Here is a 56,627-nt window from a genome sequence, read left to right on the forward strand (position 1 = left end):
GCCGCGTTGTGCACGCCCTGTTCAGGCGCGCTCCCGAAAGGTCCGCGCTCGCCCCGTCGCGTCCCCCGAATCCGGCCCGTATGAACGCCATCCTGATCAAGCTGTTCGCGACCGCCCTGACGCTCAGCCAGGTCACGACACGGCCGGACGCGGTCCGGACGCAGTTCGATCCCGCGACGGACGGCCCGGAGGTGGTGCGCCTGCTGCGCGACGGCTGCGCCCACATGCGCAAGGCCTTCGACATCGAGGACATCAATCTCGACGAGTTGATCACCACCGCGATGGAGGATCCGTCCACGGTCGCCGGTCCGGCCGCGCCTAAGATCCTGCACGGTCTCGACCTGACCGAGCTGAACACGAGCTACAAGCAGTTCTGCAAGGGCGAGAACCCGGCGAACTCGCCCTTCGACGCGAAGGCGGTGATCGAGTTCTACGACAACGCCACCAAGGATCTGCCCAGCGCCGAGGCCCTGCGCGACAAGGCCCTGCCGGGGATGACCCGGATCCTCGACGGCGCCGGCAAGCCCTTCGCCGAGGCGTCGGAGCCGAACGGCCGCCGCATCGTGGTGCCGATCACGGCGGTCCCGAACCTCGTCCAGAAGGCCTTCATCGCCGCCGAGGACAAGCGCTTCGAGACCCATCACGGGATCGACGAGCGCGGGGTGATCCGCGCCTTCATCGCCAACCTCGCCTCGCCGGGGCGGCCGGCGGGCGGCTCGACCATCACCCAGCAGGTGGTCAAGAACCTCTCGGTCGGCGACGACGTCACCTACGAGCGCAAGATCCGCGAGATGATCGTCGCGTCGCGGCTGGAGCGCATCCTGACGAAGCCGCAGATCCTGGGGCTCTACCTCAACGGCATCTATCTCGGCCGCGGCGCCTACGGCATCGAGATGGCCGCGCAGAGCTATTTCGGGAAGCCGGTGGGGCAGCTGACCCTGCCGGAAGCGGCGCTCCTCGCCGGCATGCCCAAGGGGCCGAACTTCTACAGCCCGGACAAGTACCCCGACCGCGCGCGGGAGCGGCGCGCCTACGTGCTCGCCCGCCTCAAGGAAGAGGGGACGATCACCGAGGCCGAGATGAGCGCGGCGATCAAGTCCGATCTCGGTCTGAAGCCGATCGAGACCGCGCGGCGCGATTCCGGCTTCTACGTCGTGGATTTCCTCAATCGCGAGGCCCGGACCTTCGCGGGCGTGGATTCGCTGACCTCCGGCTCGCTGACCGTCCGTTCGACGATCAACGCGGGGCTGCAGCGCGCCGTCGAGGACGCCCTTCAGGACGGCCTCGCCAATTACGAGCGCGCCACCGGCCGTCAGGCCTTCACGGGGCCGGAACTCAACCTCGCCGACAGCGTCCGGCGGATCCAGGCGGCGACGCCGGCACCGGAGGGCTCCGCCTCGGCCGCGCCCGCCGTCACCGGCGCGCGGCCGGAGGCCGCGAAATCCGATGCCAGGCCGGAGACCGGGCCGGCGGCGAAGCCGCGCCGCGGCGAGAGGGTCGCGGCCGTGCCGCAGAAGAAGCCGGCGTGGCTTCTGGCGCTCGAGAGCGCACGCCCGGTCCTCTACGACGTTCATTGGCCGCTGGCCGTGGTGCTGGAAACCGGCCGCGGCGGCGTGAAGGTCGGCCTCGCCGACGGCCGCACTGCCTCCCTCGACCCCGGCATCGCCCGCGGCAAGCTGCAGCTCTACGACGTGATCCGCATGAAGGTCAGCGCCGGCAAGGGCGGCCCGCGCGCGCAGCTCCGCGTCCGGCCGACCGTCCAGGGCGCGGCCCTGGTATTGGAGAACCAGACCGGCCGGATCCTCGCGATGGCCGGCGGCTTCTCCTACCCGCTGAGCCAGCTCAACCGGGTCACCCAGACGGTGCGCCAGCCCGGCTCGACCCTGAAGCCGCTGACCTACCTCGCCGCGCTCAATGCCGGCCTGCAGCCGAACACCCTGGTGATGGATTCCGCCGTGACCCTGCCGCCCATCGGCGGGGCCGGCGATTCCTGGTCGCCGAAGAACTACGAGGGCGGCGGCTCGGGACCGACGACCCTGCGGCGCGGCCTGGAATTCTCCAAGAACCTCGTCACCGCCCGGCTCCTCCAGGGCGGGATCGCCCCGAAGGCGCCGGCGAGCCTGAAGCGGGTCTGCGACATCGCCCTCGAGGCGCAGATCTACGCCGAGTGCGAGCCCTACTACCCCTTCGTCCTCGGCGCGCAGCCGGTGCGGATGCTCGACCTCGCGGGCTTCTACGCGGCGGTGGCCAACGAGGGCGCCCGCCCGGCGCCCTACGCTCTCGAATCGGTCGAGCGGGACGGCAAGCCGCTCTACACGCACGCCGCCAAGGAGCCGGTGCGGATCGCCTCGGCGGACCGCGTGGCCTTCTACCAGCTGAAGACCATGCTGCAGGGCGTGACGCAGCACGGCACGGCCGCGGCGCTCGCGAAGGTCTCGGCCTACGTCGCGGGCAAGACCGGCACCTCGGAGAACGAGAACGACGCGTGGTTCGCCGGACTGACCAACGAGATCAGCGTGGTGGTCTGGGTCGGCTACGACAACGCCGACGGCACCCGCAAGACGCTCGGCCGCGGCCAGACCGGCGGCCACGTCTCGGTGCCGATCGCCTCGGCGATCCTGCAGGCGGCCTGGGCGAACGGTGTCGCCAAGACGCCGCTGCGGGGCCCCTCCCCCGAGGCGCGCCCGTTCATCGCCGACCTGCCGATCGACCCGCGCAGCGGCGTGCGGATCGCCGGCGGCGGTTTCCTCGAGCATTTCCGCACCAGCGGCGACGGGCGCATGGCGGACACCCAGTACCGCCTCGTGCCGCGCGAGACGCTCTACGCCATGCGGCCCGACGCGCAGGACGGCGACCTCGCCGGCGACGACGGTGCGAGCGTCGCGGGCGACTACTACGGCAACATGACCGGCGAGCGGCCGCGATCCGACTTCCTCGACCCGTTCGGCGAGCGTCCCGCGCCGCGCAGCCGCCGCGCGCAGGGCGACGTGGATCTCTACGGTCAGGATCCCTACAAGCCCTGGCCGGGCCAGACGAATCGCTCGCCCTTCGGCGGGGACGACGACGCGCGCCGCCCGCGCCGCCGCGATCCCGACTACCTGTTCGGCGAAGACCCCGGTTACTGACAGCCCTCCCCGACAGACGAGAATCCCGTTGCGCCAGCAGCTTCCCGCGGCCCTGGCGGCCGCCCTCACGGCCGCGCTCCCGGCCCTCCCGGCACGCGCCCAGACGCCCGCCGCCAACACCGCCCCGGCGCCGGGGCCCGAGCGGATCAAGGAGGTGCCCTCGGTCACGGCCGTCGATCCGGCCGCGATCAAGCCGGGCCAGATCCTGTTCACCGACCATCGCGACAACCCGTCGGCGCCGGAGAACGGCCTGATCCCGTACCTCGACTGGCTGAAGGCGCGGCCGGCCGAGGCGGCGGCGCTCGCCCCGTATCCCGGCTACAAGGAGCCGGACTACACGGTCACGGTGAACGGCGTGACCAAGCCGCGGCACGAGACCCTGAAGGTCTACGTCGCCGAGGGGCGCTTCGTCGTCCCGCGGCCGCCCGAGGCGATCGACCTCCAGGCCTTCGCCAACCTCGCCTTCGTCCAGAAGATGGATCCGGCGATCAAGCACCGCACCCTGGCGGTCGCCGACGTGACGCCCAACAAGGACCCGGCCGCCGCCTTCGCCAAGCGTCCCGACCGTCCGTGGTGCGAGGGCGCGGGCGCCTGCATCGAGTCGCGCTACGACCTCGAGGGCAAGCTGCCGCTCGGCGTGAAGCTCGCCAACAAGCTCGAGGAAGGCTCGACCAAGAAGATCGCCGAGTTCGTCTCGTTCCAGAGCGAGTTGCGGGTGCTCGGGCCGGACCAGGGTGACCGTCTCAAGGCGCTGACCAAGATCGACACCGCGGTGACCGGCGGCCTCGAGCAGACGATCTTCTGGGTCAACCAGATCCTGCGCTTCGGCAAGTTCCTGGCCGTGTTCCAGCCGATGCCGAACGACCCGACCAAGACGGTGGTCACCACCTACATGGCGCTGGCGATCAAGGGCGACGTCCTCGACCGCAAGGCCGAGTACGCCCGCGTGCCGGTACTCAAGAATCTGCTGCCCGCACAGGTGCTGATGGGCAATTCCAGCTTCAACACCGGCAACTCGATCAGCGCCGGCCTGCCGGTCTACGCCCGCAACCGGATCGCCACCTTCGCGGACGCGCTCACCAAGCGGTGACGCGCCGCGCGCCCGGTTCTCACATCCCGCGGTTGCCGATCGTCGGCAGCGTCGGCTGGGTGTAGGCGCGGTTCACGTCGCGGCGGGTCTGGGTGCCGTTGGTGTTGCCCGAAGCCCGGTAGTTGTCGAGGTTGAAGGTCTCGGCGAGGCCGCTGCGGGAATCCGGGCCGTCGCTGGTGCTGCAGGCGCAGAGGCCGCCGAGCGTCAGCGCGGAGAGGGCGAGAAGGGTCAAGCGCATCGCGTATCCTGAAAGCGGGCCGTGGCCGGCCCGCGACCGGCCACGGCCGGGGCGGCCCTCACGGGACGTCTCGCGGCATGGTCAGCGCGGAGGCGCCTCCGTCAAGGTCGCGCGCAAGATGTAAATCCGTTCTGCCGCCTCCGATGCGCGCCGGCCACGGAAAATCCACCACAGACCGGGATTGCGGCGGATAGGGCCGGCCAATCGTGTTGAGTTCGGCCCCCTCCCCCTGGCGAATCCCGGTCGTTTCGGGCGACAACCCTCCGCGATGAGCAACGTCTTGCCCTTCCGTCCGCGCCCGACCGTCACCCGCCTCGCTCGCTGCGAAGTTGTGACTGTGGCCGGTGATCTCCTCGCCCTGCTGGAGCAGCTCGAGGATGTGAGCGCCCGCGCCGCCGCGATGGGGCGTCCGGCGATCGAGGTCGAGCGCACCGTCCAGCACCTCCTGGATGCCGTGAGCGCCGTGGAGCGCGCCCTCGACTGCATCGGCGAGGGCGAGCAGTCGGCGCCGGGCTAGGTCGCGTCCCTGCGCGCTCGGGCGCGCCGGGCTCCTCACCGCGGGGACGTCGAATCCCGCGCCGGCGGATCGCCGCGGGGCGTTCCTAAGCAGACTCTAAATCATCCGGAACCCTCCAGTACGCCTTGCGGTTGAGGGTCGGATGCTCGCGTCGGGCGTCGCTTCCGGAGGGTGCTATGAGGCTTCGCACGAGCAGCTTGCTGGCCATCATGGCGGCCGGCGGTCTCCTCGCCGGGTCGGCGCTGCGCGCCCAGGCCGCCGAGGTCGGATTCCTCGAGATGCTGTTCGGCGCCCGGCCGGCCCCGCAGCAGGCCCAGCCGGCCCCTGCCCCGGCCCCCGCCTTCGACGGCCGCGCCTTCGGCCGCCACGCGACCCCGCGGCTCGGGGCGGCGCGCCGCCGCTTCCAGACCCGCTACGCGGCGCTCCCGCTCAAGATCCGCGTCAAGGAGCGGGAGATCAGCGAGCGCCAGACCCCCATCGACATGAAGGGCGGCGCGACGGCGGCGCTGCTCAAGGACGAGACGCTGCGGCCCGGCGACATCGTGGTGCTGAATTCTGGCGCCCGGGTGTTCACCGGGAATCCCGACAAGCGCCACGCGATCCGGGATTTCGAGCCGGTCCAGAACTCGCGCTTCGTGAGCCGGGGCACGCGGAAGGTCCTGGCCGGGCTGTTCACGCCGGTCGGCGCCGTGCCCGCGCAGGAGGCGCGGCGGATGATGGCCCGCGCCCGGCAGCCGATGCCCGAGGTGGCGACGCCGATCCCAGCGCAGAAGACCGCCATGCGGGTGATCAACCCGTGGCAGAGCGGGCAGTGACCGGCGCCGCGCCGCTCAGAAGAAGCGTTCCTTGATGACGATCGTGTCTCCCGGCCGGACCGCGTAGGTCATCGGCACGATCCCGGAGATCAGCGAGCCACCGGCGTCGCGGGTCAGGACGGCGTAATCGCGCGCTGCCCTCGGGCCGAAACCGGCCGCTATCGCCACCGCGGTCTCAACGGTCATGCCGTTGACGAACGGGTACTGACCGGAGGTGGTGACTTCGCCGAGGATGTAGAACGGTCGGTAGGCGTCCACCTCCACGGTGACGTGCGGCTCGCGCACGTATCCGGAGGCCAGCTTGGCCTCGATCGCCTTGGCCGCCTGCGCGGTCGTCTGGCCGCCCACCTGCACGGTCCCGATCAGCGGCATGGCGATGCGCCCCGCGCCGTCGACCGCGTATATGTTGGACAGGTTGTCCTGGCCGAACACGATCACCCGCAGCTTGTCGCCCGCCGCCAGCGTGTACCGCGCGGCGATCGAGCCGGTGCCGGTGGCATCGAGCTGGTCGGTGCGGAAGCTCGGCCGCAGGCAGCCGCCGAGCGCCAGAGTCGAGCCGAGTGCGAGGAGCAGAGCGCGCCGGTTCATCACCATCGCCGTCATGGATGCAGTTGCGGGGTGATGTAGGCCGTTAAGGTTAATGAAACTTGATCACCACGCGACGGAGGCGGCGCCGTCACCGGTCCGCGCGCCCCTTAACTCTTGAGCAACCTTAACATCCACTAATGGCCGCGGGACGGCAGTAATGCCTGCCCGGCCTGTCTCCGCGTTCAGAGCGTCCGCATGTCCACGATCCGTCAACGCTCGACCTACGCCGTGCCCGGATCCCAGCCGCGCGCCGAGGAAGGCCTCGGCCTCGCGCAGCTGCCGCGGATCCTGCGGCGCTCGATCGGCTGGATCGTCGGGCCGACCCTTGTGATCGCCCTGGGCGCGAGCGTCTTCGTCAACGTGGTCAGCCCCCGCTACACCGGCGAGGCGAAGGTGCTGCTCGAGAGCCGCGACCCGGCCTTCGCCCGCACCGCGCAGGAGCGCGGCGACCAGCTCGCGCCGATCGACGAGCAGGCGGTGGCGAGCCAGGTGCAGGTCGTGATGTCCCGCGATCTCGCCCGCGAGGCGATCCGCCGGCTCAAGCTCGTCGGCAACGCCGAGTTCGATCCCGGCGCGGGCAGCATCGGCGCCGTGCAGCGCGTGCTGATGATGCTCGGCATCGGTCCCAATCCCCTGGACCGCCCCGCCGAGGACCGGGTGCTCGACGCCTACTTCGACCACCTCCTGGTCTTCCCTGCTGGCAAGTCGCGCATCCTGACGATCGAGTTCCGCGCGAAGGACCCGAAGCTCGCGGCCGAGGCCGCCAACACCATCGCCAAGCTCTACATCGGATCGCTGGAGGCCGATAAGGTCGACACCGCCCGCTACGCCTCCACCTGGCTCGGCGGCAACATCGACGGGCTGCGCAAGCGCGTCGCCGAGGCGGAGGCCAAGGTCGAGGCGTTCCGCGCCAAGAACGGCCTCGTGGGCAGCACCGGCCTGGCCGGACGGCCGCTCAACGCCCAGCAGCTCGGCGAGCTGTCGAGCCAGCTCTCCGCGGCGCGGAGCCTGAAGGCCGACCTCGACGGCAAAGTGAAAGCCATCAAGGACCTGATCAAGGACGGGCGCGCCTTCGAGATTCCCGACGTCGCGAACAACGAGGTCATCCGCCGGATCGTCGAGAACCGGATCTCCGTGCGCGCCCAGCTCGCCCTCGAGTCGCGGACCCTCCTGCCGGCTCACCCGCGCATCAAGGAGCTGCACGCCCAGCTCGAGGACCTCGACGCCCAGATCAAGGCCTCGGCCGAGCGCGTCGTGCGCACGATGGAGAACGACGCCAAGATCGCGGGCGCCCGGGTCGAGAGCCTCCAGGCCGCCGTCGACGGCCAGCAGGACGTCGTCGTCCGCGGCAACGCCAGCGAGATCCAGCTCCGCGCGCTGGAGCGCGAGGCCAAGGCGCAGCGCGAGCAGCTCGAATCCTATCTCGGCCGCTACCGCGAGGCGGCGGCGCGCGACGGCGAGGCCGCGACCCCCGCCGACGCCCGCATCGTGTCCCGCGCGGTAACGCCCGAGGTTCCGTCCTTCCCGAAGAAGCTGCCGATCGTCGCTTTCGCGACGCTGCTGACGCTGATGCTCTCGGTCGGTGGGGTCATCGCCAGCGCGCTGCTCGCCGAGTCCGGCCGCGCCGCCGGCGACCGCGACGGCGATCCGGCAGACGATCGGCGGCGCCGCGAGCCGGTGCTGGATCGGCCGTCCTTCACCTTCCCGGAGGCGACACCGGCCGCCCGCTGGTCCGAGGCGTCGGGCGCGGCTGCCGCCGCGTCGGCGGCGCCCGCCGCGGCCGCGGCGCTCCGCTCCCCCGACACGTTCGATCTCGCGCCGCTCGTCGCGCGCATCGCGGCGGCGCCCCGCGCACCGGAGGCGCAGGCGGGTCGCCGCGTCCTGATCGTCGAGACCGAAGCCCGTCGCGGCGTCCCGGCGCTGTCCGAGGCCCTGACCCGCGCGCTCGGTCGCGAGGGAAGCCTCGTCGCCGTCGACCTGAACCTGCCGAACGACGGCACGGCGCGGCTCGGCTTCGCCGACCTCATCGCCGGCGAGGCCGCGTTCCTCGACGTGATCCAGGCACGCCGGGACGGCGGCCAGCATCGGATCGAGGCGGGGCTGCTGGAGTCGACCGTCCTGTTCGACGAGCCCGATGCCCTGGCCCTGACCTTCGAGGCCATGGCCGAGGCCTACGACTGGGTGGTCTTCCGGCTCCACGCCGCGCCGGGGGCCGTCGACCTCCTCGAGCTCGTGGCCGGCTTCATGGACAGCGTCGTCATCGCGTCGAACGCCGATGCCGAGGATCCGGCGCTGGCCGACCTCTACGCCCTCGCCGAGGAGGCCGGCGCGGGGCAGATCCTGGTCGCGCAGGATCGCCCGGCCGCGTCCGATGTCGAGGAGGCGCGGGCGGAGCTGCGCCTCAACGCCGCCTAAGGCGCGCGCCGATCACGACCGGCGCAACGTGCGGAGCCGCTTGAGGGCGGCGTAGAGGCGCGGGTCGCGCTTGATCCGCCGTTTCGTCCGCGTCAGGCCCCGGCGCAGGGCGCCGTAGGCCCGGCCCCACAGGGTGACCGGGATGATCGTCTCGACGAGGCTGATCGTCTCGTCGCAGATGCTGGCCTTGTAGCGCGCCTCGCCGACGCCGAGATCGAAGCCCTGCCGGCCGCGGGCGGTCTGGTCGCGCACGAGATGCTGCAGGAGAAGGTCGCCGGGACTGTAACGGGCGACCTCGGGGTCGCCGTCGAACGCCGTCATCATGCCGCTGAACCGTCGGTCGCTGACGGCACCGCCGAAGGTGGCGAGGACGCGGCCGCTCTCGGCGAGACACAGGGCGTACAGCTCCACGGCGGGCTCTGCGCCGGTCGACGCGGCCGTCAGGAAGGACCGGATCGCGGGATCGGCGTAAGGGTCGGCCACGCCCATGCCGGCGAAGCGGGCCGATTTCTGCGCGAAGAACGCCGCCAGCAGGCGCGCCGCCTCGTCGGCGGTCTCGGCGCGGCGGTAGACGATCGCGCCGTGCGCCTCCACGAGGCGCTTCTCCTTGGAGCGCAGCTTCTTGCGGGCGTCCGCGCTGAAAACCCGGCGCACGGTCGCCTCCGGATCCGGCCCGAGCATGAGGCCGTAGCCGTCGCTGGCCTCCGCCTCGCCGGTCGCGGCGAGCGGGTTCGCCGCCCCGTCCCACATCCGGGGCTGGTGCTTGAGCGCGAAGGCGTCGATACCCTCAGCGCGGCCGGCGCGGATCAGCGCCGCGACGATGCTGCCGGGCCCGATGGCCGCCGCGTCGCGGGTGGCGAAGAGCGGCATGTGATAGTTGGCGTGCGTGCCGCCGACCGTGCGCGCGAGGCGCAGCCCGTGCTCCCGGCTCAGGGTGAACGGGACGAGGATGCGCGGCCGTCCGTCGGCATCCCGCAGGACCGCGACGCGCGCGCGCTCGGCCTGTCCCGTCGCCCGCAGATAGGCGCTGATCCAGTCGAACCGCTGGTAGGGCGTTCCGAGGCTCGCCGGATCGGCATCCAGGCGCCGCCACAGCGCCTCCGCGGCGGCCAGATCGGGGATGATCTCCGCGACGAGCCCCCCGGCGCTGCGCGAATCGACCATGTCCGTTCCCGCTACGTGGACACCGACCGCCATGACCCGATCTCCCGGGGACCGCGCGCGATCCCGTGCCGCGCGCACCCTGACGGCAAGCGGCTGAACAGCTCGTCACTCCGATCGATGATGGCGCGATCCCGGCGCCGGACGGTCCGCCAAAGAACAGTCGTGGCTAATGATAGCTTGCCTTCGCCGCAGTCACGCATGCTTTCGGCTTTGTTTACCCGGGCGAGCCAAGGCTGTGCCGAGCTGGGCCGCGGGCCCGAACGGTTCAGGGCCATGCTGTCGTCGCGTGCCAAGCATCGGGTCTTCGCGTCCGGGTTCCGCGCGATCCAGGCGCTCGGGGCGGACCGCTGGCTCAGCCCCGCGGCGCGCGGCCTCGGCGTGATCCTCACTTTCCATCACGTCAGCCCCGACCCGGTCCCGGCCTTCGCGCCGAACCGCCTGCTCGGCATCACCCCCGAGTTCCTCGATCTGACCCTGCGCGAGCTCGATGCCCGCGGCTTCGAGATCATCGGTCTCGATTCGGTGCCGGAGCGGCTGGCCGAACCCGATTACGGGCCGCCCTTCGCGGTCCTGACCTTCGATGACGGCTACCGCGACAATGTCGAGCACGCCCGTCCCGTGCTGGCCCGCCACGGCGCGCCGTGGACCCTGTTCGTCACCAGCGGCTTCGCCGACCAGGCCGGGCGGCTCTGGTGGATCGAGCTCGAGCAGGCGATCGCGCGCCTGGACCGGGTGCGCATCGACGTCGGCGCGCGGAGTCTCGACCTTCCGGCGCGCAGCCCGCAGGAGAAGGCGCTGGCCTTCGAAGCCCTGTACCGCGACCTGCGGCGCGGGGACGAGGCGGACCTCCTCGACCGGATCGCGGCCCTCTGCCGGCAGGCCGGCTTCCCGCCCGGGCGCCTCGCCGCCGACCTGTGCCTGTCCTGGGCTGAGCTGCGCGCCCTCGCCGCCGACCCGGCCGTCACCGTCGGCGCCCACACGGTCAGCCATCCGATGCTCGCCAAGCACGCTCCCGCGATCGCGGCGCGCGAGATCGCCGAGGGGCGCGCGCGGATCGAGACGGAACTCGGGCGGCCGGTGCGGCACCTGTCCTACCCGGTCGGGGATCCGACCTCCGCCGGCCCGCGGGAATTCGCCCTGGCGCGGGAGATGGGCTTCGCGACGGCCGTGACCACGCGGCCCGGCCACCTCTTCGCCGAGCACGCCGCGCACCTCCAGGCCCTGCCCCGGGTGTCGGTGAACGGTTGCCACCAGACGCGCGCGGCGCTCGCCGGACTGCTCTCCGGCGTCCCGTTCCTGGCGTGGAATCGCGGGCGACGGCTCAACGTCGCCTGAGGCGACGACTCGCCCGCGGGCGGCGTCAGCGGAACAGCGCGTCGAACAGGTTCTGCGGCTGCTGCTGCGGCGGCGGGGCCGGCGCCGGCCCCTCGTTCGACGGGAAGAACTTGCGCGAGGGCTTCTGGCGGGGCTGCACCGGCACGCCGCGCGGCGCCTCCACGTCTACCTGCCCGTTGGCATTGAGCTGCTGGGCGGTCTTGGTCGCGTCCTTGCCGGGGCGCTTCGCCTTCTCGGGCTTGGCCGCCACGGCCGGGACGTCCTCCTGCTCCTTGGCCTCGGCGATCACGTCGCTGCCGCCCTTACAGTCGACCAGCCACACGTCGTAGATCGGGTGCTCGATCGCGTGCAGGCCGGGGCTCGACGCGAACATCCACCCGGTGAAGATCCGGCGATACTTGTTGTCGAGGGTGACCTCGTCGACCTCGAGGAACGCCGTGGTCTTGGCGCTCTCGGTCGGCGGGCGCGTGTAGCAGACCCGCGGGGTGAGCTGCAGGGCGCCGAACTGCACGGTCTCGTCGACCGCCACCTCGAAATTGACGATCCGGCCGGTGATCTTGTCGAGGCCGGAGAACACCGCGGTCGGGTTCTTGATCTTGTCGGCGGCGGCGGGGCCGGCGCAGACGAGGAGCGCGAGGCCGGGGGCGAGCGCGCGGCGTGCGAGGGCGGTGATGCGGCTCAAGGCTCGGACCCCTGGACGAGGGTGACCGGCCGCGCCAACGGGTGCGCGGCGGGCGATCGGGATTGACCCGTCATGAACACCGGAACGGTGGCGGCAAAAGGGCGCCGGCTCCGCGACGGGTCGCGGCTCTACTCGCCCGGCGTCCAGGACACGTAGTCGCCGGTCGCGGCCGGCCGCTGGCCCCAGGAGAGCTGCGAGCCCGCCGGCCGGTACGCGTTCGCGGTGCCGGTCTGGTTCTCGATATGGGGCTTCTGCCACGCCTTCGGCTGATAGGTCTCCTCGCTCGGCGCGACGTCGACGTTGTGGCAGAGCCAGCCGCGCCAGCCGGGGGGTACCTTCGAGGCGTCGGCGTAGCCGTTGTAGACGACCCAGCGGCGCTCCGAGCCCACCGAGCGGTCGATCAGCGCGCCCTCCGCCTTGTAGTACTTGTTCCCGAACTCGTCCTCGCCGACGAAGATTCCGGTGCGCGCGGTCTGGAGCGCGACGGAGACGGTCTGGCCGTTCCACCACGTGAAGATGCGCAGCAAAGTGTCCTTCAGCGCCATCGCCGGTCCCGGAATCGTGGCGCGCCGCGAGGGCGCTCGTGGGCGCCGTTATGGTGACCGCGCGCGTGTGAGTCCAGCCGCATGACGGAAGTGTCGCCCCGGGGCAACGCTCGGCCCGCGCTTTCGGCCTCCGGTTCCGGCCATCCGCCGGTTCCGCTCCCTAGGGTTGTGAATCTAAAATTTTCCCGATCCGATTCCCGAAAGCCGGAAGGACACTTATCCCGGCCCGGGACGATATCCACAGGCTTTTGCGAGCCGGCACAACATCTAGCGGGGAACAAGGCCGTCGAACACCACTTGTTGACGTGAGAGTGAAGGCGGCGGTAATCTCCCTGCATCGGTCGCGCCCCGCGGAAGTGGTGCGTTGGGCAGGGGCGGCCGTTCCTAATTTTCGTTCGCGGGACCGAGGCACGTCTCTCAGCCGGGCGTGGTCGGCCGCGAATCCCACTATCGGGCTAGACCCCGCGTCGCGCGGGGCCGGGACCCTCGTGTCCCGACGGGAGAGGTGTGTTTCATGCGGTTCGAGCGTCGCTACACCACGGCCGGACAATCGCCCTACGCCGGGATCCCCTTCCGCAAGGCCCTGAGCGAGATCCGCAACCCGGACGGCTCGGTCGTGTTCCGCCTCGACGGCATCGACGTGCCGGAGAGCTGGAGCCAGGTCGCGAGCGACGTTCTCGCGCAGAAATACTTCCGCAAGGCGGGCGTTCCGGCGCGGCTGCGCAAGGTCGAGGAGAACGCGGTCCCCTCCTTCCTCTGGCGCTCGGTGCCGGACGACGCGGCCCTGGCCGAGATCCCCGAGGACGAGCGCTTCGTCTCCGAAGCCTCCGCCACGCAGGTCTTCGACCGGCTCGCCGGCTGCTGGACCTACTGGGGCTGGAAGGGCGGCTACTTCTCGTCGGAGGAGGACGCCTCGGCCTTCATGGACGAGCTGCGCTTCATGCTGGCTCGCCAGATGGTGGCGCCGAACTCGCCGCAATGGTTCAACACCGGCCTGCACTGGGCCTACGGCATCGATGGCCCCAGCCAGGGCCACTACTATTGCGACCCGCAGACCGGCGTGCTGACCAAGTCGGCCTCGGCCTACGAGCACCCGCAGCCGCACGCCTGCTTCATCCAGTCGGTCCAGGACGACCTCGTCAACGACGGCGGCATCATGGACCTGTGGGTGCGTGAGGCGCGCCTGTTCAAGTACGGCTCCGGCACCGGCTCGAACTTCTCGATGCTGCGCTCGGAGAACGAGAAGCTCGGCGGCGGCGGCAAGTCCTCGGGCCTGATGAGCTTCTTGAAGATCGGCGACCGCGCGGCCGGCGCGATCAAGTCGGGCGGCACCACGCGGCGCGCCGCCAAGATGGTGATCGTCGACATCGACCACCCGGATATCGAGGCCTTCATCGACTGGAAGGTGAAGGAGGAGCAGAAGGTCGCCGCCCTGGTGACGGGCTCGAAGGTCGTCTCCAAGCACCTGACGCTGGTGATGAAGGCCTGCACGCAGTGCGAGGCCGAGGGCGATGCCTGCTTCGATCCGGAGCGCAACCCGGCGCTCAAGCGCGAGATCAAGGCCGCCCGCCGCGCCTCCGTGCCGGATTCCTACATCAAGCGCGTGGTGCAGTTCGCCCGCCAGGGCTTCACCAAGATCGAGTTCCCCGTCTACGACACCGACTGGGATTCGGAGGCCTACCTCACGGTCGCCGGCCAGAACTCCAACAACTCGGTCTCGCTGACCGACGACTTCCTGCGCGCCGTCGAGGCGGATGCCGACTGGCAGCTGACCGCCCGCACCACCGGCAAGGTCACCAAGACCCTGAAGGCCCGCGACCTGTGGGAGCGGATCGGCGAGGCCGCCTGGGCCTCCGCGGACCCGGGCCTGCACTTCAACACCACGATGAACGACTGGCACACCTGCCCGGCGGGCGGGCGGATCCGGGCCTCGAACCCGTGCTCCGAGTACATGTTCCTCGACGACACCGCCTGCAATCTCGCCTCGGCGAACCTGCTGACGATGTATGACCGGGATACCAAGCGCTTCGACGTGGAGGCGTTCGAGCACCTCAACCGCCTCTGGACGGTGGTGCTCGAGATCTCGGTGATGATGGCGCAGTTCCCGTCCAAGGAGATCGCGGAACTCTCCTACCGCTACCGGACGCTGGGTCTCGGCTACGCCAATATCGGCGGCCTGCTGATGACCATGGGCCTTCCTTACGATTCCGACGCGGGCCGGGCGCTCGCCGGTGCCCTCACCGCCATCATGACCGGCGTCGCCTACGCCACCTCGGCCGAGATGGCCGCGGAACTCGGCACCTTCCCGGCCTACGACGAGAATGCCGACGCGATGCTGCGGGTCATCCGCAACCATCGCCGGGCCGCCCACGGCGAGGCCGGTGGCTACGAGTTCCTGAACGTCGCGCCGGTCGCCCTCGACCACGCGAACATCCCGCAGGCGGATCTGGGCGACCATGCCCGCGCCGCCTGGGACCGGGCGCTGAAGCTCGGCGAGGAGCACGGCTACCGCAACGCCCAGGCCACCGTGATCGCGCCGACCGGCACGATCGGCCTCGTGATGGATTGCGACACGACCGGCATCGAGCCCGACTTCGCACTGGTGAAGTTCAAGAAGCTCGCCGGCGGCGGCTACTTCAAGATCATCAATCAGGCCGCTCCGGACGCCCTGCGGGCGCTCGGCTACCGCGAATCCGAGATCGCCGAGATCGAGGCCTACGCGGTCGGCCACGGCTCGATGGGTCAGGCGCCGGGCATCAACCCGACGACGCTGCGCGCCAAGGGCTTCACGGACGAGAAGATCGCCGCGGTGGAGAAGGGCCTGAAGTCGGCCTTCGACATCAAGTTCGTGTTCAACCGCTGGACGCTCGGCGACGATTTCCTCACGCAGACCCTCCGGGTCCCCGCCGAGAAGCTGTCGGACCCGACCTTCGAGCTGCTGCCGTTCCTCGGCTTCACCAAGAAGGAGATCGAGGCCGCCAACACCCACATCTGCGGGGCGATGACCCTGGAGGGCGCGCCGGGACTGAAGCTCGAGCACTACCCGGTCTTCGACTGCGCCAACCCGTGCGGCCGGATCGGCAAGCGCTACCTCTCGGTCGAGAGCCACATCCGCATGATGGCGGCGGCGCAGCCCTTCATCTCGGGGGCGATCTCCAAGACCATCAACATGCCGAACGACGCCACGGTCGAGGATTGCAAGGCGGCCTACCTGCTGTCCTGGCGCCTCGCCCTCAAGGCGAACGCCCTCTATCGCGACGGCTCGAAGCTGTCGCAGCCGCTCAACTCGGCGCTCATCTCGGATGACGAGGACGAGGCCGATGAGGGGATCGAGGCCCTGATCCAGGCGCCGGCCGCCGCCAAGGCCGCCGCCGCCGCGGAGAAGATCGTCGAGCGCGTGATCGAGCGCGTCGAGCGGATCCGCTCCCGCGAGAAGCTGCCGGCCCGCCGGAAGGGCTACACCCAGAAGGCGGTGGTGGGTGGCCACAAGGTCTACCTGCGCACCGGCGAGTACGACGACGGCCGCCTCGGCGAGATCTTCATCGACATGCACAAGGAGGGCGCGACCTTCCGGAGCCTGATGAACAACTTCGCCATCGCGATCTCGCTCGGCCTCCAGTACGGCGTTCCGCTCGAGGAGTACGTGGAGGCTTTCACCTTCACGCGGTTCGAGCCGGCCGGCTTCGTGCAGGGCAACGACGCGATCAAGAACGCGACCTCGCTCCTCGACTACGTGTTCCGCGAGCTGGCGGTCTCGTATCTCGGCCGCGCCGACCTCGCCCATGTCAGCCCCGCCGAGATCGGCGGCACGGTGATCGGCGGCGGCGAGAGCGGCGACACGACCCGCGAGGGCCCGAAGCCCGCGCCGGCCTCCTCGGTCGTGTCCCGCGGCCTGCTGCGCGGCTCGGCCGACCGGCTGACGCTGATCCAGGGTGGCCCGGCCGGTGCCAGCCTCGGCGTCGGCGCGGCTGGCACCGGACAGTCGGCGCCTGCCGGCGGCACGGTCCACGCGCTCCGCGGCAGCACGGCGCTGAAGGCGGAGCCTGCGGTGGCCGGTCAGGCCGAGACGATCGCCGACACCCTCCCCTTCGCCAAGGCGGAGAGGAGCGTCGCAGACCGGCGGGCCGAGGCGAAGATGAAGGGCTATGTCGGCGAGGCTTGCCCGGAATGCGCGAACTTCACGCTGGTCCGCAACGGCACCTGCCTGAAGTGCGACACCTGCGGTTCGACGACAGGGTGCTCCTGATACGCCGACGGCTCGTACGATAAAGAAGGCCTAAGTTGCTTGCCGCTCTGAGTTGAACCTGCTGAGGTTTCAGCGAGATATATCTCAGAGCGGCATTCGACCGCCTGCGTCCGAGAGGGGCGCCGATTAGCGGACGGTATCCGCGCTCGCTGTACCGGTCAGTGATCCCCCGAACATGTCGAGCATGTTCGGGGGAAGCTGCGCTTAGACGGACCAATGGTCTCTGCGCTGCGCGTGCGACGAGATCGAGACCTGTTCGCGATGAGCCGGTCGCACCTGTGATGGTGCGGATCAGGCCTTCGCCCTAACCGAGAGCCGGAAGGGTGCACGACGACGCGGTCATCGCGGCTGCCAAGCGGCCAGAGGGCGCCTATGTATCGTGCGAGGCAACGCCAGCCATCGAACCGGGCTGGTCTCGACTGAAGGTAGCCGATCCGCGCGCCCGCTGAGACGACGTCGCCATGACCTCATCGACTTCGACCAGCGCGGTCGTGATCGGCGCCTCCGGCGGCATTGGCCGAGCCCTTGTCTCCGGACTGGCTGCGAGCGGAGCCTACGCTCCGATCTTCGCCCTCTCGCGCTCGCAGCCATCGTTCCCGCACGGCATCCGCAGCCACGCGATCGACCTTACCGACGAGGCGTCGGTCGCTGCGGCCGCGGCTGCGGTCGCGGAGGCCGGACCGGTCGGTTTGGTCATCGTCGCGACCGGCATCCTCCATCAGGACGGCGTCGCGCCCGAGAAGGCGCTGAAGGCGCTCGATCCCGGCGCGATGGCCGCCGTGTTCTCCATCAACGCGATCGGCCCCGCCCTCGTCGCCAAGCATTTCGTCCCGCTGCTGGCACGAGAGGGACGTTGCGTGTTCGCAGCGTTGTCGGCACGGGTCGGATCGATCGAGGATAATCGCTCGGGCGGATGGTACGCTTACCGCGCCTCGAAGGCGGCTCTGAACCAGATCCTGCGGACCCTATCGATCGAGGTGGCCCGCAGCCGCCCGGACGCGATCGTCGTCGGCCTCCATCCGGGCACGGTCGCTTCCAACCTGTCGCGGCCCTTCCGCCCAGATCCGGGCGCCCCCGGCGTCTTTCGACCCGACGAGAGCGCAGCTCATCTTCTGCGCGTGCTCGGCGAGCTCGACGTGGCGGACACCGGAAGCGTCTTCGCCTGGGACGGCGCGCGCGTCCCGGCCTAGGGCTCGGAACCGGTCAGCGCGAGGCGGCGGTCCCGCCAGGCAGATCGCATTGCCCCGGACGGATCAGTCCACGTCGTCCTGGACGTAAGACGCCAGGCCGTTGCCGAAGGACCACTCGTCTCGCGCGTTCGGCGACAGGACGATGAGCACGTCTTCCGGACGAAGACCGAGATCGGCGACGAGGTTGTCGGTGATCGCTCTGTAGAGAGCCTTCTTCTTCGCCGTGTCCCGCCAATTGCCCGCGACGATGTTGATGATCACCACGTCGTCGGTGCGTTGAAGCCCGAGATAGTCGGAATCGTAGATCAGCTCGTCCGGCGCGTGCTGATGGATGAGGTGAAAGCGGTCGTCTGCGGGCACGCCGTAGGCGTTGCGCAGGCCGCGATGGATGCCGTCCGAGATGGCTCTGATATGGGCCGGTGACTTGCCCTTGAGGAGCGAGATGCGAACGAGGGGCATGGCTTGCGGTCTCCTGCGACGTCGAGCGGCTGGCCGCCTTGACGCTCGCCGTTTACGCCCCCAGGATCGTCCGGAAAATTTGAAACACCTGAATAAAGACTTTCCGGAAATTGAAGCATGGCGACGCGCACCAACCTCGACATGGACGTGCTCCGCACCTTCGTGACCGGGTTCGAGCTCGGCAGTTTCGCCCGCGCGGCCGAGCGACTGGGGCGGTCGCAATCGGCCGTCAGCACGCAGCTCCGGAAGCTGGAGGAACAGGTCGGTCAGCCGCTCGTGCAGAAGGCGGGACGCGGTCTCGCGCTGACCGCCGCCGGTGAGAGCATGCTCGGCTACGCGAAGCGGCTCTTGGAACTCAACGACGAGGCGGTCGACCGGCTGCGCGGACCCGAGCTCGAGGGCTGGGCGCGGCTGGGCCTCGCGCAGGATTTCGCCGAGGGCTGGCTGCCGGCGGTGCTCATGCGGTTCTCGCGGGCCTATCCGCGTGTGCGTATCGAGGTTCAGGTCGGGCTCGGCGCGCAGCTCGTCGAGAAGACCCTGAGGGGCGAGCTCGACGTCGCGCTGGTCTGGGGGGACGGCAGCGGTGCCCCTCACGCGCACCGGGTCGCCGAAGTGCCGATCCACTGGATCGGCCCCCCGGACTGGCCGGGTCTCGCGGACCCGGTCCGGGAACCCGTCCCGTTCGCGGCCTTCACGCCGCCGTGCACGTTCCGGTCCGCGGCCGTGTCTGCCCTGGACGGTCGCGGCTTGCCCTGGCGGCTCGTCTTCACCAGCCCCAGCCTCTCGGGACTCTGGGCCGCCGCCGAAGGTGGCTTGGGTGTCACCGCGCGCACCGCCGTCGGCCTGCCGAAAACGCTGAGCGTTCTCGATCCGGCCGCGACCGGCCTGCCGCCTCTTCCGAGCGCGTCACTGACACTCCACCAGGCCGAAGCCGAATTGGCGCCGGCCGTCGCACGGCTCACCGATATTCTTCTCGAGACCATAAGGGAGCACGTCGCGTAAGGGCGCGATGGCCAGTGACGGGCTCTCGGCGCGCCGCAGACACCCCGGCCATCGAACATCAGTCCTCTCGGTCTCTGCCCGCGCGCGAACGGGGACCGATCGCCCTGGCCAGGACTTCTCGAGGAGAGACCGCGAGAGGCACCCGACCGCTGTTCGGACCTTGCCCTGTCCGCGTCGCGAGGCTCGATCACGGGGCGGCGGAGCCGAGGGTGACGTGGCTCGCGCCAGCGGAGATGAGGCCCCATCATTCGGTTTTGTCGAACACAGGGTGGCGAACTTTCAAATTATCCGAACACTCCAGGTCACGTAAGTCTTCGTCCGTTGGCCGCCGCGGCGGTCGCGAAGCCACGGACCGACGACCATGCCCTTCATCAATGTCAAAGTCGCGGGTACGCCCCTCGCACCCGAGCAGATCACGGCGATCCAGGCGGGCATCACCCGGTTGATGGCCACCGTCCTGCACAAGGTCGCGCCTCTGGTCGGCGTACTGGTCGAGGCGGTGCCTGCCGCGGGATGGAGCGTCGGTGCCGAGCCGATCGCCCGCGCCGCGCAAGTGGACGCCATCATCAGCGCGGACACGAACACGCCCGATGAGAAATCGCGCTTCATTTCTGAAGTAAACCGGCTCCTGAAGACCGTCCTCGGGGCCGAACTGGCGGAGGTGTCCTACATCGTCATCCACGAGGTGCCGAAGGACAGCTGGGGTTACGACGGCCTGACCCAGGCGGAGCGCGGGCGCCGCCGCGCATAGCTCGCAGCGTTCCGCAGGTGGGGGCGCCGGATCATGTGTCGGCCGACCGGCGCCGCCGGCCTATCACGAACGCGCCCGGCGCTTAATCCGACTGCCGGCACCGACGACGTGAAATTGTGGTGCCTGCAGCTTTTACGACATGTGGAACGGACAATCTGTATTAATCGTCTGGGATCGCCCAAAATCTCAGCTTGACGGCTCGACCCGTCTCGGGAGATCTCCCTCCCAGAGTGCCACGGTGAAGGGCACACCGCGCACGCGGAATCTTGGAGAGGAAACGATGGTCTTCGCAGGTCGCGCTGCAGCCGCGGTGCTGTTATTGACGATGGTGTCGGCCCCGGCGCGGGCCGCGGACCCGATCAAGATCGGGCTGAGCGGGCCCTATACGGGCGGCTCGTCTTCGATGGGTGTCTCGATGCGGGACGGCGCCAAGCTCGCCGCCGCCGAGATCAACAAGGCCGGCGGCGTTCTCGGCCGGCCGATCCAGCTGATCGAGCGCGACGACGAGGCCAAGAACGAGGTCGGCGCGCAGGTCGCGCAGGAACTGATCAACAAGGAGAAAGTCGTCGCGAGCGTCGGCTTCATCAATACCGGCGTGGCTCTGGCCGCCCAGCGCTTCTACCAAGAGGCCGAGATCCCGGTCTTCAACAACGTCGCGACCGGGACGATCATCACCAACCAGTTCAAGGAGCCGGACTACGACGCCAACTACGTCTTCCGGAACTCCGCCTACGACGTGCTTCAGGCCGGCCTGATGGTCGACGAGGCCCTTGCCCAGGGTCACAAGAAGATCGCGGTCCTGGCGGACTCGACCAATTACGGGCAGCTCGGGCGCGAGGACATCGAGAAGTATCTCGCGACCAAGAACGTGAAGCCCGTCGCGGTCGAGAAGTTCAACATCAAGGACGTCGACATGACGGCCCAGCTGCTGAAGGCGCAGCAGGCCGGCGCCGAGGTGATCCTGGCCTACGGCATCGGGCCGGAACTGGCCCAGATTGCCAACGGCATGGCCAAGCTCGGCTGGAAGGTCCCGATGATCACGAGCTGGCCGTCCTCGATGCAGAGCTTCATCGACATCGCCGGCACGAACGGCAACGGCGTGATCATGCCCCAGACCTTCATCGAGGATCAGACCCTGCCGAAGCGCAAGGCGTTCCTTGAGAACTACTACAAGACCTACGGTGTCACGAAGATCCCGACCCCCGTGGCCGGCGCCCAGGGCTACGACTCGATCTACCTCCTCGCCGCGGCGATCAAGCAGGCCGGCGGCACCGACGGCGCGAAGATCCGCGCCGCCCTGGAGAACCTGAACGAGAAGGTCGAGGGCGTGGTCACGACCTACGACAAGCCCTTCACGGCGAAGGACCACAACGCCATCTCGCGCAACATGGTCGTGTTCGGGAAGGTGCAGGACGGCAAGATCGTCTACGCCAAGGACGAGGACGCCAAGAACGCCGGCGTGGTTCGTCTGAAGGAGAAGTCCTCGAACTGAGGATCCGGACGCTGCGCCCGCGACGGGCGCGGCGTCTCCCTAAGGGCCGGCGGCGTAACAGCCCGCCGGCGCTCAGCACAGCGGTCCCGCGGCGCCCGCCGCGCGACCGGACGTCCCTCCGGCGACAGCGATCCCATGGAAATCCTGCTCCAGCTCATCGCGTCCGGCGTCGCGGTCGGCATGATCTACGCCGCCATCGCGTTCGGCTATCAGCTGACCTTCGCGACCTCGAAGACCCTCAATTTCGGCCAGGGCGAGGCGCTGGCCCTCGGGGCCCTGTTCGGCCTGACCCTGGTGCCGTTCGTCGGCTACTGGCTGATGATCCCGCTGGTCCTGGTCTTCGGCTTCGCCCTCGGAGCCGTGGTCGAGCGCCTCGGCGTGCGCCCGGCCGTGAAGATCAAGTCCGAGTACGGGTGGATCATGGCCACCATCGCGCTCGGCATCATCTTCAAGAACGTCGCCGAGAACGTCTGGGGACGTGACGACCTCAAATTCCCCTCCCCGCTGCCCGAGACGGCGCTCCAGGTCGGCGGCGTGCGCGTCCTGCCGATGGAACTGCTGATCGTCGCGGGCGCGCTGCTGATGATGCTGGCGGTGGAGATCTTCAATCGCAAGTCGATCTGGGGGAAGGCGGTCGTCGCCACCTCCAACGACATCGACGCCGCCGGGCTGATGGGCATAAACACCCAGAAGGTCATCACCCTCTCCTACTCGATCAGCGCCATGACGGCGGCCTTCGCGGGCGTGCTGGTGGCGCCCGTCACCCTGACCGGGGCGACGATGGGCTCCGTGCTGGCGCTCAAGGCCTTCGCGGTGGCGATCATCGGCGGCCTCGAATCCGGCCTCGGCGTCATCGTCGGCGGCCTGATCCTCGGCGTCGCGGAGACGCTGACCGGCTTCTACATCTCGACCGGCTACAAGGACGTGCCGGGCCTGATCCTGCTCCTCGTCGTCCTCTCCATCCGCCCGGTCGGCCTGTTCGGCAAGGCCGTCATCAAGAAGGTCTGAGCGTGACCTCCCGCGCAATTCTCACGGCAGCCTGAGCCATGGCGCAGACCCTCGCCCCCACCGAAGCGCCCGCCCCGGCGGCCGCCCCCAGCCTGTCGCGCCACGTCGGCATCCTCGGCGCCGTGCTGCTGGTCGTCGGCCTCGCGGTCTTCCCGCACGTGGTCACGAGCTCGTACTACATCCACCTGATGATCGTGATCGCGATCTACGCGATCCTGATCCTCGGGCTCGACATCGTGGTCGGCTATACCGGGCAGGTGAGCCTCGGCCATGCCGGCCTGTTCGGCGTCGGCGCCTACTCGGCGGCGGTGCTGTTCCTGCACTTCAAGCTCGGGATCTGGTGGGGTATCCTGGCCGGGATCGGGGTGACCTCGGCCTTCGGCGTGCTGCTCGCCGTGCCGGCCCTGCGGGTGACCGGCCCCTACCTCGCCATGGTGACGCTGGCCTTCGGCACCATCGTCCAGATCTTCATCAACGAGCTGACGCCGCTGACCAACGGTCCCCTCGGCATCACCCTGCCGCCGGCTCGGGTCCTCGACTTCTCGCTGCTGGGCCTCCAGGCCCCCTGGGGCGCGGCCGGCCGCAAGCTCGAGTTCTACTACCTGGTCTGTCTGGCGCTCCTGGCCACGATCCTGGTCGTCAACCGGGTGGTGCGCTCGCCCTACGGCCGCGCCTTCGAGGCGCTGCGCGACTCGCCGATCGCCTGCGATTGCATGGGCGTCAGCGTCTACCGCTACAAGGTCTACGCCTTCGTGATCTCGGCGGCTTTGGCCGGCCTCGCCGGCGCGTTGTTCGCCTGGTCGGAGCGCTACGTGGCGCCGAACTCCTACGGGTTCGAGCTGACCGTGCTGTTCCTCCTCGCCGTCACGATGGGCGGCCGCAAGTCGCGCGCGGGGCCGATCATCGGCTCGGCGATCATCGTGATGATGCCGAACGTGCTCGCCGATATCGGCCTGGTGCGGATCATGGCGGGGATCATCGCCGCCGCGGCACTGGTCGTGGGCGCACTCGCCTTCCTGCGCCGCCGGGAGAACCGGTTCGCCCTGCTGGTGCCGGTCGCGCTCTGCCTCGCCTTCTTCCCGGCGACGCTCGCGCTCGAATCGGTCACCGACTTCCGGCTGACGGTCTTCGGCCTGATGATCCTGTTCGTGGTGTATTACCTGCCGGACGGGATCGTGGGCTTCCTCCGCGAGAAGATCCCCGCCCTGCGCCCGGCCCACACGGCCGAGGGCAAGAGCCTCCACGCCGAGGGCGCGGCCCTCAGCGTACAGAGCGGCGACCGGGGCGCCGACCCGCTCCTCACCGTCGATCAGGCGCTGATGCAGTTCGGCGGCCTCAAGGCGCTGGCCGGCGTCGATCTCACGGTGCGGCCGGGCACGATCCACGGGCTGATCGGTCCCAACGGATCCGGCAAGAGCACGATGATGAACGTGCTCACCGGCATCTACAAACCGACCGGCGGCAGCGTGACCCTCGCGCGCGGCCAGGGGACGAAGCGCCTCGACGGGCGCACCCCGTCGGAGATCGCCGCTGCCGGCGTGGCACGCACCTTCCAGAACGTGCAGCTCTTCCGCGAGATGACCGCGCTCGAGAACGTGCTGGTCGGCCTGCACCACAGCTTCCGCGGCACCCTGTTCGACGCGATCCTCGGCACGCCCCGGCGGCGCCGGGAGGAGCGCGAGCAGCGCGCCCGCGCCATGGCGATCCTCGACTTCGTGGGCCTCGGCGCCCTGGCGCAGGTGGAGGCCCGCAACCTGCCCTACGGCAAGCAGCGGCTCCTCGAGATCGGTCGCGCGCTCGCCCTCGACCCGGTCCTGCTGCTCCTCGACGAGCCGGCCGCGGGCCTCACCGCCCCCGACATCGCCGAGCTGACGGCGATCATCCGCAAGATCCGCGATGCCGGCATCACGGTGATCCTGATCGAGCACCACATGGACGTGGTCATGGGCCTGTGCGACCGCGTCAGCGTCCTCGATTTCGGCCACAAGATCGCCGAGGGCAGCGCCCGCGAAGTGCAGGCCGACCCGAAGGTGGTCGAGGCCTATCTCGGCAGCCCCGTCGCCGACGAGGAGATGACCCATGCTTGAGGTCACGGGTCTGTCGGCCGGCTACGGCCAGGTGGAGGTTCTGCACGGCCTCGACTTCCAGGTTCCGAAGGGCCAGGTCGTGGCGCTGATCGGCTCCAACGGGGCCGGCAAGACCACCACGATGCGCGCCCTGTCGGGCATGATCCGGCCGCGGGCCGGTTCGATCCGCCTCAACGGACAGGAGATCGGCGGCCTCGACAGCCACGACGTCGCCCGGTTCGGCCTCGCGCACTCGCCGGAGGGCCGGCGCGTCTTCCCGACGCTCTCGGTCGAGGACAACCTGACCCTCGGTGCCTTCCCGCGCCTGACCGGCTCGCGTCCGAAAGGCGACGTCGCGGCCGACCGCGAGCGGGCCTTCGAGATGTTCCCGAGGCTCAAGGAGCGGCGCGCGCAGCTCGCCGGCACGCTCTCGGGCGGCGAGCAGCAGATGCTCGCCATGGGCCGGGCGCTGATGCTGCGGCCCGAGATCCTCCTGCTCGACGAGCCCTCGATGGGCCTCGCTCCCAAGCTGGTGGAGGAGGTCTTCCGGATCATCCGGCTGCTCAAGGCCGAGCAGGTGACGATGCTGCTCGTCGAGCAGTTCGCCATGGCGGCGCTCGGCGTCGCCGACCACGCCTACGTGCTGGAGAACGGCCGGATCCGCTTCCAGGGCCCGGCGCAGCAGATGCGCAACGATCCGGCCGTGCGGGCGGCGTATCTCGGCGGCAGCCACTGACACCCGACCGCGGATCGGTGCCGCGCGCGGCCTGGGATGTCCCCCCAGTCTCGGCGCCCGGCATGACCCTGTCCCGCCGGGGCCGGCGGGTCACGCCCGGGGCACCGTCGTCGGCGCGGCTCGCGAGTGCCTGACGGTCGGCGCATCGTCCTCGCGGACAAGCGCCCGCGCTCGCGAACGCCCTACAGGATTGTCCGACGCCGGGCGCGGGCGGCCCGGTGTCTGCTGAGGTTCGCCGGGGACAACGCTGAGGCCGGTCGGGCTCTGATGCCCGTAGGCCGCGCCGCCGCTCTCCTGTAGAGACCGTCGGGACGCGGCCGGCGTGACGGCCACACGGGAGGTGTCGATTTTGGACGACGGTTGGGCGACTGCCTTAGGGTTGTTTGCCGTCCTCGCCCTGGTTCTGGCGAACGGCTTCTTCGTCGCAGCGGAGTTCGCCCTGGTCGCGGTGCGCAGGAGTCGCGTCGCCGAACTCGTCGCCGAGCGGCGCGTGAACGCGAAGGCGCTGCTCTGGGCCACGGACCACCTCGACGCCCACCTCGCGGCGACGCAGCTCGGCATCACCATCTCGTCCCTGGCGCTCGGCTGGGTCGGCGAGCCGGCGCTGGCCCACCTGATCTTGCCCACACTGACGTGGCTGCCGGACATGCTCTCGACGGCGGCCGCCCACACGGTCGCCGTGGTGATCTCGTTCGTCATCATGACGGCGCTGCACATCGTGCTGGGCGAGTTGGCGCCGAAGAGCCTCGCGCTCCAGCGCAGCGAGCGCACGGCCCTGGCGGTGATCCGTCCGCTCAGCGTGTTCCTGTTCGTCTTCCGCCCGGCCATCCTGTTCCTCAACGGGCTCGGCAACGGCGTCCTGCGCCTGTGCGGATTGCAGCCCGGCCACGGCGAGGGCGGCCACCACTCGACGGCCGAGCTCAACCTCCTGGTCGAGGCGAGCCGCGAGGCAGGCCTCATCCGCGAGGCTCAGCAGGAAGCGGTCGAGCGCATCTTCCGGCTAGGGGACCGCCGGGTCCGCGAGATCATGACGCCGCGCCACGAGGTCGAGTGGGTCGACCTCGACGGATCGCCCGAGGAGATCACGCGGGCGGTCCGCGCCTGCAGCCACGCCCATGTCGTCGTGAGCCGCGGCGGCATCGACGAGGTCGTCGGCGTGCTGCGCAAGCAGGACCTGCTCGATCAGATCCTCGACGGGCGGACCCTCGATATCGCCACCGCCATGCGGCCGCCGAACGTCGTCCACGAGGGCATGACGGTTCTCACGGCGCTGGAGAGCTTCCAGCGCAACCCCGTGCAGCTGGCGGTGATCGTCGACGAGTACGGCAGCCTGGAAGGCATCGTCACGCAGACGGATCTCCTCGAGGCGATCGCGGGCGACATACCCGAGGTCGGTGAGGACCCGGCGGTCGTCGAGCGCGAGGACGGCTCGCTGCTCATCGACGGCATGATGCCGGCCGAGGACGCGTTCGAGCGTCTCGCTTTCAACGATCCGCCGGGCACGGACGACTACACGACTTTGGCCGGCTACGTGATCTTCCAGCTCGGCCGCATTCCGGCGGCGGGGGACGCGTTCGTGGCGGAGGGGTGGCGTCTCGAGGTGGTCGACATGGACGGCCGTCGCATCGACAAGGTCCTGGCCACCCGCTTGCCGGCGCGGGCGCCGGTCGGAGAGGCGTGAGCGCGTCGCCGGGCCATCAATCGGCGCATATCCAATCGGCGCATATGCCTGCGAGAATCGCGGGCGCGTCGTCTCGCGCGGCGGTAGCCGTCGACCGCGCGAGTTCGGAGCGATATCGCAACCGTCAGTAGTGATCGTAGCGATAGCCACCGTAACGTCGCCCTTCGTAGAAGCGCGCGTCCCTGCGTCCGTAGCCACCGAACTCACGGTGGCGGCGATAGCCGTGCGCGGGCGCCCAGGGTGGCGGGCCGCCGTGACGGAAGCCCCGCTCTCCGCGGGCCCAGGGCGGATCGGCGAAGGCGGCCGAGGTCGATCCGAGGATGCCTCCGGCCAGTGTCAGTGTGCCGAGCAGGATCAGCGTTGGCGTGCGGATCATGGATGCCTTCCTCACAGCGGGGGCGTCCCGCGTCGCCCCAGTTACGGTGCTCCGCGGCAAACCGTTCCCCGCCGTCGCGAAGGCACGAGGCCGGTCAGCTCGGAGCCTCTCCGAATAACCGCGCGGTCTTCAGGATCGCGCTGGTCCGAGAATAAGCACAGGTGGCGATGGAACGGCACAGGTTTCGGTGGAACAGACGTTCACAGCGTGATCGTGCGCAGTCACGACGTCGATAGCGGCACGAATAGCGGCACGAATTGTCGGAACGGTCCCGGAGATCCTGCCGTTTAGGGGCTCCAAAACAGGAGACGCTCCATGACACGCTTGCCGATTATCGTCCTCGCCACCCTCGCACTCGGGGGCAGCGCCGTCGCCGCCGAGCAGGGGGCCTCGTCCAAGACTCCGGGCCACGAGATGCAGGATCGCGGGAGCCGGGCCGGGAGCCCGGGCGCGTCCGGTTACGCGCCGGGCCACGAGATGAAGTCCGGCGGGACGGACTCGACCGGTTCGACGTCGCGAAGCGGCGGAAGCACGACGGGCACCACCGGCACCAGCTCGACCGGCACCCGTCGCTGACACGACCGTCGTCCCGTCCGGCCATTTTGCCCGACGGGACGAACCGGCTGCAAGTCGAGCAATGCTGATCAACAAGGATCCGGGCTCGGTTCCGGCTCATGAGGCGCGGATCGCCGAAGATGAATTGTCGATGAACGGCAGGATTGATTAATTTCGTGAGCCGTGGAACGCGATGATTGGCGACTGCATTTCTCGTTTCAGTTCGATGAACGAGGTTGGAGTATGAAGAAGCTTATCACGACCCTGGTCGCCGGCACCGCGCTGCTGGGTGCAGTCTCTGCCGCTCAGGCCCATGAGTGGGGTGGCGGCTATGGCTACGGCTACGGTCCGGATCACGGCCATTCTCGCGTGATCGTGCGCGAAGGCTACGGCGACGGCTATCGCGGCGTTCGCTTCGGCCACCGAGACTGGGATCGTCCGGATGTTCGCGTGATCGAGCGTCGCGGGTACGGTCATCGTCATCACGACGACGATTGGGACGATTGATCCGACCCAGATTCATGCGGAGCAGAGAGGCGCCCGGCCGGGCGCCTCCTTTTTTATTTCCGATCATCGGCGCACCGCATGCAACGGTTTGGCGCCCGTCCGGCTTTCTGAGCGGTTCATCGACACGAGGAACAGCATCGCTATGCCGGTACGTCTGATCACGACTGCTCTGCTTCTGTCCGCAGGGGCCACGGCCGCGCTCGCCGCGCCCATGTCGGCCGACGACAAGGCGGCGCTCCAGCAGCAATGCATGGGCGATTTCACGACCTTCTGCGGTGGCATGCCGCCTGACGATGGGCCCGAGACTCAAGCCTGTTTCGAGAAGAATATGGCCAAGCTGTCGCCGGGCTGCCAGGGCGCCATCCAGAGCTACAAGCAGGGCAAGAAGGGCTGATCCAACCCGGCTGTCGTCTCCCGAGATCGGACGCGATCAGCCTCGCCATCGGTCCCGCGCGGGTCTGATCGCACAGGCAATACAGCGGATCGAAGACCGTAGACGCGGGGGCGGCCCGAGCCGCCCCCGCCGGTGTTCAGTAGCTGTAGGACCGGCGTGGGTAGGCCTGGGGCGCGCCGTACCCGGTGTCGCGCGGCTGGACCCGCGACCCGTACTCGATCTCCTTGCGCCGCGCCTGCCGGTTGGCGAGGTAGCGGCCGCCCAGGCAGCCGGCGACGGCGCCGACGACGCCGCGCTCGGCGAGGTAATGGCCCGCCAGACCGCCGATGATCGCGCCCTTGATACAGCCCTTCGCCTCAGCCGCACCGACGCTCATGAGTGTCACGAGAGCGATGGCGGATGCTTGTCCCACGATGCGCATACTGATGCTCCTCTTCGATCCGGAAGAGAATGCACCTGCGTCACGACCGTTCCGGACGTCGGAAAAGGGGTCGGCGCCCCCTTGTTCGTCGCCGCGGAGGTCCGATTGTTTCGCGCGCCTCGCTTCGTCCTGATGTCGGCGCCGATCCTGTGGCTCCGCGACCGACGATCGTGCCGGACGGAGCCGTCGCCGTCGGAGGTCGTCCTCCGCAAGCAATGGCCCGTTCCAGAGCTGCGGTGCGCGTGCGGAGCGGCGGTTGCCACTCCGCTTGACTCCAATACTTAGGACTCCTAATTATCGGTCCATGGACCACGCGGCCGACCCAGATCCCGTCCTGATCCGCCTGCGCGAGGGCTTCGAGCGCGTCGCCCTCGTGCTGCGGGCCGATCTGTGGGCGGCCGCGGGCGATGCGGGCCTGAATCCGACACAGGCGCAGGTGCTGGCGCTGCTCGCGGGACGCCCGGCCGGCCTGAGAGCGAAGGAGATCGCCGCGCAGCTGGCCGTCTCGGCACCGAGCATGGCCGACACGCTCGCCGCGCTCGCCCGCAAGGCCCTGCTGACGCGTGCGCCCGATCCCGCGGATGCCCGCGCGGTGATCGTGCGCCTGACCGACGAAGGCCGCGCGCTCGGGCGCGCCCTCGCCGCGGCCACGTCACAGGTGATGTCGGCTCTGGCGCGGCTGACGCCGCCTGAGCAGGCGGATCTCCTCCTGACCCAGATCAAGCTCATCCGGACCCTGCAGCAGTCGGGTGCCATCCCCGTGCAGCGGATGTGCGTCAGCTGCCGCCATTTCAGGCCGAACGCCCATCCGGCCGAGGCCCAGCCCCACCATTGCGCCTTCGTGAACGCCGCGATCGGGACCCGGGATCTCCGGCTCGATTGCGGCGAGCATGAAGCGGCCGATCCCGACGTCCAGGCTGCCACCTGGACGTCCTTCGCGAATGGATCGCCGCCCCTCCGAGCACCACGAGAGACCTGAAAGGACACATCGTCATGACGAGGATCAAGGCACGGGGCGTCGGCCTCGTGGCGGCGGCTCTGTGCGCGCTCTCCACCGGCGCCTCGGCCGGGCCCATCCGGGCGCAGCCGAGTTCCGCTGTCCTGGCGTCGTTCGACATCGTCGAGACGACGATCGCGACCAAGGGCGACACCGCCGTCTTCACCACCCGGGTCCGGGGCGAGGCGGGCAAGGACAAGCCGGATGCCACCGGCAAGTTCGAGGGCTCGAGCGTCTACGCCTACGTCTGGCCGACGACCCTCGACAGCGACGCGATCGGCTTCGACAAGGCTCAGGGTATCGTGGCGCTCGCCGTCACCTTCCACCCCGATTTCGACGACGCGGCCTACGGTGCCAGGAACCGCCATGTCTGGCACCCGCACTGGGTGGTGCTCGCCAAGGACGCGGCCTGCGGCGGCGGCCTGAAGGTCGTGGATATCCCGGACGGCGCGAAGCCGAAGGTTCCGCCGACCTGGCCGAAGGTCCCGCTCCTGATCGACAGCCCGGACTACCCGACCACCTTCCGGGGCGACACGGTTCAGGTCGAGATCCCGGTCTCGCTCATCACCGGCATCAAGGGTGCCTCGTTCGACGGGGTGACGTCCGGCCTCAAGGTGAACGGCAACCTGCACGCGCCGCTGCTCTGCGTCAGCGACGTCTTCAAGGTCGCCTCGGGCAACCTGTCGCTGCCGGGCAAGGTGACCCCTCAGAAGTAGGACGCGCGACAGGAAGCGGTTCGGCGACTGCCATCGCCGAACCGCCGGAAGATCCCCCTCCGAGCATCAGAGAAGGACGAGTCACCATGGCATATGCCCGCCTCGACGATCCACCCCCGGCCGCGGCCGGGCTCTCGCCGCGCGCAGACGTGATCGATCGCCGACCCGTGAGGGCGCCGACCGCGCCGAGGATCGCGGCGCTGGCACGCCTCGGCGGGATCCTTCTCGCGCTCCTCGCGCCGCCGACAGGGGCGATCGCCGCCGATGCCCAGGACCTGGTGGAGGCTCTGCGCACAGTCGCCGGCAGTCGGCCCGGCGTGCGCCCGACCTTCGCCAAAGGGCAGTGCGTCCGTGGCACCTACACCCCTGCGGCCGAAGTGGGACAGGTGACGCGGTCGATCAGTTTCACGCGGCCGTGGCCTCTCGTCGGGCGGTTCTCGGTCGGCGGCGGCAACCCGTCGGTGCCGGACGCGACCAGGACTGTCCTGCGCGGCTTCTCGATCAAGCTCCTGTCGGACGGTGGCGAGACCCATCTGCTGTTCGAGAACGCGCCGGTCCACTTCGCGCGGACCGTCGACCAGATGCTCGCGTTCCTGCAGGTCCGCGTTCCCGGCCCCGACGGCAAGCCGAATCCGGAGGCCATCGCGGCCTTCGCGAAGGCCAATCCGGAGACGACGCGCCAGGCGGCCTTCGTCGCCGGCAAGCCTGTCCCGGGCAGCTATGCCGGCCTCGTCTATTGGGGCGTGCACACGTTCACGGGGCTCAACGCGGACGGCCGTGCCGTGCCCTTCAAGTTCAAGATCGTGCCCCGAGCCGGCGAGATCACCCTCAGCGACGAGGAGGCGAAGGGCAAGCCTGCACACTTCCTGGCCGACGCGCTTCGGGAAGAGCTGTCGAAGGGCCCGGCGGGGTTCGACGTCGTGGCCCTGCTCGCCGGGCCCAACGACGATCTCGGCAGCGACATCACCCAGCGGTGGCCCAACGAGGACGACCGGAAGGCGGTCACCCTCGGCACGATCGCCGTGACCGGCATCGAGCCGAACGAGACCTGCGACCAGGGCATCTTCGACCCGGGACAGCTGGCGGACGGCATCGACGCGCCGAAGGACGAGATCTTCGCGGCGCGCCGCACCGCCTACGGGATCTCGTTCGGCCTCCGCTCCCAGTGAGCCTCCGCGGCCCGGCGGCTGCCACCGCCCGGCCGCCACACCCGCTGGCCGCGCCTCGACAGGGCGCCGCGCGGCCAGCAGCCGATGCGACCAGACGGCCGCCCGTCATCGACGACTGGAGCTCCGGAGAAGCGGCATGACCATCCTGGCCCCCGAACTCGTGACCGGTCGCTGGTTCAACACGCCCGCGCCACTCTCCCTCGCCGCGCTGCGCGGCACGGTCGTCGTGCTGCACGCGTTCCAGATGCTGTGCCCCGGCTGCGTGGCGCACAACACGCCGCAGGCCGAGAAGCTGCACCGGATGTTTGCCGGCAACGGCGCGGTCGCGGTGATCGGCCTGCACGCGGTGTTCGAGCATCATGCCGCCATGACCGAAGTCGCCCTCGAAGCCTTCATCCACGAGTATCGTCTGACCCTGCCGATCGCCGTCGACCTCCTCGAGGACGACGGTCCGATCCCGCAGACGATGCGGCGCTACGGTATGCGCGGAACGCCGACCACGATCGTCATCGACCGCGACGGACGCGTCCGGGAACACGCCTTCGGGCAGGTCGACGACCTCGCGCTCGGGATCCTCGTGGGCTCGCTGATCGCGGTACCGGGCACGGGATCGGTGCGCGGGGAGTTGGTACCGGACGGGTGCGACGAAGCCGGCTGCCGGCTCACGGAGGAAGCGCGGCCATGACGGCGCCTCTTCTCCCACCCGTCCTCCCGCTCGTCCTCGCCGGCCCGGTCGCGCCGCTGGGACCGGACGGTCCGCCGAGCGGCATCGTCAAGAACCCCGTTCCCGCGCCGTGGCGGATCACGGCGACCGGTCTCGTGGGCGACGCCCAGGCCGATCTCCGGTACCACGGCGGTCCCGAGAAGGCGCTCCACCAGTATCCGCAGGACCATTACGCCGCCTGGGCCACCGAGATCGGCGATCATCCGCTGCTCTCCGCACCGGGCGCCTTCGGTGAGAATCTCGCGACGACGGGCTGGACGGAGCGCGACGTCTGCGTCGGCGACGTCGCCCGCTTCGGCTCGGCGCTGCTACAGGTCAGCCAGGGGCGCCAGCCCTGCTTCAAGCTCGACCGACGCTTCGGACGATCCGGGATGGCGCTCGCCGTGCAGAGAACGGGGCGGACGGGCTGGTACTGGCGGGTCCTCGAGGACGGCGTCGCCGAGCCGGGCGACAGGATCGAGCTCCGCGCCCGTCCGCGGCCGGACTGGTCGCTCGCGCGCCTGATCCACCTCCTCTACGTCGACACGCGCAACCGGTCCGAGCTGCACGCCGCGAGCGCGATCCCGGAACTGGCGGAGAGCTGGCGCCTGCTCCTGCGCCGACGCTTGCGGACCGGCGCGGTCGAGGATTGGTCGAAGCGCGTCACCGGACGGGATGGCGGGCCGGGCGCCTGAACGCGGGCGCGTCGATGCGGTTGGGCCTCGGACGAGGGGCCGGGCTGCCGGTCGGATGCCGGCCACGGCACGCGCTCATTGCGGGAAGGCCGACGGGAACAGGCGCCGGAGATGCGCGTGCAAGCCGGGCTCGCGCCACGTCCGGCCGCGCCAAGCGAGGTGCCCGTCCGGCCGGATCAGGCAGGCCATGATCCCCGCGCCGTAAGCCTTACCGAAGGCCCCCGTCGGATCCGCGAGCGTCGGCAAGCCCGGAATGGGCACCTCGCTGCCGATGACGACGACCCGGACGCGGGAACGGTGCTGGCGAGCCCAGATCGGCAGATCGGGGCCGGCCACGGTGTCCGACATCCCGGCAGGATGAATGAGGAGGACGTGCTCGGTGCCTCTGAGTTCGTCGAAGAGCCGCGTCGGGAAGCCGAGTCCGTCGCGGACCAGCCCGTAGACGTCGGGCGCCCGGTCGCCGGCCCTCGGGCCGGCCTCCGTCGGCTCCGTCGCGTCGTCGGCGATCCAGGCCGTGTTCCGGTAGCTGACGAGGACCTGCGTGTCGGCGAGGCGGTCCGGCGCGCCGCCGCGCTCCCGACCGTATCCCTCGCTCGCCGTCCGGGTCCGCGCGATCACGTCCGCGCCCACCGGGCGCCGCTCCCCCTCGTAGCTGTCGAGGAGAGCCTCGGGGCTGGCGCCCCGAAGAACCAGGGCGAGCTTCCAGGCCAGATTGTAGGCGTCCTGGATCCCGGTGTTCATCCCCTGCCCGCCGGTCGGCGGGTGGATGTGGGCGGCATCGCCCGCCAGGAAGCAGCGGCCGCGCCGATAGGCGGCGGCGAGGCGCATGCTGATGCGGTACACCGACGACCAGCGCAGGTCCGACAGGCGCGAGCCGTCCGGCAGGAGATCGTCGGCCACGGCCTGCAGGTCGGCCAGCGACGGGCCTTGAAGCTCGGCCTGGATCCCGTGGTCCGACCCGCCCGCCGGCACCAGATGCTGCGGCGCGAGCATCGAGACGCGGTGGCGGCCCGGCTCGGGGAGCGGGATGGCGATGAACATGTCGGGCGGGGCGTCCTCGTTCAGTCGCAGGGCCCGGACCGCGAGGCCGTAGGGTACGTCCCAGGCGATGTGCACGTCACCGAGCATGAACGGCCAGGGATAGGCCTCGCCCTCGAACGGGATGCCGAGCTGGCGCCGGACCGTGCTGTGGGCACCGTCGCAGCCCACGACGTAGCGGAAGTGCGCCTCCGCGACCGCACCGTCCGCCTCCTGCAGGCGCGCGCGGATTCCGGCGCCGTCCTGCTCCAGGGCCGTCAGGCGCAGGCCGCGCTCGACCCGGGCTCCGAAGCGCTCCAATTGACGGTTCAGGACGCGCTCGGTCTCGAATTGGGGCAGACCGAGCGACGCGTAGGGCAGATCGAGCGATGGACTGATCGCGTCGATTGGCGGCTGGCCGTGCAGGATCGTGCGCAGGCCCGTGAGCCAGAGTCCCGCGTCGATCATCTCGCGGGCGAGGCCCATGTCCTCCCAGACTTCCAGCGTGCGCGGGGTGACCCCGATCGCGCGGCAATAGGGCGACGGCCGCGCCGCAGCGTCGACGATCCGGCAGCGCGCCCCGTGCCGGGCGAGATCGCAGGCGAGCGTCAGACCGACCGGACCGGCCCCCACGATCAGTACATCCGCCATCGCCTCCTCCTCGGACCGATCCCGAATCGTCCCAGCGCCCGCACCAATCTGAGTTGGCCTGGCCGGAATCACGCCGTCGACGCGCGGACTATAGGTGCCGTTCGAAGGATCCGCCGCAGGCAGGGCTCGGGATGCGCCGCTCCCGACCGACGACGATGCGCCGATCCCGCGACAGCAGCTCAGCGCGCGTTCCGGAGAGCCGACGGCGGAGGGCGCGTCACGACCTCCCCAAGTCGATTGATTTCGTCGACTGTGTTTCGCGCAGACATTGCATTGATGCCGCGGTTCGGGGTGCGCCCGAAAAGTCAATGCTTCTCGGGAAAGACATCATTGTATATGGAACTGACCAGTATGGGGGCCGTGTCCTGGCGCCCCGGGGTCGCGAGAGATGTCGAGTTTCGACGAGTCGGTCGCGCGCCAGCAGCGGTTCATGGGACCGCTCCTGGTGGCGGCGATCCTGTTCGGCCTGGCCGGGCTGCCGGTCGCGGTCTGGCTCGACCTGCGCGGACTGTCCGAGCGCATGCTCGCCACGCAGGCGATCGAGACCGGCCGGATCATCGACCAGATGCGCAGCTTCTACGCCAGCGACGTCGTGCAGGCGGTCAACGCCGCGACCGGCCGGGTCGAGACGCGTCACGATTACAAGGGGGTGCCGAACGCGATCCCGATCCCCGCGACGCTCTCCCTGGAACTCGGCGAGCGGATCAGCGGCGGCGACGGCGCGGTGAAGTACCGCTTCGTCTCCGATCTCCCGTTCAAGGACCGCAAGCCGCACGATCTCGACAGCTTCGAGACCCAGGCCCTGGCGGACCTCCGGGCGCACCCCAAAACCGGCTTCGTCAGCGAGACGACGGGGTCCATCTTCGACCGGCAGGTGCGCATCGCGGCGCCGATCCGCATGGAATCCGCCTGCGTGCGCTGCCACAACGCCCATCCCCTGAGCCCGAAGACCGACTGGAAGGTCGGCGACGTCCGAGGCATCCAGGAGATCGTCCTGCACCAGCCGATCGCCGCCAACGTCTTCGCCTTCAAGTACCTGCTCGGCTACTTCATCCTGGCGGCGCTCGCCGGCACCACCTTCCTCTTGCTGCAGGCGCGCCAGTCCCGCCTCATCGACCGGATGAACAGGGAGCTGACCGAGTCGAACGGGTTCCTGGCGTCGGTCTCGGTGCAGATCGCCAAGTACATCTCGCCCCAAGTCTACAAGAGCATCTTCAGCGGCGAGCGGGACGTGTCGGTGGCGACCGAGCGCAAGAAGCTGACGATCTTCTTCTCCGACATCAAGGACTTCACCGCGACCACCGAGCGCCTGCAGCCCGAGGAACTGACTGCGCTGCTGAACGAGTACCTGACCGAGATGACCGCCATCGCGGTCAAGCACGGCGGCACGGTGGACAAGTATATCGGCGACGCGATGCTGGTCTTCTTCGGCGACCCGGAGAGCCGGGGCGTCCGCGAGGACGCGCAGGCCTGCGTTCGAATGGCGATCGAGATGCAGAAGCGCCTGGGCCAGCTCAACGCCCGCTGGCGGCGATCCGGCATCGAGCGCCCGTTCCAGGCCCGGATCGGCATCAACACGGGCTACTGCAACGTCGGCAATTTCGGCAGCGACGAGCGGATGGACTACACGATCATCGGCGCGGAGGCGAACCTCGCCGCCCGCCTGCAGGCGGCCGCTGTCCCGGGCGGCATCACCCTGAGCTACGAGACCTACGCGCTGGTGAGCGACATCGTCCAGGCGAGCCCGCAGGAGCCGATCCGCATGAAGGGCATCAGCCGCGAGATCGTCCCCTACGCCATCGAGGGCGACCTCACCGCCGAGGCCCCGGAGACGATCTTCTCCGAACACGCCCGGGGGATCGACTTCTACGTCGACGTCGACGCCCTGGAGATGGAGGGCGCGGCGCGTCTCCGGAAGCGCCTGCTCGACACGCTCGCCGCCGTCGACCGCCGGATGACCGGGGCTGCCACCCCCTCGGAGAACGGCACGCGGCCCTCCGCGGCCGGTTGAGGTCCGGGCGATCGCCTCAGAGCGGCAGGGCCGACATCGCCAGGGCGCCGTGGTGGCGGAGCGCGTTCGTGGCCGCGACCTGCCGCTCGAAAGTTGTCATCAGCCTGGGCGAAACGCCCTGGCTGTCGGGCAGGCGGATCGTCATCGGGTCGAGGAAGCGCCCGTTGACGCTCACCTCGTAGTGGACGTGGGGGCCCGTCGAGAGGCCGGTCGAGCCCATGTAGGCGATGACCTGCCCCTGATGGACGGTCGCGCCGACCTGAACGCCGTGCGCGAGCCGCTGCAGGTGATTGTAGGCCGTCACGTAGCCGTTCGCGTGGTGAATCTCGACGCGATTGCCGTAGCCGCCGCGCGGGCCCGCATACGCCACGGTCCCGTCGCCCGTCGCCATGATCGGCGTGCCGGCCTTGTTGGCCCAATCGACGCCGTTGTGGAAGCGGGCGTAGTGGAGGATCGGATGGACGCGCGTGCCGAACGGGGAGGTGATCCGCCCGTCGGCGATCGGCATGCGCATCAGGAACTTGCGGAGCGAGTTACCTGTCTCGCTGAAGTAGCTCGCCGTCCCGGCCTCGGGCGCCTCGAAGCGGTAGGCGCGGTGCTTCACCCCGCCGAGCGTCAGGGCGACGTAGCGCACCTCCGGCGGGCCGCCCGCCTTCTCGCTCGGGCTGAACAGCACCTCCAGCCGGTCGGACGGGGCGATCCGGCGCTGCATATCCAGGCCGAACGCGAAGATGCCGACGATGCGCTCGGCCAGGATGTCGGGCAGGCCGTTACGCAGGACCGCCTCGTAGATGCTCCTGTAGAGGCTGGCGCCCGAGCCCTCTCCGTCGCCGTCGTCGCCGGAACGCGACGCCGCGACCTGGGCCGACGGCGGCGCCACCGTGACGAAGCCGCCGGAATCCCGTTCCGCGACGATCTCCTCGACGCCGCCCGCGCCGTAGAGCGTCACCCGGGCGATCCGGTGCGCGGCCTCGCCGGCGCGCGACCGGACGAGGAGCAGGTCAACGTGCTGCCCCTCGGCCAGCCCGGTGCGGGCATGCTCGCTGAAGGCGGCCAGGATGGCGGTCACGCGCGCCGGCTCGGCGCCGTTCGCCGCCAGCGTGTCGGCCAGAGTCTCGCCGCGCTTGAGCACGACGTCGCGCGTCTCGGTCAGGCTCAGGCCGGAGGCGGGCTGGGTCTCGGCGAGGTCGGTGATGTTCTCCGGGACGACGCGCACCTCGATCGCGTGGAACGGGTCGCGGCCCGTATCGGCGCCGGCGGCGGTCGCAGCGGCGTCGGCCGGCGCGGCGACCAGGATCTGCGAGAGCAGCCGCTGCGGCGCGAGCGGCACGGCGATCCGCGGCCCCGTCTCGCGCGCCTCATCCGACTGCCTCTCCACGAGGGCCGTGACGTCCTCGTCGCTCAGGCCGGGCGCGTCGTCGGGAACCGACGTGCCCGCGAGCGCGGAGCGCGTGATCGTGACCGTGGTCCCGGACGGATCGTCCACCGGCTCGTCTGCGACAGGGGCGATCTCTCCGTCCGCGGCGAGCTGGCGCGTCGGATCGAAGGGTGGGATCTGCCCGTCGACCGCGTCGCCGGAGGACAGGCTCGTGACCAATCGCACGAAGGGCTGGGTCCGGATAATCTCGCGCGCGCCGACCTGGTGGGTCACCGGCGCGGAGAACTCCTCCCGGTCCGAGGCGACGAGTTGGCGCCGCACGAGGCGGTCGCCGCGCTGTCCGACCACCCCTTGCCCCTCCGCGACCTGGGCGGGCCCCTGGCGGAATGTCGGCTTGGCCGGTGCGAGATCGGTGTCGACGGACATGCGGAGCGCCGCCCCCATGAGGGCCGCGCCGCAGGTGGCGATCAGGCAGCTGGCGCAGAGCCAGCGCAGGTTCAGCCGTCGCCGGTCGAGCGGCGTCGTCACTCCGTGGGTCGGGGCCGCGACCGCGCTGCGCGACAGGGACCTGTGCAGAATGGGCAGCCCGCCGCGCGGTGCTCGTCCGCCCTCGTTCATCCGGTCCCCTCACGCTCAAGCTCGCCGCTTCGGCGGTGAGTGCGGCCTGAATGAGGCTGCGACTTGCGCCTGGCGCGACGCTCGTCCGCTCAAGGAGCGCACGTGTCGAACGCGGTACCGGCGGGCAGGACGGGGCATTCGTCGACCGCCCACGATCGTTTCGACCGGACTCCGCCACGGAGCCGGGGAACGCCCGGCGCAGATCGCTGTTGCCCCAGTCGCCACAGAGGGATCGGGGTCCGACCGCCGCGACTTCGGCACCTTGCCGCGACACATTCGGAGAACATGGTCATGGTCGACACGGACAGGGTCACGGGCGCCGCGCGCGCGTTCGGCGGGAAGGTGCAGGGCGCGGTCGGCGACGCCGTCGACTCGGACCGTCACGCGCTCGAGGGGCGTCTCCGGGAGGCGCAGGGCACCGCCGAGAATCTCTACGGCCAAGCCAAGGACGCCGTGCGGCACGCGGCCGACGAGGTCTCGGACCACGCCGCCGAGGCCTACGACCGGAGCCGCCACGTCGCCTGGGAAGGTCATCAGAAATCCGTCGAGTGGCCGCACGCCTCCCTGATCGTGGCCGGTCTCGTCGGCTTCGGTCTCGGTTTCCTCGTCAGCCGTCTCTGACACGGATCGCCGCGTGCCGCCGTCGGCCTCACGTCGACGGGATCGCGGGGCCGCGAGCGCCGTGCGCGATCAAGTCGGCACGGAGGCCAGGGCCGAGCCCGTGCCGCGAGAGGCGCGGGCCCCCTCTCCCGCGCGGGAGGGGGATGGCACCGGTTCTCGACCGGGAACCGCCGTCCTAATCGAACCATCGCACAGCGGTCGGAAGCGACCCGAGCGGGTTCAGGCACATGCGCACGCAGCCGCCACGCCCGTCGGAAGCCCATCGGCGCTGCCTGGCCGATCCTTGCGGCACAGAGGGTGTCGGCGACCTGCGAGGGTCCACGCCCGAGTCCGGGAATGAGCCTCCAGTATCCACGCCGTTAGTAACTTGTGTTCCGTTATGGAACAGAGTCCTTGGCTCTATTCTCGCTCTAGACACCGCTGAGAGGTGTCTAATGCATCAGTTCATCGGCCTATTTGCCATCTTCGTCACGCTGGCCGGCGTGCTCCACACCTGGGGTGCGCCGCGCTGGGCGACCGCCGGCCTCTGCCTGATCGGTCTCCTCGGCGCGTCGGCCACGCTCGTCGGCATCCAACCCAAGGTGGCCCCGTCGCCGGTGTCCCAGGCGCAGTCGCTCAACGACGCGATGCAGCCCGTCTTCGAAGGCGTCTGGGACCCGCTGCGGCCCGGCCGGCTGCTGACGACGTCCCGGTAGCGTCTCCGGTCCGCGCGGCTTCTGAAACGAGCCGCGCGTCCCGTCAGGCAGCCCGCGCCAAAATCTAGAAGGTCGAGCGCGCCTCGATGCTGGAATAGTACCCGGATCCCTGCACCCGATCCCGGACGTAGCCCGCGGCCACCGACATCTGGACGGGTCCGAAGCGGACGCCGGTCAGGTGGGCGCCGATCCGATACTGGCGGAAGAAGTCGTCGCCGAGGAACAGCGCCTCGGGGCCGATATAGACGCCGTCGGCGAGCATGTAGCCGACGCGCAGGCGCGAGTAGTAGGCGTTGAACTTCGTCGAGTACGAGCCGTAGGCCGAGACCATGGTCCGGTCGGTCGGCGTCGCGTAGAAATTGCCCGCGACCTTCAGCCCGACGCCCGTACCGACGACCGGGTTGCCCGGATCGGGAATCGACAGCTGGTTGCTGCGGACGTTGAAGCCGATGAATCCTGCGAGGGCCGCGTCCTTCCAGACCCACTCGTAACCCGCCTGCAGGGCGCCTTCCTGCTGGTAGCCGGTGACCCGCGTCGCGACGGACCGGCCGGGATACGAGTAGGTGCCACCGATGGCGTCCACGCGGACCCGCAGGCCGTCCCGGGTGGGTGAGCCGTTCGGCGCGGCGGTCACCGTCACGGAGCCGAAGGCCGAGCTGTTCGACGTGACGCTGGTGGATCCGTCGACCGCGACGGCCCAGCTGTCGTCGACCGCCTGCTGCGAGGCGCCCGTGTACCAGTCGGCGCCGGCGCTGCGCGCCGGGAGGTCGGCGGCGGCGGCCTGCGTGGCGGAGGCCGCCGCGCAGGCGCACGAGAGGGCCAGAACGGTCGTGTACGGAGTGCGAGGACGTCGGGCAGCTGGTTCCGCAGTCCTGCCCATATTCGAAAGCTCCGTTAAGGTACGATTTACGCTTTAACCAACACTCGTCGACAATAGTTAACATCCACTTTTGGAAGGACTGAGTTTCGATCAGGGCGTCGGCGCGGAGAGCGAGCGCGAGAACCGCGCGGTCGCTCAATCGGGCGGGATGCGCGGCGATCAGGCCGCGCGCGCGCGGACCGCGGCGTCGAGGACGACCTGCAGGTCCTCGTTGCGGAAAGGCTTGTCGATCCGCAGGAAGGCGTCGGCGGAGCGCGGCAGCTGACCGTGTGGGCTGGCGAGGATGACCCGGATCTGCGGGTAGCGCTCGACCACGGTGGCGGCGAGCTGGAGGCCCGCCATCACCGGCATCGATTGATCGACGATCATCGCGTCGAAGGCGGCGTCGCGGGCGAGGATCTCGAGGGCGTGCGCCCCGGAGGCGGCCTGGACCACCGCGTGGCCGAGATCGGCGAGGACCTCTGCGACGCTGGCCCGCACGAGGCCGTCGCTCTCCACGAGCAGGATCTTCAGCCCCGCCGCGCGGATCGGAGGGAGCGTGGTGACGGCCGGGGGCGCGGCGGGCAGCCAGAACTCGGCCAGGAACGGCTCGGCGCCGGTCCCGTCGCGGATCAGGCGCCAGTGGCCGCCGGTCTCGGTCACGAGCGCCGCGGCCGCCGCGAGGGTCGGGCCTGCTGCCGTCGGCAGCGGCGCGGCCTCGGGTCGGCGACCGCTGCTGACGAGCACGCGCACGTAGGCCGCAACTCCCTCCGCGACGCCCATGTCCTCGGGGGTGCCCTCGACGGCCGCGATGGCGAAGCCGGCGAGGCCGGCGTCGCGAATATGGAAGGCCAGGTTGAGGAGCAGCAGCTCCAGCACGCGCTCGCTGCACAGGACGGGCGGCAGACCGGCGGGGATGCGGTTGAGGACCGGCATCTCGCCGAGGGCGTTCGCGGCCAGGAACGGCAGGTAGCTCTCGAAGGTGGTGGCGAGGTCGGTCTCGGCGAGGGTGATGCCGGTCTCGTCGCCGCGCACGAGGTGCAGCATCCGGCGGGTGAGCGCCGCGCCCCGGCGCGCGCCGGCCGTCGCCCGCCCGACCAGCCGTTCCTGGTCGTCCCCGAGGGTGTGGCGCCGCGCCAGCAGCGTGAGATTCGTCAGGACGACGGTCAGGACGTCGTTGAACTCGTGAACGATACCGTCGGTCACCCGCCGCAGGACGAGGTTGCGACGCGGCTCGACGGGCTGCGGCAGGGTCGCCCCCTCGCCGCCCGGCAGCTTCCGCATCAGGGCGAAGAGCCGCCGGTCGCCCCTGGCGTCGGCGAGGCACAGCAGCCTCACCTGGACCTGCTGCTCCGGCCAGTCGCGGAGGTGCAGGGTCACGTCGTGCGGGCCGTCGGCCGCGAGGGCGGCGTTGCGCGCCCGGTCGAGCACGGGCCGGTCCTCGGCGACGAAGCAGGCGGCGAACGGGGCCGCGACGGGGGCTCCGTCGTCGCCGGCCGCGCTCCGCGAATCCAGCAGGGTCCGGCCGGTGTCCGGATCGATCTCGCAGCAGGCCCAGCCGGAGACCGCCTCGAAGGTTGTCAGCCGCGCCTTGAGGCGCGCGACCTCGGACCCGGCGCCGGCCATCTGCAGCCCGGCACTGCGGCGATGCCCCGCGAAGACGTCCGAGAGCGCCGCGAACTCGCCGATCCAAGTGCGGGGCGCTTCGGTCTCGCCGGCGGTCTCGCTCTCACCCCTCAGGAGGCGGCGCAGCGGTCGCGTCAGCCGCTCTCCCGCGACGAAGCCGAGCGCCGCCGCACAGAGGATCAGGGCGAGCCCGACGCCGAGCATCCGCCAGTCCGGTGACGCGGCGAGCGACGCGCCGGAGGGCACGGCCTGCGCCGTCACCAGCCATCCTGGCGAACCGATCTCGGCCGCGAGACGCATCGGCGTCGTGGCCGAGACGGCCGTCGTCCGGAACGGGCTCGGGGCCCCCGACAGGACCCGGCTGTCCGGGGTGGCGACGAGGAAGCCGAGGGTGTCGGGCAGCGCCGCGGCGCGCCGCACCTCCTCCTCGACCTTGGTGAGATAGCTCGGGTCGGCGTCGAGGCGCAGCAGGCCGTCCTGACCGCGCTCGCCCAGCGCGACGGCGGTCCCGAACGGCGAGTCGGCCTCCGCCCCGTCGCTGACCACGATGACCCCGGCCGCGCGGCCGCGCAGGAACCACGTCTGCCGCGCGACGCTGCTGCCGACGCGGCGCTCGTCCCGGGCCGCCAGCACGGTACCGTCGGGCGCGACGAGGACGGCGTCCCGGTAGACCGGGTTGAGGTCGAGCCACCCGCGCAGGCGCGCGGCGCGCTGGTCGGCGGAGAGCAGGCCCTCGTCGTCGCGGAGCATCAGGGCGGCGTTGCGCGCGTCGACGACGGTCTGCCGCAGCCGCGCCGCGAGGGCGGCGACGTAGGCGCGCGAGGCCGAACCGACCATCTCCTGCGGGGACGCCGCGGGTCCGGGCCGCGCGGCCGGGACGACGATCAGGACGGCGGCCGCGAACCCCGCCGCCGCGGCGATCGCCACCTGCAGAGCGTTGAGCAATCCGAGGGAGATCTGCAGCGGCTTCGCGGTCATCCGTACGCCCGGGGGTCGGTCCCGAGCGAGGCGCGATTTTCGTTAAGGGTCGATTAAGGCCCGCGCGCAACCCGGCCGTGCCCCCCGACGCGGCGCGGTCCGCCGGGCGGGTCGTTCCGACTATCCATGGCGCTCTACGTCGCCTGCGCCGCACCGAAGCCGTTTATAGCGAAGCTTTAGAACGGAATATTAATGTATTCGGCGCAACGGCGCGTCGCGGTCTCGTTCTCGCAGCCCGATCGACTTCTCCACTCCGGGCATCATCTGGGTTGCCCACATTCCTAAGTTAACCGTAATTTCCGGCCAAGTGGAGTCGGCTGGATATTACGAATGGGTTTGTTCATTGACCATCGTCGCTGTACAAACCCGGCGGTAGAGCCGTTGCACCTCGATCCGAGGGATTTTTGGCCCGGGAGGCTGTAGCGTGAGGCAGGCGTTGCGTTGGCTGGCCTGGGTTGGGGCGACAGTCGCCAGCCTCGCCCTGCTCAGCCAGCCGGTCGGGACGCAGGCCCAGCTCGCCATGAGCCTCGCCGCCATGGCGGTGATGATCGTGCTGTGGGCCGTGCTCGACGGGCCGCGCACGCGGTTCGTCTTCATGGCGCTCGGCAGCCTCGTGGTGCTGCGCTACATCCTGTGGCGGCTCACCAACACGCTGCCCTCGCCGGGCGACCCGGTCAGCTTCGGCTTCGGCCTGATCCTGCTGGTGGCCGAGCTCTACTGCGTCTTCATCCTGTTCGTCAGCCTGATCATCAACGCGGACCCGCTGCGGCGCGACCCGCCGCCGGCTGCCCCAGCCGCCGACCTGCCCACGGTCGACGTGTTCGTCCCGAGCTACAACGAGGATGCCGCGATCCTCGCCATGACCCTGGCGGCGGCGCGACAGCTGAACTACCCGCCCGAGAAGCTCACGGTGTGGCTGCTCGACGACGGCGGTACCGACCAGAAGTGCAGCGATGCCGACCCGGTCAAGGCCGCGGCGGCGCGCGCCCGTCGGGGCGAGCTGCAGGCGCTCTGCGACGAGCTCGGCGCCCGCTACCTCACCCGCGCCCGGAACGAGCACGCGAAGGCGGGCAACCTCAACAACGGTCTCGCCCATGCCCGGGGGGACCTCGTGGCGGTGCTGGACGCCGACCACGTCCCGTTCCGCTCGTTCCTGACCGAGACCGTCGGCTATTTCGCGCAGGATCTGCGCCTGTTCCTCGTGCAGACGCCGCACGCGTTCCTCAACCCCGACCCGGTCGAGCGCAACCTGCGGACCTTCGAGCGCATGCCCTCGGAGAACGAGATGTTCTACGCGGTCACGCAGCGCGGCCTCGACAAGTGGAACGGCTCGTTCTTCTGCGGCTCGGCGGCCCTTCTGCGTCGCACCGCCCTCGACGAGGCCGGCGGCTTCTCGGGCATCACCATCACGGAGGATTGCGAGACCGCCTTCGAGCTGCACTCGCGCAACTGGAACAGCGCCTACGTCGACAAGCCGCTGATCGCCGGCCTGCAGCCCGACACACTGGCGGACTTCATCGGCCAGCGCTCCCGCTGGTGCCAGGGGATGTTCCAGATCCTGCTGCTGAAGAACCCGGCCTTCCAGAAGGGCCTCAAGCCCATCCAGAAGATCGCCTATCTCTCCAGCATGACCTTCTGGTTCTTCCCGATCCCGCGGCTGATCTTCATGTTCGCGCCGCTGCTGCACATTTTCTTCGACCTGAAGATCTTCGTGGCCAGCGTGGACGAGTCGATCGCCTATACGCTGACCTACATCATCATTAACTTGATGATCCAGAACTACATCTACGGCAAATTCCGCTGGCCGTTCGTGTCGGAGCTCTACGAGTACATCCAGGGCGTCTACCTGGCCAAGGCGATCGTCTCGGTCATCGCGTCGCCCCGCAAGCCGACCTTCAACGTCACCAACAAGGGGGCGACCCTCGACCACGACCACATCTCGTCGCTCGCCCTTCCGTTCTTCCTGATCTACCTGCTCCTGATGCTCGGCTGCGCCGTCGCGGCGTGGCGCTACCTGTACGAGCCCGGCGTGACCAACCTCATGCTGGTGGTCGGGCTGTGGAACTTCTTCAACCTGCTCACCGCGGGCGCGTCCCTCGGGGTCTGCGCCGAGCGGCGCCAACTCGAGCGCACGCCCTCCCTGGCGATCGATCGCCGCGGCGTCCTCACGGTCGCCGGGCACAGCGTCGACGTCTCGATCGAGCGCGTCTCCGCCGAAGCCTGCACCCTGCGCCTCCTCGGCGGCGCCCTCGATCCGGGGCTCACGCGCCCGCCGCTGCGGGGGACGCTCAGCGTCGAGCCGACGGCCGGCGCGCGCCGGACCGCGCCACTTCCGGTGCACCTGGACCAGGCGACGCGCGACGGACAGGAGCTCGTCATGCGGGTGAACTTCGGCACGCTGGCCATCCGCGACTACCCGGCGCTCGCGGGACTCATGTACGGGGACGCTGAGGCGATGCGGCGCTTCCAGCTCCGGCGGCGGCGGCACAAGGACATTCCGACCGGCACGCTGCAATTCGCGTGGTGGGGCCTGGTCGAGCCGTTCCGCGCGCTCCGCTATCTTCTCGCGAGCCGACGCCCCAGGCCCGTCGAGATCGAGGAGGCGCCGATCTACGACGCACCGCACGACGCCGCCGCGGCACCGGCGCCGGCTCCGGTGCCGTCCGTCCCGGCACCGGCGGCCCCCGTTGCGGCGCCGTCGCTGCCCGCGACCGCCAAACCCACCGACATCGAGAGCGGGGACGACTGGGTCCGCCTGATGATGGATTACGAGAACGAGCGCACCCTGGCCGAGCTTCGCGGCCGGCGCACGAGCGCGGCGTGACGGCGATGGGTGCTCGGCTCCGCCTCCCCGTGCTGGGACTGCTGCTCGGTCTCGCGAGCGTTCCTGCCTTGGCCCAGAGCTTCCTGGGCTCGGGGCCGGCGGAACGGCTGACGGTCCCGCCGAGCGGCAACGCCCTGCGCGCGCCGTCCGAGGACGGGTCGGGCCCCGCGCGCCGGCCGGACGCGTCGGCGACGGAGACGCGGCCGACCGCGCGCCCGTCCGAGCCGCCCCGGACCGCCGCGCCTCAGACGGTGCCGCGCGCGGCGATCCAGGCGACCATAGCGCCGGCGCGCCGGCTTCCGTCCGGCCCGCGCGGCTTCCGCCTGACCGGGGAAGAGGATTCTCTGCGCTACCCCGTCTACCTCACCGAGGCGCAGACGCGGGGACCGGCACGGCTGCGCCTCTCCTACCTGTCGGCGATCTCGGTGGCGCCGGAGAGTTCCGAACTCGCTGCCTTCGTCAACGGGACGAAGGTCGGCTGGACCCGCATCCAGGCGCCCGGTGCCGTGAAGGTGGTGGAGTTCGCCATCGGCGACGGCGTGCTGAAGCCCGGCTACAACGCCGTCACCTTCACCGCCAGCCAGCGCCATCGCGTCGACTGCTCGGTCGGGGCGACCTACGAATTGTGGACGCAGATCGATCCGTCGCGATCCGGCCTCGTGGTCCCGCCGGCGACCGACATGGACGTCCGGTCTCTCGCCGCCGCGGAGCCGGACGAGAGCGGCGCCCTGCCGATCCAGGTCATCCTGAACGAGCGCCCGAACCTCGCTCGCCTGGAGCGCATGATCGAGGCGGTGCAGGCCCTCGCCCTCGTGGGACGGGTCGCCCGTCCGACGGTGACCTTCGGCCCTCCACTGCAGGGCCGAAACGGCATCAACCTCGTCGTCGGTACCGCCTCCGAGATCGCCGGCATCGAAGGCGTTCCCGAACTCGGCCCGATCAGCGGGCCCCGCCTCGCCATCCTGCCGTCGCGGCCGAACACACCGCCGACCCTGGTGGTCACCGGCGCCCGCGACGAGGACGTCCGTCAGGCCATCACCAACCTCGCCGTTCCGGCCGACACCGGGACGCCGGGCGGGCTCAAGGCTGTCCAGCTCTTCCGCGGCTACATGGTGCACGGCGGCGAGAACCTGACGCTCGACCGCCTCGGCGTGACGTCCCGCGAGTTCTCGGGCCGCCTGCTCCATGTCGGCTTCGCCCTCCGCTTTCCCGGGGATTTCGTCCCGGCCGATTACGGCAAGGTGATGCTCCACCTGGCCGGGGCCTACGTGGCCGGGCTCTCCTCGGAGGCCCGCATCGTCATCGACATCAACGGGCGCAACGCGGCCAGCGTCCCGCTGCCCGACGGGCGCGGCGAGGTGTTCGACGACAGCGCGATCCCCCTGCCCTTCAGCCTCTGGCGCCCGGGGGTGAACCACGTCGAGATCTCGGCGCAGTTGCCGAACGCCGCCGACCAGGTCTGTGACACCCTCAGCCCGGCCGCCAAGCAGGCGCGCTTCCTGTTTCTCGACCGATCGCGGATCGAGATCCCGCATTTCGCCCGGGCGGCGCGCAGCCCCGACCTCGCGGCGATCAAGGGGGGCGCCGTACCGTTCGTCGTCCCGGGGCAGCGCGCGCGCCTCGTGCTGCCGACGCCCGACCGCGACAGCGCCGACGCGGCCGCGACCCTCGCCGCCCGACTGGCGATGGCGGCCGAGCGCGTCATCGATTTCGAGGTCGTGACCCAGCAGCAGGTCGTGTCCGACACGAGCCAGCTCGTGGTCGCGCCCGCCCGCGCCCTCGACCCGGCGCTCCTGGAATCGGTCGGTTTCGATCCGCAGCAGGTCCAGCGGGTCTGGGAAGGCCGCGCCGACATGGTCGCCACCCCGGGCCAGTTCGGTCCCGAGGGCGTGCTCACCCTCGATCGGCTGCGCCGCAACCTGCCGATGCGTTGCGCCCTGCCGACCCTGATCCCGCAGGTGCGCCCGGCGCAGCCCGCCCCGGCCCAGCAGGCGCCGCCGTCCCAGGGCGAGACGAGCGCCGGGCCCTCCCCGACCACGGCCCCGGCCCCCTCGCCGGGCTCCGCGTCGGACCGTGAACTTATCGACCGCTGGGAGGCGTCGACACGCGGCTCGCGCCAGATCTGGGCGGCCCTGGACTCCGTCTGGAACGAGATCACCGGCACGGTGCACTCCCTGCGCCAGACGATCACGGCGCAGGTGAAGCCGGACGAGACGGTCGAGGTTCCGGCCACGGCCTCGCTGCTCATCGCCGAGGGACCCCCGGTCCAGGCGAGCAACACCGTGATCGTGACCGCGCCGAACGCGTCGCTGCTGAAGGCGTCCGTCTCCTGCCTCGTCGACCCGGTGGTCTGGGCGAGGCTCGGCGGCAGCGCCGCCTTCCTCGACGCGTCGAACGGCACGCTGGTGACGTCCCGGCCCGAGCGGATCGAGATCGTCGAGACGCAGCCGCGATCTCTGCCGAACCTGCGCCTCGTGTCCGCGGCTTGGCTGTCGATCAACACGGAATACTACGTGGGCATGACCCTCGCGATGGCTCTCTGCCTCGGCCTGGCCACCACGAGCCTCGTGCGCAACGTCGGCAGGAAGAATCCATGAGCCGCCGCGCCCGCACCCCCCTCGCCGCAGCTTTCCTCGCCGCGGCGATCCTGCCCGCGGCGGCCGCCTCGCCCCAGGACGAGCCCGCCGTGCCTCCGAGTACCGCGCAGCCGGGCACGCAGCCCGCGCAGGCGCCCCGGACCGCGATTCAGGGGCTCGCCGGCAAGCTCGGCAACGACGCCGCGTGGCGGGCCTACCGCGCGCGGTTCATCACCGACCAGGGGCGCGTGGTCGACACCGCGAACGGTCAGATCAGCCACAGCGAGGGCCAGGGCTACGGCATGCTGCTCGCCGTGGCGGCCGGTGATCGGGTCAGCTTCGAGCGGATCTGGGGCTGGACCCGGGCCAACCTGATGGTCCGCGGCGACGAGTTGCTGGCGTGGCGCTGGTCACCCGACAAGCGTCCGGCGGTGAGCGACATGAACAACGCCACCGACGGCGACATCCTGATCGCCTGGGCGCTCACCGAGGCGGCCGAGGCCTGGAACGAGCCGAGCTACCGGACCGCCGCGCGCCGGATCGCCATCGAGTTCGGGCGCAAGACCATCCTGTTCCGGGACTCGCACGGGGCGCTGCTGCTCCCCGCGGTCTCGGGCTTCTCGGCCCGGGAGCGCCCGGACGGTCCGCTGATCAACCTCTCCTACTGGATCTTCCCCGCCTTCCCGCGCCTCGCCCTCGTGGCGCCGGAATACGACTGGGCGGCCCTGACGCGCAGCGGCCTCGCCCTGCTGCGGCAGTCGCGCTTCGGTCCGAGCAACCTGCCCACCGAGTGGATCTCCGCCAAGGAGGCGCCGCGTCCCGCGAACGGCTTCCCGCCGCTGTTCTCCTACAACGCCATCCGGATCCCGCTCTACCTCGTCTGGGCGGGGCTGGTGCGGCCCGACGACCTCGCGCCGTTCCAGGCCCTGTGGTCGGGCGCCGATCGGGAACGGCTGCCGATCGTCGACACCGGCGACGGGCGGAAGGTCGAGTGGCTCACCGAGGCCGGCTACATGGGGCTCCCGGCCCTGGTGGCCTGCGCCCTTGACGGGACGCCCTTCCCCGAGGATGCGCGCGGCGACATCGGCAACCAGAACTACTACCCGGCCACTCTGAGCCTCCTCGCCCTGACCGCGGCCCGCATGCGTTACCCGTCATGCCTGAAGTCCTGACCGGTCGTCCGCCGGCACGCCTGCGACCGGCCGCGCCCTGCCTCCTGATGCTGGCGCTCACCGCCGCGCCGGCCGCCGCGCAGGTCGACGCGCGACCCGGTCCCGCGCCGCAGTCTCCCGCCGCGCCGACACGGTCCGAGCCCCGCATCGTCTACGGCGACGGCCCGCGCGCTCCGGCGATCCTGGCCGACCCGGCCACGTCGCGCACGACCGACATGGTCGACGAGAGCGCGCTGCGCTACTACGCGGCCCAGAAGCAGACGGCTCGGATGAAGGCCGAGATCGCCCGCCTGAAGCGGCTCTATCCCGGCTGGAACGAGCCGCCGGACCTCAACGCGCTGCAGCCGAGCCCGCCCGAAGAGGCGCCCCTGTGGGACCTCTTCACCGCGGGGCGGTTCGACGACCTCCGCGCGGCGATCGTCGCGCGCAGGTCGATCGACCCCGCGTGGCAGCCCTCCGAGGAGCTCGCGCGCAAGCTCCGCCGGGCCGAGTTCCGGTCCCGGATCACGGCGCTCACCGGCAAGGACGCCGACGCGATCATCGACCTCTACCGCGCCGATTCCGGCGCCCTCGATCCGCTCGACGTCCAGAGCATCTGGATGGTCGCCGACGCCCTGGGCGATACCGGCTCGGGCGACGAGGCCTTCGAGCTCTACAAGTCGATCCTCGACGGCAACGCCGATTCCGGCGTGCGCCTCGCCACCATCCAGAAGGCGATGGCGCATCTGCGCATGGCGCAGGCGGAGCGCCTGATCGAGATGGGGCACCGGGGCGCGAACGGGGCGTCGGAATTCGACGCGATCCGCCTCGACATCACCCGTGCCCGGATCGCGGCCTTCCTGCACGAGGAGAGCGCCGAGACCCCGACCCCCGCCGATCTCGCGGCCTTCCAGGCCGTCGCCCGCAAGAGTGGCGATCCCACCCAGACGAGCCTCCTCGGCTGGTACGCCTACAAGCGCCGCCAGTTCCGGGAGGCGCTCGAATGGTTCAAGCAGGCGATCGCCCGGGGCGGCGACGCGATGGTCGCCCACGGACTCGCCCTGACCCTGCGCCAGCTCGACATGGCGCGCGAGGCCGAGGAGGTCGCCTACGCGTGGCGCGACAAGTTCGTGGGCAACGAGCTGCTCTACATCGACATCCTGGAGCAGAAGCTGACGCTGCCCCGCCCGCCCGCGATCGAGCCCGCGCGCATCGCCCGCTACGCCCAGGTCGTGACGGCCTCCACCTCGGGCGAAGGTGCCCAGGGGCTGGCGTGGTACGCCTACAATTCCTGCCAGTTCGACACGGCGCTGGAGTGGTTCCAGCGGGCCGTCGCCTGGATGCCGAGCGAGGGGACCGTCTTCGGCTACGCCCTCACGCTGCAGCGCCTGAAGCGGCAGCGCCCGTACCTCGAGGTCGTGAACCGCTACGACGGCCTCTTCGCGAAGGTGGTCGACCTCCTGTTCCGCGAGAATGCCGGCGGGTCGCCGCTGCCCTGCGACCCCGTGCCCGCCGCCGCCGGGCCCGCACCCGGGCGGCACGCCGCGCCCGCGGCGCGGGTCGAGACGCCGCCGATCAACCGGGTGCCGCGGCCGGACCTGCCGCCGGCCGGCGCGGACGCCAAGCCCCTCGCCGTGCAGCGCAACGAGTTCCCCCTGGCGGTCTCCATGGAGAACGCGCTCCGCTACCCGCCGCCGGGGCTCGTGCGGGTCCTGGCCGAGCCCGTTCCCGCGGGGACCTACGCCCGCGAGCCAGCGACCCCGGCGCCCCCCCTGGTGGCCCGGCGCGTGCCCGGCGCGGGCCCGATGCCCTACGAGCGGTTCGGCTACGCCCTGCTCCCGGATTATCGCGGCGTCGACAAGCCCGAATTCCTGTCGCCGCCCGCCGCCGGCACCCTGTGGCAGGACCAGCAGGCCGAGCGCGGGCGACCCGAGAATTCCGAGGCGAAGCGGTTCCAGCTGCCCGCGCGCTCGGCCTACGACACCTCCGCCACGACCGAGCGGACCACCCCGTGAGGCGCGCGGCGATCCGTACGGCCCGGCTCTGCACCCTGGCGTGTCTCCTGCTGCCCGCCGTCGCGCGGGCGCAGACGGTCCCGGTCCTGACCCTGCCCGGCGCCGGGATGCTGACCGCGGTGATCGAGACGCGCGAGCGCGACGGGTTCGACCAGCGGCTGCGCTATGCCGGCGGCGACGGTCGCAACCACGCCGAGATCGCCCTGCGCCGGGAGACCGCCGACCTGCTCCTCGCCTTCCCGCCGCGGCTGGCCAAGCCCAGCGAGTTCGGGATCGCGGGGGAGATCGCCGTCCGGTTTCCCGGGCAGGCGATGACGGTGCGGCCGCCGCTCCGGAACGCCTACGGCCCGGTGGGCATCGCGCTCGGCGCCGACTGCCTCTACGCGTGGCAGTGGATCGAGGGCGGACGCGGCGCCGCGTCCGCCGGCGGGCAGCCGCCCGCTCTGTTCCAGGCGGAGCCGCTCGCGCGCCGCGCGATCTCCCTGCGGATCCGGCTGTGCCGCACCGCCGAGGCCAGCCTCGGCGACCTCGTGCGGGCGGTGGAGGGCCTCAGGATCGCCCTGCCCGGCATCCGCCCCCCGCCGGTTGTCGCGCGCATCCCGCCGCGTCGGGTCGCGCCGCGGGCCGCCGTCCGCCGCCCGAGCCGGCCGGCCGCGGCCGAGGCACGCCGAGACGAGGTTCCGCCGGTGCGGACGCCGGCCGCGTCACCGCCGCAGGTGCCCGTGGCGTCGCCCGTCGCGCCACCCACGGCGCCGCCGGTCGCGCCGCCGGCACCGTCCCCGAGCGCCGGGGCGCCGGATCAGAAGCGCTACATCGTGCCGCCGACCCCCCAGACCCCCGCACCGGTGCTGCCGGAGCCGGGCGGCCAGCGCTACATCACCGAGGGGAGCGGCAGCGGGATCGCACCGAAGCCGGCGCCGGGGCAGGCTCCCGGCGAGACCTTCTTCCGCGACCTGCCGCCGGAGGCCTATCGGCCGCCGAACTGAGTTAAGTTCCGGGCGCCCGCCTCGGATCTGAGCCGTCAGAGCACGAAACGCCCGAGCTCGTTCGCCGGGAAGGTTCGGAAGCGCCGGTATCCGCCCTGCACGGCCTGGGCGAGGGACGCGACGCCCGCGAGATCGCCCGCCTCGGCCCTGCGGGAATCCGCTTCGGTCAGGACGAGGCCCACCGTGATCGAGACCGCGCTGATCGCGACCGGCACGGCGAGAACGTGTCGGCCGGTCAGCCCGTCGGAGGCGACCACGTCGACCGCGTAGAGGCTGAACAGGTAGGCGCGCTCAGCGATCAGCGTCCGCGCCTCCGCCAGGACGTAGCGCGGCTCCTCCCCCGGCAGCCGGCGATATCGGGAGATGTCCGGTGCCATCGCTCCCCCGAGCGGCGAGCCTTGGCGGATTCAGGCGGCGATCAGGCGGCGATCCGCTCCGGCTTATCCTCGCTCGCGGCCGGCTCCGGCCCGGCGGGGTCCCGGCTGGCGCGGAAATGATCGAGGATGCTGTCGCCCAGACCGTCGAGCACGAGGTCGGTCGCGGCCTGGACCTCCGGGTCGACCTCCTCGGGCCGGTACCAGGCCAGGATCTGCTCGGGCAGCGCGTCGAGGATCGCGCCCACCGGGTTGACCGGCTCGGCCTCGGCAGGCCCGTCCGCGGCGTCGGCGATCGCCACGACGACCGGGGTCGCCGTATCGGTCTCCTCCGCGAAGGCGGTCCGGCGCTGGCTCTCCAGGGCGGCGCGCCACGCGGCGTCGGCGGCCTCGGCCTCACGGCGGGCGGTCTCGCGCGCCAGCGCCTGGGCGGCGATGGCGCGGGCCACCTCGCGCGCCTCGTCGCGGGCCGCCTCGGCCTCGTAGCGGTTGAGCAGCGTGATGACCGGGTGCATCTCCGGATCCGACAGGTCGCCGCAGGCCGAGATGGCGGATTCGATGAGGCGCCGCGACAGGCCGGCTCCCCGGACCGGGGCCGCCCCGCGGGCGAGATCCTGCCACGCGGAGAGCGCCGCCTGCATCGCCGGCAGGAGCGCGTCGGGCAGCCCGGCGCGGTCGTGCAGGTCCGCGAACAGGCGCGTGTCGCGCATCGCCCGGGCGACCCCGGCATGATCCTGCCCCGACAGGTCGGACAGGGCGGCGAGCGCGAAGTCCGTCCGACCCGAGAGCACAGCGCGCAGGATCAGGCCCGCGGTCAGCTGACGGGTCGCGCGCAGATGCGTCACCAGCCGCGTTACGGCGGCCGCACCGGAGCCCTCGCAGGCCTCGAGCGCCACGCGCTCGCCGGCCTCGCGACTCATCCGGTCGCAGCGCTCGGTGCCGAGCCAAGCGCGGTCGGTGACGAAGTCGGTGAGCGCCCGCGCCACCGCGATCCCGAGGGCATGGCGCACCTCCGGCGGCAGGTCGGCGCGGGCGAGGAGCGCCTCGCGCAGGGCGGCCTCGTCGCCGCGGCGCTCGATCATGCGCAGCATCCGGCCCGCGGTGATCTTCGCCGTCGGATTGGCCGCGAGTACGACCAGCGTGTCGGTCTCGCCGATCTCCGCCAGGGCGCCCGCGACCGCGTGCGAGAGGTGGTGCCGGGCGGCGATCACCGCGCGGGTGGCCTCGTCACCGAGGGCGGCCGCGTCCACGAGGTCGGCGTCGGTGAGGACCGGCGAGCGGGCGAGCACCGGCCGCGCCACTTCGGGAACGTCGGAGGACAGAGCGACGACCAGCGGGCGCGGCGCCCGCGCCGAGGCCGCGCAGGTCTCGGCGAGCGCCCGGCGCACCAGCGGCGACGGGTCGTCGAGGAGCGCGAGCAGCGCGGTCTTGGCCTCCCAGGCCGCGTCGGCGCCCAGGTCGCCGTAGAGGTAGGTCCGGGCCAGCGTCGCGGTCGCCTCGGCCCGGCGCTCGGCCGAGGCGTCCTGCGTCCAGGCCAGAAAGTCGCGGATGATCATCGACCGCTCCGGGGGGCGAACAGGCTGGTCCTGCTGCCGGACATGTACGCCGCGGCCGCGAGTTCCGCGGGTCGGCGGGGCGGCAGCGGCGGATTGAGGAGGGCGGCGCCCGGCGGCGTCGCCGCCGGTCGGGCCGATGCGCCCGTGACGGCATCCGTGATGGCACCCGTGACGGCGGGCTCCGCGACGGCGACGCGCGGTGGCGGCTCGGCGTAGGAGCGCGGGAAATAGGTCGGCGCCGCGTGCTGCACCGGCGCGGCGCTGTTGCGCGCCTGCCAGAGACGGGCCGCGGCGTCGGAGGCCGCGCCGCGCTGGTCCGTCTGGAACAGGCTGCGCAGGTCCGAGGTCCCGCCGAACGCGGTCGCCGCGCTGGCGTAGGCCGAGACGGCCTGCGGCGCCGCGGCGCCGTCCTGGCGCAGGCCGGTGAGGTCGGTGGCCGCGGCGCCCTGGGCCGCCGCCGAGAGGCTGGCATAGAGTTCGGCAGCACTCCGCGGCCGGCCGGCGCGGTCGTAGAACAGCGCCCGATTGGCACCGGCCGCCTCCGGCAGGTCGAGGGCGGCGGCGCGCTCGGGGAAGGCGCGGGCGGTCGAGATCAGGGCGGCCGCGCCCTTCGCGCCCAGCACGTGGGCCGCGTAGAGATCGCCCGCGGTCGGCTCGCGGCCGAGGGCGCCCGTGAGGGCGTCGGCGTTCTGCTGGGTCAGCGCGCCGGCCAGCGTCGCGGAGATCTTGGGATCGCGGCGCAGGTCGAGGATCGCCTGCCGCTGGCCCGCGTCGGGAACCGTGTAGGTGCCGTCCGACTGCCGGGTGATCGCGTCGGCCTGCGCCTGCAGGCCGAGCCGCGGCCCGGCATTCTTCATCACGCCGAGCCAGGTCTGCTCGATGAACTGGAACAGGCCGGTGGCCGAGGACGTGCCGGCCTTGGCGGCGGGATCGAGGGCGGATTCCCGCCGCGCCGTGGCGAGGAGATAGTCGAAGCCGACGCCGCTCGCCGTCGCCCCGTCGCGGATGGCCTG

Annotated in this window: 46 protein-coding genes (1 of these 46 only partly in view); 31 read left to right on the forward strand and 15 right to left on the reverse strand. The window is 70.8% G+C overall.

What is annotated here, in order from left to right; translation table 11 throughout:
* Positions 1-80: 80 nt before the first annotated feature.
* Positions 81-3,125 (forward strand): penicillin-binding protein 1A, encoded by a 3,045-nt coding sequence (locus ACX9MN_RS04895; RefSeq protein WP_489723817.1) that lies wholly within the window; start codon positions 81-83, stop codon positions 3,123-3,125.
* Between the two features lie 28 nt (positions 3,126-3,153).
* Positions 3,154-4,215 carry a hypothetical protein gene (locus ACX9MN_RS04900; RefSeq protein WP_091678749.1) on the forward strand — a complete coding sequence of 354 codons (1,062 nt, stop codon included), beginning with the start codon at positions 3,154-3,156 and terminating at the stop codon, positions 4,213-4,215.
* A gap of 19 nt (positions 4,216-4,234) precedes the next feature.
* On the opposite strand, the gene ACX9MN_RS04905 is transcribed toward ACX9MN_RS04900, so the two are convergent.
* Complete coding sequence (locus ACX9MN_RS04905) at positions 4,235-4,453, reverse strand: hypothetical protein (RefSeq protein WP_020091673.1); 219 nt, start codon at positions 4,451-4,453, stop codon at positions 4,235-4,237.
* A gap of 268 nt (positions 4,454-4,721) precedes the next feature.
* On the opposite strand from ACX9MN_RS04905, the gene ACX9MN_RS04910 reads away from it, so the two are divergent.
* Together ACX9MN_RS04910 and ACX9MN_RS04915 are read left to right on the forward strand one after the other, a co-directional pair.
* Positions 4,722-4,970, forward strand: coding sequence for a hypothetical protein (locus ACX9MN_RS04910; protein ID WP_012317333.1), 249 nt, complete (start codon positions 4,722-4,724; stop codon positions 4,968-4,970).
* A gap of 176 nt (positions 4,971-5,146) precedes the next feature.
* A complete protein-coding gene (locus ACX9MN_RS04915) occupies positions 5,147-5,785 on the forward strand; it encodes a hypothetical protein (protein WP_489723818.1) in 639 nt (212 codons plus the stop codon).
* 15 nt (positions 5,786-5,800) lie between these two features.
* Here the strand turns inward: ACX9MN_RS04915 and ACX9MN_RS04920 are convergent, their stop codons facing one another.
* A complete protein-coding gene (locus tag ACX9MN_RS04920; protein ID WP_020091671.1) occupies positions 5,801-6,379 on the reverse strand; it encodes a polysaccharide biosynthesis/export family protein in 579 nt (192 codons plus the stop codon).
* Positions 6,380-6,568: 189 nt separating this feature from the next.
* Between ACX9MN_RS04920 and ACX9MN_RS04925 the strand changes: the two genes are divergently transcribed.
* Positions 6,569-8,788, forward strand: coding sequence for a GumC family protein (locus ACX9MN_RS04925; protein ID WP_489723819.1), 2,220 nt, complete (start codon positions 6,569-6,571; stop codon positions 8,786-8,788).
* A 12-nt stretch (positions 8,789-8,800) separates the two neighbouring features.
* On the opposite strand, the gene ACX9MN_RS04930 is transcribed toward ACX9MN_RS04925, so the two are convergent.
* Positions 8,801-9,952: a GNAT family N-acetyltransferase gene (locus tag ACX9MN_RS04930; RefSeq protein ID WP_489723820.1), complete on the reverse strand. Its 1,152-nt coding sequence runs from the start codon at positions 9,950-9,952 to the stop codon at positions 8,801-8,803.
* Between the two features lie 273 nt (positions 9,953-10,225).
* Here ACX9MN_RS04930 and ACX9MN_RS04935 point away from each other — a divergent pair, with 273 nt between their 5' ends.
* Positions 10,226-11,287: a polysaccharide deacetylase family protein gene (locus ACX9MN_RS04935; protein ID WP_447714561.1), complete on the forward strand. Its 1,062-nt coding sequence runs from the start codon at positions 10,226-10,228 to the stop codon at positions 11,285-11,287.
* 25 nt (positions 11,288-11,312) lie between these two features.
* Here ACX9MN_RS04935 and ACX9MN_RS04940 read toward each other — a convergent pair whose 3' ends face one another.
* Entirely contained in the window at positions 11,313-11,969 is a 657-nt protein-coding gene (locus ACX9MN_RS04940; RefSeq protein ID WP_056521486.1) for a DUF2155 domain-containing protein, read from the reverse strand.
* A 128-nt stretch (positions 11,970-12,097) separates the two neighbouring features.
* Positions 12,098-12,514, reverse strand: coding sequence for an NADH:ubiquinone oxidoreductase subunit NDUFA12 (locus ACX9MN_RS04945; protein WP_020091666.1), 417 nt, complete (start codon positions 12,512-12,514; stop codon positions 12,098-12,100).
* 514 nt (positions 12,515-13,028) lie between these two features.
* Between ACX9MN_RS04945 and ACX9MN_RS04950 the strand changes: the two genes are divergently transcribed.
* Both ACX9MN_RS04950 and ACX9MN_RS04955 read left to right on the forward strand, forming a co-directional pair.
* Complete coding sequence (locus ACX9MN_RS04950) at positions 13,029-16,760, forward strand: vitamin B12-dependent ribonucleotide reductase (protein ID WP_427507710.1); 3,732 nt, start codon at positions 13,029-13,031, stop codon at positions 16,758-16,760.
* A gap of 461 nt (positions 16,761-17,221) precedes the next feature.
* On the forward strand, positions 17,222-17,950 hold the full coding sequence (locus ACX9MN_RS04955) for an SDR family NAD(P)-dependent oxidoreductase (RefSeq protein WP_427507709.1): 729 nt from the start codon (positions 17,222-17,224) through the stop codon (positions 17,948-17,950).
* A gap of 63 nt (positions 17,951-18,013) precedes the next feature.
* Here ACX9MN_RS04955 and ACX9MN_RS04960 read toward each other — a convergent pair whose 3' ends face one another.
* The gene (locus ACX9MN_RS04960; RefSeq protein WP_489723821.1) at positions 18,014-18,409 is read right to left on the reverse strand and encodes a tautomerase family protein; all 396 of its coding nucleotides are present in this window, start codon (positions 18,407-18,409) and stop codon (positions 18,014-18,016) included.
* Between the two features lie 117 nt (positions 18,410-18,526).
* On the opposite strand from ACX9MN_RS04960, the gene ACX9MN_RS04965 reads away from it, so the two are divergent.
* The 7 genes from ACX9MN_RS04965 (at position 18,527) to ACX9MN_RS04995 (ending at position 27,145) form a co-directional block, all read left to right on the forward strand.
* Entirely contained in the window at positions 18,527-19,411 is an 885-nt protein-coding gene (locus tag ACX9MN_RS04965) for a LysR substrate-binding domain-containing protein (RefSeq protein ID WP_489723822.1), read from the forward strand.
* A 361-nt stretch (positions 19,412-19,772) separates the two neighbouring features.
* On the forward strand, positions 19,773-20,162 hold the full coding sequence (locus ACX9MN_RS04970; protein ID WP_020091661.1) for a tautomerase family protein: 390 nt from the start codon (positions 19,773-19,775) through the stop codon (positions 20,160-20,162).
* A gap of 280 nt (positions 20,163-20,442) precedes the next feature.
* A complete protein-coding gene (locus ACX9MN_RS04975) occupies positions 20,443-21,654 on the forward strand; it encodes an ABC transporter substrate-binding protein (protein ID WP_026604708.1) in 1,212 nt (403 codons plus the stop codon).
* Between the two features lie 135 nt (positions 21,655-21,789).
* Positions 21,790-22,662 (forward strand): branched-chain amino acid ABC transporter permease, encoded by an 873-nt coding sequence (locus ACX9MN_RS04980; protein ID WP_020091659.1) that lies wholly within the window; start codon positions 21,790-21,792, stop codon positions 22,660-22,662.
* 38 nt (positions 22,663-22,700) lie between these two features.
* On the forward strand, positions 22,701-24,749 hold the full coding sequence (locus tag ACX9MN_RS04985) for a branched-chain amino acid ABC transporter ATP-binding protein/permease (protein WP_489723823.1): 2,049 nt from the start codon (positions 22,701-22,703) through the stop codon (positions 24,747-24,749).
* Positions 24,742-25,464, forward strand: coding sequence for an ABC transporter ATP-binding protein (locus ACX9MN_RS04990; RefSeq protein ID WP_010682999.1), 723 nt, complete (start codon positions 24,742-24,744; stop codon positions 25,462-25,464). Before ACX9MN_RS04985 ends, ACX9MN_RS04990 begins: the two co-directional genes overlap by 8 nt.
* A gap of 349 nt (positions 25,465-25,813) precedes the next feature.
* Positions 25,814-27,145 (forward strand): hemolysin family protein, encoded by a 1,332-nt coding sequence (locus ACX9MN_RS04995; RefSeq protein WP_489723824.1) that lies wholly within the window; start codon positions 25,814-25,816, stop codon positions 27,143-27,145.
* 124 nt (positions 27,146-27,269) lie between these two features.
* Here ACX9MN_RS04995 and ACX9MN_RS05000 read toward each other — a convergent pair whose 3' ends face one another.
* Positions 27,270-27,521, reverse strand: coding sequence for a hypothetical protein (locus tag ACX9MN_RS05000; RefSeq protein ID WP_489723825.1), 252 nt, complete (start codon positions 27,519-27,521; stop codon positions 27,270-27,272).
* Positions 27,522-27,836: 315 nt separating this feature from the next.
* On the opposite strand from ACX9MN_RS05000, the gene ACX9MN_RS05005 reads away from it, so the two are divergent.
* The 3 genes from ACX9MN_RS05005 to ACX9MN_RS05015 all read left to right on the forward strand — a co-directional run bounded on the left by ACX9MN_RS05005 (position 27,837) and on the right by ACX9MN_RS05015 (position 28,977).
* On the forward strand, positions 27,837-28,097 hold the full coding sequence (locus tag ACX9MN_RS05005) for a hypothetical protein (RefSeq protein ID WP_056521516.1): 261 nt from the start codon (positions 27,837-27,839) through the stop codon (positions 28,095-28,097).
* A 222-nt stretch (positions 28,098-28,319) separates the two neighbouring features.
* Positions 28,320-28,583 (forward strand): hypothetical protein, encoded by a 264-nt coding sequence (locus ACX9MN_RS05010; protein ID WP_489723826.1) that lies wholly within the window; start codon positions 28,320-28,322, stop codon positions 28,581-28,583.
* Positions 28,584-28,725: 142 nt separating this feature from the next.
* Positions 28,726-28,977 carry a hypothetical protein gene (locus ACX9MN_RS05015; RefSeq protein WP_020091655.1) on the forward strand — a complete coding sequence of 84 codons (252 nt, stop codon included), beginning with the start codon at positions 28,726-28,728 and terminating at the stop codon, positions 28,975-28,977.
* A gap of 136 nt (positions 28,978-29,113) precedes the next feature.
* Here ACX9MN_RS05015 and ACX9MN_RS05020 read toward each other — a convergent pair whose 3' ends face one another.
* Entirely contained in the window at positions 29,114-29,398 is a 285-nt protein-coding gene (locus tag ACX9MN_RS05020) for a hypothetical protein (protein WP_020091654.1), read from the reverse strand.
* A 304-nt stretch (positions 29,399-29,702) separates the two neighbouring features.
* Here ACX9MN_RS05020 and ACX9MN_RS05025 point away from each other — a divergent pair, with 304 nt between their 5' ends.
* The 5 genes from ACX9MN_RS05025 (at position 29,703) to ACX9MN_RS05045 (ending at position 33,678) form a co-directional block, all read left to right on the forward strand.
* Positions 29,703-30,377: a MarR family winged helix-turn-helix transcriptional regulator gene (locus tag ACX9MN_RS05025; protein ID WP_489723827.1), complete on the forward strand. Its 675-nt coding sequence runs from the start codon at positions 29,703-29,705 to the stop codon at positions 30,375-30,377.
* A 14-nt stretch (positions 30,378-30,391) separates the two neighbouring features.
* A complete protein-coding gene (locus ACX9MN_RS05030) occupies positions 30,392-31,111 on the forward strand; it encodes a hypothetical protein (RefSeq protein WP_489723828.1) in 720 nt (239 codons plus the stop codon).
* A gap of 86 nt (positions 31,112-31,197) precedes the next feature.
* Positions 31,198-32,280, forward strand: coding sequence for a catalase (locus tag ACX9MN_RS05035; protein ID WP_100251044.1), 1,083 nt, complete (start codon positions 31,198-31,200; stop codon positions 32,278-32,280).
* 136 nt (positions 32,281-32,416) lie between these two features.
* Positions 32,417-32,965, forward strand: a complete 549-nt coding sequence (locus ACX9MN_RS05040; protein WP_489723829.1) for a peroxiredoxin family protein — start codon at positions 32,417-32,419, stop codon at positions 32,963-32,965.
* Positions 32,962-33,678 (forward strand): MOSC domain-containing protein, encoded by a 717-nt coding sequence (locus ACX9MN_RS05045; RefSeq protein WP_489723830.1) that lies wholly within the window; start codon positions 32,962-32,964, stop codon positions 33,676-33,678. The genes ACX9MN_RS05040 and ACX9MN_RS05045 overlap by 4 nt, the downstream gene beginning before the upstream one ends.
* Positions 33,679-33,753: 75 nt before the next feature.
* Here the strand turns inward: ACX9MN_RS05045 and ACX9MN_RS05050 are convergent, their stop codons facing one another.
* Positions 33,754-35,346, reverse strand: a complete 1,593-nt coding sequence (locus ACX9MN_RS05050) for an FAD-dependent monooxygenase (protein ID WP_489723831.1) — start codon at positions 35,344-35,346, stop codon at positions 33,754-33,756.
* Positions 35,347-35,734: 388 nt separating this feature from the next.
* Between ACX9MN_RS05050 and ACX9MN_RS05055 the strand changes: the two genes are divergently transcribed.
* On the forward strand, positions 35,735-37,357 hold the full coding sequence (locus ACX9MN_RS05055; RefSeq protein ID WP_489723832.1) for an adenylate/guanylate cyclase domain-containing protein: 1,623 nt from the start codon (positions 35,735-35,737) through the stop codon (positions 37,355-37,357).
* A 16-nt stretch (positions 37,358-37,373) separates the two neighbouring features.
* Here ACX9MN_RS05055 and ACX9MN_RS05060 read toward each other — a convergent pair whose 3' ends face one another.
* A complete protein-coding gene (locus ACX9MN_RS05060) occupies positions 37,374-39,353 on the reverse strand; it encodes a M23 family metallopeptidase (RefSeq protein WP_489723833.1) in 1,980 nt (659 codons plus the stop codon).
* A gap of 291 nt (positions 39,354-39,644) precedes the next feature.
* On the opposite strand from ACX9MN_RS05060, the gene ACX9MN_RS05065 reads away from it, so the two are divergent.
* Both ACX9MN_RS05065 and ACX9MN_RS05070 read left to right on the forward strand, forming a co-directional pair.
* Complete coding sequence (locus ACX9MN_RS05065) at positions 39,645-39,974, forward strand: CsbD family protein (protein ID WP_026604704.1); 330 nt, start codon at positions 39,645-39,647, stop codon at positions 39,972-39,974.
* Positions 39,975-40,408: 434 nt separating this feature from the next.
* Positions 40,409-40,669, forward strand: coding sequence for a hypothetical protein (locus tag ACX9MN_RS05070; RefSeq protein ID WP_489723834.1), 261 nt, complete (start codon positions 40,409-40,411; stop codon positions 40,667-40,669).
* 64 nt (positions 40,670-40,733) lie between these two features.
* Here the strand turns inward: ACX9MN_RS05070 and bcsS are convergent, their stop codons facing one another.
* Both bcsS and ACX9MN_RS05080 read right to left on the reverse strand, forming a co-directional pair.
* A complete protein-coding gene (gene bcsS / locus ACX9MN_RS05075; protein ID WP_091924485.1) occupies positions 40,734-41,549 on the reverse strand; it encodes a cellulose biosynthesis protein BcsS in 816 nt (271 codons plus the stop codon).
* Between the two features lie 159 nt (positions 41,550-41,708).
* Positions 41,709-44,132, reverse strand: a complete 2,424-nt coding sequence (locus tag ACX9MN_RS05080) for a response regulator (RefSeq protein WP_489723835.1) — start codon at positions 44,130-44,132, stop codon at positions 41,709-41,711.
* Between the two features lie 424 nt (positions 44,133-44,556).
* Here ACX9MN_RS05080 and bcsA point away from each other — a divergent pair, with 424 nt between their 5' ends.
* The 5 genes from bcsA to bcsN are packed head-to-tail and all read left to right on the forward strand — an operon-like array spanning position 44,557 to position 53,684.
* On the forward strand, positions 44,557-46,956 hold the full coding sequence (gene bcsA / locus ACX9MN_RS05085) for a UDP-forming cellulose synthase catalytic subunit (protein ID WP_489723836.1): 2,400 nt from the start codon (positions 44,557-44,559) through the stop codon (positions 46,954-46,956).
* Positions 46,957-46,961: 5 nt separating this feature from the next.
* Positions 46,962-49,553, forward strand: a complete 2,592-nt coding sequence (locus ACX9MN_RS05090; protein WP_489723837.1) for a cellulose biosynthesis cyclic di-GMP-binding regulatory protein BcsB — start codon at positions 46,962-46,964, stop codon at positions 49,551-49,553.
* Positions 49,550-50,704, forward strand: a complete 1,155-nt coding sequence (locus tag ACX9MN_RS05095) for a family 8 glycosyl hydrolase (protein ID WP_082557707.1) — start codon at positions 49,550-49,552, stop codon at positions 50,702-50,704. Before ACX9MN_RS05090 ends, ACX9MN_RS05095 begins: the two co-directional genes overlap by 4 nt.
* Positions 50,689-52,698, forward strand: coding sequence for a hypothetical protein (locus tag ACX9MN_RS05100; protein WP_489723838.1), 2,010 nt, complete (start codon positions 50,689-50,691; stop codon positions 52,696-52,698). The genes ACX9MN_RS05095 and ACX9MN_RS05100 overlap by 16 nt, the downstream gene beginning before the upstream one ends.
* Entirely contained in the window at positions 52,695-53,684 is a 990-nt protein-coding gene (bcsN, locus tag ACX9MN_RS05105) for a cellulose biosynthesis protein BcsN (RefSeq protein ID WP_489723839.1), read from the forward strand. Before ACX9MN_RS05100 ends, bcsN begins: the two co-directional genes overlap by 4 nt.
* A 35-nt stretch (positions 53,685-53,719) precedes the next feature.
* On the opposite strand, the gene ACX9MN_RS05110 is transcribed toward bcsN, so the two are convergent.
* The 3 genes in view from ACX9MN_RS05110 to ACX9MN_RS05120 are tightly spaced (at most 41 nt apart) and all read right to left on the reverse strand, a layout consistent with a single transcriptional unit that may run on beyond the window.
* On the reverse strand, positions 53,720-54,061 hold the full coding sequence (locus ACX9MN_RS05110) for a hypothetical protein (protein WP_082557710.1): 342 nt from the start codon (positions 54,059-54,061) through the stop codon (positions 53,720-53,722).
* A 41-nt stretch (positions 54,062-54,102) separates the two neighbouring features.
* Positions 54,103-55,614, reverse strand: coding sequence for a DUF2336 domain-containing protein (locus tag ACX9MN_RS05115; RefSeq protein ID WP_489723840.1), 1,512 nt, complete (start codon positions 55,612-55,614; stop codon positions 54,103-54,105).
* Positions 55,611-56,627: the 3' portion of a lytic transglycosylase domain-containing protein gene (locus ACX9MN_RS05120; protein ID WP_489723841.1), read on the reverse strand. Its footprint extends 93 nt past the window's final position; only the last 1,017 of its 1,110 coding nucleotides appear in the window; its start codon lies off the right edge, out of view; its stop codon occupies positions 55,611-55,613. The genes ACX9MN_RS05115 and ACX9MN_RS05120 overlap by 4 nt, the downstream gene beginning before the upstream one ends.

The sequence above is a fragment of the Methylobacterium sp. 1A genome (genome assembly GCF_058072805.1).

What these genes read in the sequence shown, in the direction of transcription:
- ACX9MN_RS04895 (WP_489723817.1), top strand. Translation starts at nt 81, where the DNA reads ATGAACGCCATCCTGATCAAGCTGTTCGCGACCGCCCTGACGCTCAGC.
- ACX9MN_RS04905 (WP_020091673.1), bottom strand. Translation starts at nt 4,453, where the DNA reads ATGCGCTTGACCCTTCTCGCCCTCTCCGCGCTGACGCTCGGCGGCCTC.
- ACX9MN_RS04910 (WP_012317333.1), top strand. Translation starts at nt 4,722, where the DNA reads ATGAGCAACGTCTTGCCCTTCCGTCCGCGCCCGACCGTCACCCGCCTC.
- ACX9MN_RS04915 (WP_489723818.1), top strand. Translation starts at nt 5,147, where the DNA reads ATGAGGCTTCGCACGAGCAGCTTGCTGGCCATCATGGCGGCCGGCGGT.
- ACX9MN_RS04920 (WP_020091671.1), bottom strand. Translation starts at nt 6,379, where the DNA reads ATGGTGATGAACCGGCGCGCTCTGCTCCTCGCACTCGGCTCGACTCTG.
- ACX9MN_RS04925 (WP_489723819.1), top strand. Translation starts at nt 6,569, where the DNA reads ATGTCCACGATCCGTCAACGCTCGACCTACGCCGTGCCCGGATCCCAG.
- ACX9MN_RS04930 (WP_489723820.1), bottom strand. Translation starts at nt 9,952, where the DNA reads ATGGTCGATTCGCGCAGCGCCGGGGGGCTCGTCGCGGAGATCATCCCC.
- ACX9MN_RS04935 (WP_447714561.1), top strand. Translation starts at nt 10,226, where the DNA reads ATGCTGTCGTCGCGTGCCAAGCATCGGGTCTTCGCGTCCGGGTTCCGC.
- ACX9MN_RS04945 (WP_020091666.1), bottom strand. Translation starts at nt 12,514, where the DNA reads ATGGCGCTGAAGGACACTTTGCTGCGCATCTTCACGTGGTGGAACGGC.
- ACX9MN_RS04950 (WP_427507710.1), top strand. Translation starts at nt 13,029, where the DNA reads ATGCGGTTCGAGCGTCGCTACACCACGGCCGGACAATCGCCCTACGCC.
- ACX9MN_RS04955 (WP_427507709.1), top strand. Translation starts at nt 17,222, where the DNA reads ATGACCTCATCGACTTCGACCAGCGCGGTCGTGATCGGCGCCTCCGGC.
- ACX9MN_RS04960 (WP_489723821.1), bottom strand. Translation starts at nt 18,409, where the DNA reads ATGCCCCTCGTTCGCATCTCGCTCCTCAAGGGCAAGTCACCGGCCCAT.
- ACX9MN_RS04965 (WP_489723822.1), top strand. Translation starts at nt 18,527, where the DNA reads ATGGCGACGCGCACCAACCTCGACATGGACGTGCTCCGCACCTTCGTG.
- ACX9MN_RS04970 (WP_020091661.1), top strand. Translation starts at nt 19,773, where the DNA reads ATGCCCTTCATCAATGTCAAAGTCGCGGGTACGCCCCTCGCACCCGAG.
- ACX9MN_RS04975 (WP_026604708.1), top strand. Translation starts at nt 20,443, where the DNA reads ATGGTCTTCGCAGGTCGCGCTGCAGCCGCGGTGCTGTTATTGACGATG.
- ACX9MN_RS04980 (WP_020091659.1), top strand. Translation starts at nt 21,790, where the DNA reads ATGGAAATCCTGCTCCAGCTCATCGCGTCCGGCGTCGCGGTCGGCATG.
- ACX9MN_RS04985 (WP_489723823.1), top strand. Translation starts at nt 22,701, where the DNA reads ATGGCGCAGACCCTCGCCCCCACCGAAGCGCCCGCCCCGGCGGCCGCC.
- ACX9MN_RS04990 (WP_010682999.1), top strand. Translation starts at nt 24,742, where the DNA reads ATGCTTGAGGTCACGGGTCTGTCGGCCGGCTACGGCCAGGTGGAGGTT.
- ACX9MN_RS05000 (WP_489723825.1), bottom strand. Translation starts at nt 27,521, where the DNA reads ATGATCCGCACGCCAACGCTGATCCTGCTCGGCACACTGACACTGGCC.
- ACX9MN_RS05005 (WP_056521516.1), top strand. Translation starts at nt 27,837, where the DNA reads ATGACACGCTTGCCGATTATCGTCCTCGCCACCCTCGCACTCGGGGGC.
- ACX9MN_RS05010 (WP_489723826.1), top strand. Translation starts at nt 28,320, where the DNA reads ATGAAGAAGCTTATCACGACCCTGGTCGCCGGCACCGCGCTGCTGGGT.
- ACX9MN_RS05015 (WP_020091655.1), top strand. Translation starts at nt 28,726, where the DNA reads ATGCCGGTACGTCTGATCACGACTGCTCTGCTTCTGTCCGCAGGGGCC.
- ACX9MN_RS05020 (WP_020091654.1), bottom strand. Translation starts at nt 29,398, where the DNA reads ATGCGCATCGTGGGACAAGCATCCGCCATCGCTCTCGTGACACTCATG.
- ACX9MN_RS05025 (WP_489723827.1), top strand. Translation starts at nt 29,703, where the DNA reads ATGGACCACGCGGCCGACCCAGATCCCGTCCTGATCCGCCTGCGCGAG.
- ACX9MN_RS05030 (WP_489723828.1), top strand. Translation starts at nt 30,392, where the DNA reads ATGACGAGGATCAAGGCACGGGGCGTCGGCCTCGTGGCGGCGGCTCTG.
- ACX9MN_RS05035 (WP_100251044.1), top strand. Translation starts at nt 31,198, where the DNA reads ATGGCATATGCCCGCCTCGACGATCCACCCCCGGCCGCGGCCGGGCTC.
- ACX9MN_RS05040 (WP_489723829.1), top strand. Translation starts at nt 32,417, where the DNA reads ATGACCATCCTGGCCCCCGAACTCGTGACCGGTCGCTGGTTCAACACG.
- ACX9MN_RS05045 (WP_489723830.1), top strand. Translation starts at nt 32,962, where the DNA reads ATGACGGCGCCTCTTCTCCCACCCGTCCTCCCGCTCGTCCTCGCCGGC.
- ACX9MN_RS05050 (WP_489723831.1), bottom strand. Translation starts at nt 35,346, where the DNA reads ATGGCGGATGTACTGATCGTGGGGGCCGGTCCGGTCGGTCTGACGCTC.
- ACX9MN_RS05055 (WP_489723832.1), top strand. Translation starts at nt 35,735, where the DNA reads ATGTCGAGTTTCGACGAGTCGGTCGCGCGCCAGCAGCGGTTCATGGGA.
- ACX9MN_RS05060 (WP_489723833.1), bottom strand. Translation starts at nt 39,353, where the DNA reads ATGAACGAGGGCGGACGAGCACCGCGCGGCGGGCTGCCCATTCTGCAC.
- ACX9MN_RS05065 (WP_026604704.1), top strand. Translation starts at nt 39,645, where the DNA reads ATGGTCGACACGGACAGGGTCACGGGCGCCGCGCGCGCGTTCGGCGGG.
- ACX9MN_RS05070 (WP_489723834.1), top strand. Translation starts at nt 40,409, where the DNA reads ATGCATCAGTTCATCGGCCTATTTGCCATCTTCGTCACGCTGGCCGGC.
- bcsS (WP_091924485.1), bottom strand. Translation starts at nt 41,549, where the DNA reads ATGGGCAGGACTGCGGAACCAGCTGCCCGACGTCCTCGCACTCCGTAC.
- ACX9MN_RS05080 (WP_489723835.1), bottom strand. Translation starts at nt 44,132, where the DNA reads ATGACCGCGAAGCCGCTGCAGATCTCCCTCGGATTGCTCAACGCTCTG.
- ACX9MN_RS05090 (WP_489723837.1), top strand. Translation starts at nt 46,962, where the DNA reads ATGGGTGCTCGGCTCCGCCTCCCCGTGCTGGGACTGCTGCTCGGTCTC.
- ACX9MN_RS05095 (WP_082557707.1), top strand. Translation starts at nt 49,550, where the DNA reads ATGAGCCGCCGCGCCCGCACCCCCCTCGCCGCAGCTTTCCTCGCCGCG.
- ACX9MN_RS05100 (WP_489723838.1), top strand. Translation starts at nt 50,689, where the DNA reads ATGCCTGAAGTCCTGACCGGTCGTCCGCCGGCACGCCTGCGACCGGCC.
- ACX9MN_RS05110 (WP_082557710.1), bottom strand. Translation starts at nt 54,061, where the DNA reads ATGGCACCGGACATCTCCCGATATCGCCGGCTGCCGGGGGAGGAGCCG.
- ACX9MN_RS05115 (WP_489723840.1), bottom strand. Translation starts at nt 55,614, where the DNA reads ATGATCATCCGCGACTTTCTGGCCTGGACGCAGGACGCCTCGGCCGAG.